Source organism: Nocardioides sp. F233, from assembly GCF_057813895.1.
The window spans coordinates 1-55,110 of sequence record NZ_JBVASH010000003.1; the positions used below are offsets into that span (position 1 = coordinate 1).

Genomic DNA, 55,110 nt, shown 5'->3' on the forward strand with positions numbered 1-55,110 from the left:
AGTTACGGCGGCCATAGCGGCAGGGAAACACCCGGTCCCATCCCGAACCCGGAAGTTAAGCCTGCCAGCGCCGATGGTACTGCAACCGAGAGGATGTGGGAGAGTAGGACGCCGCCGGACAAACATTCAGGCAGGGGCCACCCGGTAGGGTGGCCCCTGCTCTGTTTTGGACTTAAATTCCTCAATAGCGATCTCGAGTAGTCCCAGGAGACTGACGTGGCAGACCAGCGTGGCCGTGGTGACGGCACGGGTGCCCCCCGCAAGGGTGGCCCTCGACAGGGTGGAGCTCCCCGCAAGGGTGCGAGCTCCCGCAGCGGTGAGGACCGCAAGCCCTACGACCGGAAGCCCAGCGGAGATCGCAAGCCCACGGGTGACCGGAAGCCCACGGGTGACCGCAAGCCGAGCGGAGATCGCAAGCCCACGGGTGACCGCAAGCCCAGTGGTGACCGGCGTTGGTCCGATGAGCGCAAGCCCGCGGGGCGCGGTGGGAAGCCGACGGGGGAGCGCCGCGGCGCTCCGCGCACCGAGGGTGAGCGCCGGCCCCGGCTGGACCCGGCCGAGCGCACCGAGAAGCAGGCCGTCTACGACGGTCCGCCGCTGCCGGAGGACGTAACCGGTTCCGAGCTCAGCGCCTCGGTCCGCGCGCAGCTCAAGGGCCTGCCGGAGAAGTTGGCGGCTCGGGTGGCGCGACACCTGGCGGCGGCCGGCCAGCTGGTCGACGACGAGCCGGAGACGGCCTACCAGCACACCCTGGCCGCGAAGGCCCGCGCGCCGCGGATCGCTGCCGTGCGCGAGGCTGTGGGTGAGGCGGCGTACGCGGCCGGCCACTACGCCGAGGCGCTGTCCGAGCTGCGTGCGGCGAAGCGGATGAACGGCGTGACGGCGTACCTGCCGATCATGGCCGACTGCCACCGTGCGCTCGGCAACCCGACCCGCGCCCTCGAGCTCGCCAAGAGCCCGTCGGTCGTGAACTTCGTGCCGGCAGCCAAGGCGGAGATCACGCTCGTCGAGGCGGGCGCTCGCCGCGACCTTGGTCAGCTCGACGCCGCACTGCGCACCCTCGAGGTCTCGCCGCTGAACACGAAGACGCGGGAGTCCTGGGTGGTCCGGTTGCGCTACGCGTACGCCGACACCCTGGAGGAGGCCGGTCGCCTCAACGACGCGCTGACCTGGTTCCACAAGACCAACGCGATCGACGCGGACGAGATCACCGACGCCGCCGAGCGTGCGGAGTCGCTCGAGAAGAAGATCGACCGCAGCTGATCAGGAGCGGCCGGCAATCGTGACGATGGCCTGCTGGTTGCCGGCCGGCTGCGTGTCCCACCTGATGTCCTCGCGGTAGGCGATCTTCACCCGGTCGATGACGGCGAGCGCCGCCTCGTCGGCCTCGACGCGGACGACGATCGAGTCGCCGCTGACGAGGCGCTGGCCCTCGGGGTCGACGAGGTCGGCGCAGAACTGGTCGGGCTGGGTGGTCACGCCGACCGTGCCTCGGCGGCACAGCAGTGGCGTCACCTTCAGCTTCACGTCGCTCGTGGTGTGCACCTTGACGCCGGAGATGCGCAGCGTTCGCCCGAAGTCGGCGGGAGCGGCGAACATGCCGACGTACAGGGGCGTGCCGACGACGCCGTTGGCGTTGACGACCTTCTTCGAGACGGCGAGCCTCTCCGGGGTCATCGCGTACCAGACCAGCCAGGTCAGGGCGAGGAAGAGCGCGAGGGCCAGGGCCGCGATCCGCCAGCCGCGGGACTGGAAGCTGGGGCGGGGGACCCGGGAGGTGTCGAGCTCGCGGTCCTTCCCGCGGGTGGGACGCTCCGCACGGCGGCGCCCCGGTGCCGGCGCGGGGCTGGGAGCGATTCCTCCGTCGGTCATGGCCGAAGCGTAGGACACCCGAACCCGCTCGGGGCGCACCTGCCACACTCCTGCGCATGACGTTCCCCGCTCCCCGGATCCCTGAGCAGCCGAAGCGCCCGACACTGGAGGGCAGCGTCGCCGTGCGCGACGGGCGGCGGCTCAGCTTCGCCGAGTACGGCTCGCGGCGGGGGCCGGCCATCGTGTGGATGCACGGCACCCCGGGAGCGCGGCGCCAGATCCCCGTCGACGCGCGGGCGTACGCCGACGAGGTGGGAGCGCGGATCATCGGGATCGACCGCCCCGGGATCGGGTCGTCGACGCCGCACCTCTACGACAACGTCCTGGACTGGACGGCCGACCTGACCCTGCTGCTCGACGCGCTGGCGATCGACAGCGCGCGGGTGATCGGCCTCTCGGGCGGTGGACCGTACGCGCTGGCCGCAGGAGCCGCGCTGCCCGACCGGGTGCCCGGCGTCGGCGTGCTCGGTGGCGTGGCGCCCACCCGGGGCGAGGACGCGGCCGAGGGTGGCATCATCCAGCTCGCGGTGCACGCCGCGCCGCTGCTGGCCGCGACCCGGGTGCCGCTCGGGATCGCGCTCACCGGCGCGATCCGGACGGTCAAGCCGCTCGCCGGCCCGGCACTCGACCTGTACGCCGCGGTGCAGCCGCCGGGGGACAAGAACCTGCTCGGTCGTCCGGAGTTCAAGGCGATGTTCCTCGACGACCTCCTCAACGGCAGCCGGTTCCAGACCTCGGCGCCGCTGGCCGACCTGCTGCTGTTCACGCGGGAGTGGGGCTTCCGGCTGGAGGACGTGAAGGTGCCGGTGCGCTGGTGGCACGGCGACGACGACCACATCGTGCCCTTCCGGCACGGCCAGCACTGCGTCGACCGGCTGCCGGACGCCACGATGACCACCATCGACGGCGAGAGCCACCTGGGCGGCCTGGGCATCGCCGTCCAGGTGATGGAGGAGCTGCTCGCTCTCGGCGCCTGATTGCGGCAGGGTGTGACCCAGACACGCGGCGGTTGCGCTGGTGTCGCGCCATCCCATGGGCCACAATGGGAACACAACATCACAGGTGTCACTCCGCAAACGGTGTCCGCACACGTTCGCATCCGACATCTCCGTTGAGACCGCTGGGGAAGGCGTATCTCGCGCCGGAGGTAGAGGAAGCGAGGGTTCGTGGTGACCGGAAGCACGAGTGCGACAAGGGGCGTGTTCTACGTCCACTCTGCGCCGTCCGCGCTGTGCCCGCACATCGAGTGGGCCGTGGGTGGTGTCCTCGGCGTACCCGTCAACCCGGACTGGACGCCGCAGCCGGCGCAGTCGGGGACCTACCGGGCCGAGTTCTCCTGGACCGGCAAGGTCGGTGCCGCCGCCGAGATGGCCTCCGCCCTTCGTGGCTGGAACCACCTGCGCTTCGAGGTGACCGAGGAGCCGACCTCGTCGACCGAGGGGGCCCGGTTCTCCTACACGCCCGACCTCGGCGTCTTCCACGCCGTGATGGGCCTGCACGGCGACATCATGATCCCCGAGGACCGGCTCAAGGCCTCCGTGGTCCGCGCCGCGCTCGGCGAGGTCACCCTCGAGAACGAGATCGACAAGCTCCTCGGCAAGCCCTGGGACGACGAGCTCGAGACCTTCCGGCACGCCGGTGAGGGTGCGCCCGTCCGCTGGCTGCACCAGGTGGTCTGAGACCCAGGTGGTCTGACACCACGACGTACGACGAACGCCCCGGCTCGAGTGATCGAGCCGGGGCGTTGTCGTTGCGGGAGCATTCGGTGGTCAGGGCCGCTGGACGGGAGGTGTTCCAGCGGCCCTGGAACGGGGGGTACGCCGAGACGCGGGGGCGGCCGGAGCCGTCACCTGTCGGGTCAGGACGGCGAGCCGAAGACCACGGCGACGTTGGCGCCGCCGAAGCCGAACGAGTTGTTGATCGCCGCGATGTCGCCGATCGGGAGGTCCCGGGGCTTGGTCGCGACGTCGAGCTCGACGCGCTCGTCCTGCTCGTCGAGGTTGATGGTCGGCGGCGCGGTCCGGTGGTGGATCGCGAGCACGGTGGCAACGGCCTCGAGCGCGCCGGCGCCACCGAGCAGGTGGCCGGTCATCGACTTCGTGGCCGAGACGACGAGGTCGTTGGCGGCCGAGCCGAGGATGGCGTGCAGCATCAGCGACTCGGCGACGTCACCCTGCGGGGTCGAGGTCGCGTGCGCGTTGACGTGAGCGATGTCGGTGGGGGCCACGCCGGCGTCCTGGACCGCGGCCTTGATGGCGCGGGCGCCACCGCGACCGGCCGGGTCCGGCTGGGCGATGTCGTGGGCGTCGGCGGTGATGCCGGTGCCGAGGACCTCGGCGTAGATCCGGGCGCCGCGGGCCTGGGCGTGCTCGAGCGACTCGAGGACGAGGGCGCCGGCGCCCTCACCGAGCACGAAGCCGTCGCGGGCCACGTCGAAGGGACGCGACACCTTGGTCGGGTCGCCGTCGTTCTTCGACAGGGCCATCATGTTGGCGAACGCGGCGATGGGCAGCGGGTGGATGGCTGCCTCCGTGCCGCCGGCGATCGCGACGTCGACCCGGCCGAGCCGGATCTGGTCGGCGGCCAGGGAGACCGCCTCGTTGCCCGACGCGCACGCCGAGACCGGCGTGTTGACCGGGCCGCGGGCGCCCAGCTTGAGGCTGATGGTCGCGGCGGGGGCGTTGGCCATCAGCATCGGGACCGCGATCGGGGAGACCCGGCGCGGGCCCTTCTCGAGCAGGATCTCGTGGTTGGACAGCAGCGTGTGGACACCGCCGATGCCTGAGGCGAAGGCGACGCCGAACCGGTCGCCGTCGAGGTCGCCGGCCTCCTTGACGACGTCGAGGCCCGAGTCGGCCCACGCCTCGAGCGCCGCCACGAGGGCGAGCTGCGAGGAGCGGTCGAGCCGACGGGCGACGACGCGGTCGAGGACCTCGGACGGGTCGACGGCGGCCGGGGCGCCGATCTTCACGGGGAGACCGTCAGCCATGGCGCCGAGGGGACGAACCCCCGAGCGACCGGCGAGCAGGCCCTCCCAGGTGCTGGCGACGTCGCCGCCGAGCGGGCTGGTGGTGCCCAGGCCGGTCACGACGACACGAGTGCGGGACATGGCTGTCGGTCTCCTTGGTGAGTCAGGTGGGGATCAGGCGGCGCGGTTGCGCTCGATGTAGGCCACGGCGTCGCCGACGGTCTTGAGGTTCTTGACCTCGTCGTCGGGGATGGTGACGCCGAACTTCTCCTCGGCCTCGACGACGACCTCGACCATGGAGAGCGAGTCGACGTCCAGGTCGTCGCTGAACGACTTGTCCAGCTGCACGCTGTCGGCCGGGATACCGGCGACCTCGTTGACGATCTCGGCGAGGGCGGCGCGGATCTCTTCGGTGCTCATTTTCTTCTTCTCCCGTGGTTGGTGGGTGGTGCGGGGTGGTGCAATTCGTGGGCGGGTCGCGGGGCGACCCGTCAGGGAACGACGACGACCTGGGCGGCGTACGCCAGGCCGGCGCCGAAGGCGATGAGGAGGGCGGTGTCGCCACTCTTCGCGTCGCCGTCGTCGATCATCCGGCGCAGGGCCATCGGGACCGAGGCGGCCGACGTGTTGCCGGCGTCGATGATGTCGCGGGCGATCTTGACCGACTCGGGCAGCCGCAGCGAGCGGGCCATCGCGTCGGTGATCCGGTTGTTGGCCTGGTGGGGCACGAAGACGTCGAGCTCGTCGACCGTGATGCCGGCGCGGTCGAGCGCCTGCTGGGCCGTCTTGGCCATCGTGAACGACGCCCAGCGGAAGACCTCGTTGCCCTTCATGGTCAGGCACGGCATCGTCGGCGTGTCGGACGCGAGCACGTCGCGCCAGTCGGCGGTGCGGATGTGGTCGTAGTGCTCGCCGTCGGAGCCCCACACGACCGGGCCGATGCCCGGGGTCTCGGATGGGCCCACGAGCACCGCGCCTGCGCCGTCGGCGAAGATGAACGCCGTGCCGCGGTCGGTCGGGTCGGTGATGTCGGAGAGCCGCTCGACGCCGATGACGAGCGCGTAGCCGGCGCTGCCGCCACGGACCATGTCGTTGGCCAGCGCGACGCCGTGGCAGAAGCCGGCGCACGCAGCCGAGATGTCGAAGGCCGCCGCCTGCTCGGTGCCGAGCTCGTGGGCGATCATGGTCGCGGCCGACGGGGTCTGCAGCAGGTGGCTGACGGTCGCGACGATGACGCAGTCGACCTGGCGCGCGTCGACCCCGGCAGCATCGAGGGCCTGCTGGGCTGCCGCGACGCTCATCGACACGATGGTCTCGTCGTCGGTGGCGAAGCGGCGGGTCTTGATGCCCGAGCGCTGCTGGATCCACTCGTCGCTGGAGTCGATCGCGTCGACGACCTCGGAGTTGGGGACCAGGCGCGACGGGCGGTAGGCGCCGACGCCGAGGACGGCGGCGTACGACGGTCCGGTCTCGGTCCGCAGGGTCGTCATGCCGGCACGACCTCGGACTGGAGGGCGTGGCGTTCGCAGAACGCGCGGGCCTCGTCGAGCTGCTCGGGTCCGGTGAGCGCGAACGTCTCGACCTCCTGCTCACCGCCGCGGAAGTAGCGCTTGGCGATCCCGGTGAGGGTGCCGGCCGGCGGCAGCTCGAGGATGCCGGTGACGCCGAGGTCGGTCATCCGGGCCAGGCACAGGTCCCAGCGAACCGGGCGGGCGATCTGGCCGACGATCCGGTCCAGCACCTCGCGGCCCTCGGTGAGCGTGGTGCCGTCGGAGTTGGTGATGAAGTGCGTGTGGGCGTCGGCGGCGGCGACCGCACGGGCCAGGCCCGCGACGTGGTCGACGGCCGGGGCCATGTGGAGGGAGTGGAACGCGCCGGCGACCGAGAGGGGGCGCAGGCGGCCGCCCTTCGGGCCGTTCTCGGCGAACGCGGCCAGCTGCTCCGTCGTACCGGCGGCGACGATCTGGCCGGGGCCGTTGTCGTTGGCGGCGGTCAGGCCCTGCGCGGCGATCGCGGCGAGCACCTCGTCGCGGTCGCCGCCGAGGACGGCGGTCATGCCGGTCGGGGTGACGGCGGCGGCGTCGGCCATCGCGTTGCCGCGCTCGCGGACCAGGACCATGGCCTGCTCGGCGGTGAGGACGCCCGCGCCGACGGCGGCCGTGATCTCTCCGACGCTGTGGCCGGTCACGGCGCCCGGGGTGGCGCCGAGCTGCCGGGCGGCGACGAGGCCGGCGGCGACCAGCAGCGGCTGGGCGATCTTGGTGTCGCGGATCGTGTCCTCGTCGGCCTCGGTGCCGTAGTGGGCCAGGTCGAGCCCGGCGACGGCGGACAGCCAGTCGACGTACGCCGCGACGGCGGCGTCCTCCAGCCAGGGCGAGAGGAATCCTGGCGTCTGTGCGCCTTGTCCGGGGGCCACGATCACGAGCACGGATCCAGACTGCCGTCCGGGGGCGCACGACCGCGCCTGCACCGTCCACGAACTTGGCGCCGCGTCCTTGTGGGAGTCCTACAAGGAAGGGTTCAGGGGCCGAGGGTGGCGACCACGGGCCGGTGGTCGGAGCCCGGCGCGTTGCGTCGCTGGTCGGGGTCGTCGGTGACCGACGGGGTGGCCGCGACGGCCGCCGGACCGCCGGTCGTGACCGACCGGACGGTGCCGACCAGGGCGTGGCTGACCAGGAGGTGGTCGATCAGCTCGTGGCGTCCGCGGTAGATCCGGCTGAACCGCTCGTCCTCGGGGATGAGCGGCGCGAGGTTCCACAGCCGTGCCCCGTCACCTGCGTCGGGGCGGCCGAAGCCGGCGGTGCCGATCTCGGATCCGCCGGGGCCGAGGAGGATCTGGGTGGTGGCGGCCTCGGGCTCGTCGTTGAGGTCGCCGGCCACCAGCAGGCGGCGTCCGGGCCCGTCCTCGGCGTCGGCGAGGAGGTGCGTCACCGCATCCCGTACGGCGGCCGCCTCCGCCGCGCGGCGGTGCAGCGCGTAGACGGCGTACCGGGCACGCTCGCCCTCGTCGTGCGGACCGAACCGGCCGCCGGGATAGGTCAGCAGCTTGGACTTGAGGTGGGTCGAGACCAGGTCGACGGCATCGGCGCCGTCGCCGATCCGTACGTGCAGCGCGGGGCGGCCCATGGCGTCCATGGTCTCGCCGTGGTCGCCGACCTGCACCGGCTGCAGGCCGGCCGGGAACGAGGTGACCTGCGCGACCACGCTGAGCGGGAGCCGGGAGATGCAGCCGACCCGGATCCCGCGTCCGTCAGGGCTCGCGACCTCGGCGGACCAGGAGCCGTCGAGCAGGTCGAGGAGGTCCTGGAGGGCGTCGGGGTCGCCGACCTCCTGGACGGCGAGCACGTCGGGATCGAGGGCGGTGATCGTGGCCGCCAGCGCGGCGAGCTTGGCCTCGTAGGCGCCGTGGGTGGTCGGCGCCGCGTCGGTCACGGTGGGCCGGAAGAGGTTCTCGAGGTTCCAGGTACCGATCCGCATGGCTGTCCCTCTCGGTCGACGAGGGCGGGTGCCCCTGGGAGGAGGAGCGTCGAGGGTGTCGTGGTGATACGTCAGGCGGACTGCCGGCCCAGCACGAGCGCCAGCTGCAGGGTGAGCGCGTCGCGGGGGACCGAGGGGGTGAGGCCGGTGAGGTCGGCGATCTGGCCGAGCCGGTAGCGCACGGTGTTGGCGTGCACGAACAGCGTGCGGGCGGTGGCCTCGATGCCGGCGCCGTTGGCGAAGTAGGCGACCAGGGTCTCCACCAGCTCGCCGCGCGACTCCGCGAGCGGACGGTAGAGGTCGTCGATCGCCTCCCAGCGGGCCAGGTCGTCACCGGCGAGGATCCGCTCGGGGAGCAGGTCGTGGGCGGAGACGGGGCGCGGCGCGTCGGGCCAGCCGACGGCGGCGCGCAGTGCGTCGAGGGCGACCCGGGCGGACACGTGGGCGTGGGCCAGGTCCGTGGCGGTGGGGCCCACGACGACGGCGCCCTCGCCGAAGAGGTGGACCACGGCGCTCGCGTCCTTCTCGAGCTGGTCGACGCCGCCCAGGATCACCACGAGCAGGTGGCCCTGCACGGCGCTGAGGGCGTCGAGGCCACCCTCACGGGCGGCGCGTCGTACGTCGTCGAAGACGCCGGTCTGGCCGGCGGCGGCCTCGGGCGGGGCGGTGCCGACGACGACGGCGACCTCGCCGCGGGAGGACCAGCCGACGGCGCTGGCGCGGGACAGGACCGACTCGTCGGTCTCGGCGCGCAGCACGGCGTCGACGGCGAGCGCCTCGAGGCGGGCGTCCCAGCGGCCACGGACCTCGGCGGCGCGGGCGTAGACCTCGGCGGTCGCGAAGGCGACCTCGCGGCCGTAGCGCAGCACGGCGGCGTGCACGTCGGGCAGCACCTCGGGGGCGAGGAGGCGCTCGATGTTGGCCTCGACCTCGTCGATGGTGAGCTTGATCAGGTCGACGGTCTGGTGCAGGTCGACCGTGCCGGCCATCGCCCGGGGTGCGGCACCGAAGACCTGGCCGACCAGCGCGTGGTCCTGCGGGTCGGAGGCACCGGCGTCGGCGAACCAGTCGACGAAGCCCTTCACACCGGCCTGGACGATCATCGCGACGTAGGAGCGCTCCTCGGCGCTCAAGTCGCGGAACCAGGGCAGGTCGGTGTCCATCCGGGCGGTCGCCGCGGTGCTCAGGGAGCCGGTCGCGGCACGCAGCTGCCGGGTGGCCTCGGCCCGCTGTGCCGAACCGGTGGGGGACATGGTCAAAGCCTAGGGGGCGACGCCCCGCGTCAAGCCCCCGCCCGGGATGCGGAGTCGGGGTGTCGCACTCCCGACCTGCGTGGTTGAATCGTCCACCATTGCTAGCAGGAGTGAGCATTTGCTAGCCGAGCGTGGAGGGGGCGCCGCGATGTCGGTGGGGAACGACGTCCAGCACGAGGTCCAGTACGTCACGCTGCACGGCAAGCGCCGCGCGTACGTCAAGAAGGGCTTCGGCCCGGCTCTCCTGCTGCTGCACGGCCTGGCCTGCGACCACACGACGTGGGCGCACGTGATCGACGACCTCGCCGAGCGGTACACCGTGATCGCTCCCGACCTGCTCGGGCACGGCCTGTCGGACAAGCCGCGGGCCGACTACACGCTCGGTGGGTATGCCAACGGGATGCGTGACCTGCTCACCGTCCTGGGCATCGACAAGGTCACCGTCGTCGGCCACAGCTTCGGAGGCGGCGTCGCGATGCAGTTCGCCTACCAGTTCCCCGAGCGCACCCAGCGGGTGATGCTGGTGTCCACCGGCGGCCTCGGGCCCGAGGTGTCGCCGATGATCCGGCTGATCCAGGTGCCCGGCTGGTTCCGCGCCGTCGGCCTGCTGACGCTGCCGGGCATCCGGCAGGTCGAGACCTTCGCCCTGCGTACGGCGTCCGGGCGGCTCATGTTCGGACCGCTGCGCAAGTACACCCGTGACCTCGACGAGGTCGCCGACATCGTCGAGTCGTGGAAGGACCGGCGCACCCGCTTCGCGATCCGCCACCTGGTCCGGGCGGTCATCGACTGGCGCGGCCAGATCGTGACCATGTCCGACCGTGCCTACCTCAGCGAGGCCATGCCGATGGCCGTGCTGTGGGGCGTCGAGGACCAGGTCATCCCCGCCACGCACGCCGAGAACGCGCGGGCGCTGGCGCCCGACGTACGCGTCGACGTGCTGGCGGACGCCGGGCACTTCCCGCACAAGGACCACCCCGACGAGTTCGTGCGGCTGCTCCACGACTTCATCTCCACGACCGAGCCGGCGTCGTACAACCGGGCCCGGTTCCGCCGGATGCTCACGGCGGGTGCGACCGCGCCGCTCGGTCCGCTGGCCGCGGTCGCCGCAGCCGAGGCGCGCGACGAGGCGGTCACCTCCGCCTGACATCGGGGCCGGGGAGGTAGCCCGTCCGGGCCATTGCCACGGAGTGCTTCCACGCGCCTCAATGGCGGTATGGCCGCAGGACCGGTGCAGCCACGGACGCTCCGCCACCCCGACGCGGTGCGCCTGCTGGCGTTCGTGCTCGCTGTCATGGGGCTGTTCGTCGTCGCGCGGCAGGGGCAGACCCAAGCCGTCATGTACGCCGCGTTCGCGGCCTTCCTGATCACCGCGACCCTGTGGGTGCGCGGGCTCGACGCCAACTGGGTCGAGGGCCAGGAGGACTACCGCAGCTGGCCACTGCTCGTCCTGGCGCTCGCCGTCCCGGTCGTCGTCACGATCCTGATCGGGGTCTTCCTCGAGAGATCGTTGTCGACGTTCGTCCTCGGTGCGCTGATCACCGGGTACATCGCCGCCGGACTGGCGATCCGGAAGCTGCGCTGGCGGGTGATCCAGGGCGATCCGGTCGCACCACGACTCTTCCGCTGGCAGTCCCTCGCCGGCCTGCTCCTGGTCGCCTACGTGGCGCTGTGGCTGCTTGGTCGCGCCCCGACGATGCTGGCGGGCGCGGTGCTCGTGCTGGCCGTCGTCCCGGTCCCAGCGCTGGTGCACGTGCTGTCCGAGCGCCGGATCATCGCGCAGTCCCAGCCCGACGGTGACCGGGAACGGCAGCTGTGGATCATCGGCGGTGCCTGCGCGACCGGGCTCAGCCTGGTGGTGGGCGTGGTCTTCCTCGAGCAGACGCGCTACCTGCTGATCCTCGTCGTGGTCGTCGTCGTGCTCACCTGGGCGTTCGCGGTCGGCAGCCTGGCCGACATCGCCGTCGTGCTGGCGATCCTGGCGCTGATGGGCCTCACGCCGGCCTCGCAGGACGTGAAGCCGGTCGTGCTGTCCGCGAAGGCCTCGCCGGCGAAGGCCGGCGTGGCGGAGCCGGTCGTGGTCTCGCTCGGCGACTCCTACAGCTCGGGGGAGGGCGCCGCGCGCTACCTCGACCGGACCAATGTCGCGGGCGGCAACCAGTGCCGCCGGGCGGCCACGGCGTGGCCGGTGCTGGTCGCGCAGGCGCTGGACGCCCACCGGCTGGTGTTCCGGGCGTGCTCGGGTGCGCGGGCCCGCAACGTGGTGGGGCGCGCCGGCGTCGACCAGCAGTACGCCGGCGAGGGCATCCAGGTCGGCCACGCCCTCGCCGAGGTGAAGGCGGCCGATCCCGGCCTCGAGCCGGAGCTGGTGCTGCTCAGCATCGGCGGCAACGACTCCGGCTTCCGCCAGGTCGGGTCGTCCTGCCTGTCGATGGGCAGCTGCGACGACGCCGACGTGTCGAGGTACTTCCTCGACAACCTGCCGGCTGTCGAGGAGGCGCTCCGGGCGACCTACCTGGCGATCGCGGCGACCTTCCCCGGCTCACCGATCGCGGTGATGCCGTACCCCGACGCGTTCGCCACCGAGGACGGCTGCGTCCGGGCGCCGCTCGAGGCGGGCGACATCCGGTTCGTGCGCAGCTTCACCGACCGGCTCGACGACACGATCGAGAAGGTCGCGAAGGAGACGGGCGTCTACTACGTCGCGCCGATGCGGTCCGCGCTCACCGACTCGCACCTCGCGCTCTGCGACCCGTCCGGTACGCCGGGCCTGAACTTCCTGGACCTGCGCGGCGTTGGAGGGGCCGCGTTGGACCGGTTCAACCCCGGCAACTGGATCCACAGCAGCCTGCACCCCAACGAGCGCGGGCACGCCCCCCTGGCGGCGGCGTTCACCGGCTGGCTCTCCTCGCAGTACCGGGTGGACGACACCGGGACCGAGATCGTGGGGCTCCCGGCCCTGCTGCCGCCCGCGGCCCAGCGGGAGGCGGACGGCGTACCACCGCCACCGACGGACCTGCCGGTGCCGACCCGCTCGATGACGATGCTGTGCTTCGAGAAGGGCGGGAAGTGCGGCCCGGAGGCCGACGCCTGGGCGCTCGGCCGGCTCGGGCCGGGCACGGTCCTCCCGCTCCTGCTGGCGGCCCTGGCCGCCGGAGGGGCGTGGGTGCTCGCGGTCGGCACGAGCGCCCAGCGGTTCCGGCGGCGGGCCGCGACCTGACGGTGGCCCGATACCGACTGGGTTTCGATACGCCAGACGTTGCCGCTCGCAAGCTCGCGGCAACGTGGCTACTCAACCTTCGTGCCTGATCCGACGTCTCGCAAGCTCGACGTCGGGGCCCTCAGGCGTCGCCGCCCTCCTGGAGGACGCCGGCGACGGCGGTCGGGTCATCGATCCGGTAGCGCTCGACGGCCTCCTTGACCCGGCCCGGGTCGATCTCGCCGGCGTCGGCGAGCGCGGCGAGCGCCTGCACGACGACGGAGGGGGCGTCGACCTGGAAGAACCGGCGCGCGGCCGGCCGGGTGTCGGCGAAGCCGAAGCCGTCGGCGCCGAGCACGTGGTAGTCGGCCGGCACCCACTGCGCGATCTGCAGCGGGACGGCGGTCATGTAGTCGGAGACCGCGACGACCGGAGCGTCCGCGTTCGGGCCCGCACCCAGCGCCTCGGTGACGTACGGCGTCCGGTGGGCCTCGTCCGGGTGGAGGAGGTTCCACTTCCCGGTCGCGATGCCGTCGCGGGCCAGCTCGTTCCACGAGGTGACCGACCAGGTCTCGGCCTGGACGCCCCACTCCTCGGCGAGAATCTGCCGGGCCTCGTCGATCCACGGGAAGCCGACACCGGAGGCGAGCAGGCGCACCTTCGGGCCCTCGGCGGTCCCGGCGTCGGCGACCTTGTGGATGCCCTTGAGCAGGCCGGCGACGTCGAGGCCCTCGGGCTCGGCGGGCTGGGCGACCGGCTCGTTGTAGACGGTGAGGTAGTAGATGACGTCCTCGCCGCGCGGGTGGGCCTCGCTGGCGCCGTACATCCGCTCCAGGCCGGCGCGCATGATGTGGCCGACCTCGTAGCCGAACGCCGGGTCGTAGTGCACGACCGCGGGGTTGGTGGCCGCGATGAGCGGGGAGTGGCCGTCGGCGTGCTGCAGGCCCTCGCCGGTCAGCGTCGTGCGGCCGGCGGTGGCGCCGACCAGGAAGCCGCGCGCGAGCTGGTCGGCCATCGCCCAGATCGAGTCGCCGGTGCGCTGGAAGCCGAACATCGAGTAGAAGATGTAGAACGGGATCATCGGCTCGCCGTGGGTGGTGTACGACGACCCGGCGGCGATGGCGGAGGCCATCGCGCCGGCCTCGGAGATGCCCTCGTGGAGCATCTGGCCGCTCGTCGACATCTTGTACTGCAGCAGCATGTTGCGGTCGACGGACTCGAACTGCTGGCCGTGCGGGTCGTAGACCTTGGCCGAGGGGAACATCGCGTCCATGCCGAAGGTGCGGTACTCGTCGGGCGCGATCGGGACGATCCGCTGGCCGATGCCCGGGTCCTTCATCCAGTCCTTGAGCAGTCGGACCGCGGCCATGGTGGTGGCGACCTTGTGGGTGCCGGCGCCCTTCTTGAGCTCGGCGTACACGCTGTCGCCGGGCAGGGTCAGCATCGTCGAGCGGTCGACGCGCTGGGGGAGCGAGCCACCGAGTTGGCGGCGGCGCTCGAGCATGTACTCGATCTCGGGGGAGTCCGCGCCCGGGTGGAAGAAGGGCGCCGTGCCGGTGGCCTCGTACGCCGTCTCGAGGTCCCGGTCGCTGATCGGCAGGTAGAGCCGGTCGCGGAACTTCTTGAGGTCGTCCTGGGTCAGCTTCTTCATCTGGTGGGTGGCGTTCTTGCCCTCGAGGGCGTCGATCGTCCAGCCCTTGACCGTGTGGGCCAGGATCACCGTCGGCTGGCCGACGTGCTTCGTTGCCGAGTCGAACGCGGCGTACACCTTGCGGTAGTCGTGGCCGCCGCGCGGCAGCTTCTCGATCTGCCGGTCGCTCATGTGCTCGACCATGGCGCGCAGCCGCGGGTCGGGGCCGAAGAAGTGCTCACGGTTGTAGGCGCCGGACTCGACCGAGAAGGTCTGGAAGGCGCCGTCGGGGGTGGAGTTCATCTTGTTGACCAGCACGCCGTCGACGTCGCGGGCGAGCAGGGCGTCCCACTCGCGGCCCCAGACGACCTTGATGACGTTCCAGCCGGCGCCGCGGAAATTGGCCTCGAGCTCCTGGATGATCTTGCCGTTGCCGGTGACCGGGCCGTCGAGCTGCTGCAGGTTGCAGTTGATGACCCAGGTGAGGTTGTCGAGCTCCTCGCGGGCGGCGATCCGGATGGCGCCGAGCGACTCCGGCTCGGCCATCTCGCCGTCGCCGAGGAACGCCCAGACGTGCTGCTGGCTGGTGTCCTTGACGCCGCGGTTGTGCAGGTAGCGGTTGAACCGCGCCTGGTAGATCGAGTTGATCCCGGTCAGGCCCATCGAGACCGTCGGGAACTCCCAGAAGTCCGGCATCAGGCGGGGGTGGGGGTACGACGACAGCCCGGCGCCCCTGCCATGCTGGACCTCCTGGCGGAACCGGAACAGCTGCTCCTCGCTCAGGCGGCCCTCGAGGAACGCCCGGGCGTAGATGCCGGGGGAGGCGTGGCCCTGGATGAAGACCTGGTCGCCGCCGCCCGGGTGCTCCTTGCCGCGGAAGAAGTGGTTGAAGCCGACCTCGTAGAGGCTGGCGCTCGACTGGTAGGTCGCGATGTGGCCGCCGACCTCGAGGCCCTTGCGGTTGGCGCTCGACACCATGACGGCGGCGTTCCAGCGGATGAACGCGCGGATCCGGCGCTCGGCGTCCTCGTCGCCGGGGAACCACGGCTCCCGCTCCGGCGGGATGGTGTTGATGTAGTCGGTGCTGCGCAGGGCCGGTACGCCGACCTGGGCCTCACGGGCGCGCTCCAGCAGGCGCAGCATCACGTAGCGGGCCCGCTCCCGGCCGCGCTCGTCGACGAGCGCGTTGAACGAGTCGATCCAGTCCTGGGTCTCGTCGGGGTCGATGTCGGGGAGCTGGGTCGGCAGGCCCTCGTGGATGACCGAGGGAGTCGACGCCGCGCGCACGGCCGGGGTGGTGCCGTCGGTGTTCGTGTCGGAGGTCACGTCGCCCATCGTTGCACCTCTCCCGAGGGCAGAAAATCTACCCGTGAGTACTCCCCGGAGGACGTTCTACGGGCGTGAGGGTTGCGCCGCGGCCCCTGACTCCGCTGGACTACTCCCCGAACCCGCACTCCGCGGGACGTTCGTCGTACCCGAACCACTGGAGGACTCACCGTGACTTCGACCGCCACCGGCGGCACCAGCTCATCCGGCCCGACCGGACCCGCCGAGAGGATGGGCCTCACGCAGGGGGTGGTGGTCCAGGAGCTCGGCTGGGACAACGACACCGACGACCAGCTTCGCGTCGCGATCGAGGACGCCATCGACGGTGACATGGTCGACGGTGACTACGGCAACGTCGTCGACGCCGTCCTGCTCTGGTGGCGCAACGACGACGGCGACCTCGTCGACGGCCTGGTCGACGCCCTCACCGACCTCGTCGGGGGCGGCGTGATCTGGCTGCTGACGCCCAAGATCGGGCGCCCGGGCGCGGTCGACGCTGCCGACATCGCAGAGGCCGCCCCCATCGCTGGCCTGTCGCAGACGACCGCCGCAGCGGTCAGCAAGGACTGGGCCGCGACCCGACTGGTGGCACCGAAGTCCGTCTCCTGAGCCGGTGGGCTTGAATAGGGGCATGGGGAAGATCGCGCACCTGGTCACCGGCCGGGTCAAGGACACCGGAACCAGCCTCAAGATCCTGACCGAGTCGGGGATCGTGCGCCCCTACTCGCCGCTCGTGATCGCCGGCATGGCCAATGCCCTGCGCCAGTGGAGCACCACGCCCGCCGGCGGGTTCAAGACCATCGCGCTGCGGATGCCCCAGCAGGTCGCGATCATCGACGAGCGCGGCTCGCTCACGTTCGGCGAGCTGCAGGAGCGCACCAACGCGCTGGCCCACGGGTTGCGCGCCCGGGGCGTGAAGCCCGGCGACGGCGTGGCCGTCATGTGCCGCAACCACCGCGGCTTCATCGAGGCCTCCGTCGCGATCAGCAAGCTCGGCGCCGACGTCCTCTACCTCAACACCGCCTTCGCCGGCCCCCAGCTGTCCGACGTGATCGCGCGGGAGAAGCCGCGCGTGGTCGTGCACGACGAGGAGTTCGCCGGCCTGCTCTCCGGGGCCGACATCGCCGACCGCGTGCTCGGCTGGACCGACGGCGACCCTGGCGCGGACAGCCTGGAGGGGCTCATCACCGCGGGGCTTGCCGCCGGTCGCACCGCGGACCTCGCGCCGCCGGCCAGCAAGGGCCGCACCATCATCCTGACCTCGGGCACGACCGGTACGCCGAAGGGCGCGCCCCGTCCCCAGGGCGGCCTGCCGGCGGCGATCTCGCTGCTGTCACGGATGCCGCTCAAGAGCGGCTGGAAGTGCCACGTGGCCGCGCCGCTGTTCCACACCTGGGGCTTCGCCCACTACCAGCTCGCGATGATGCTCGGCACCACGCTCGTGCTCACCCGCAAGTTCGACCCCGAGGACGCCCTTCGTCTGCTGCACGAGGAGGAGTGCGACTCGTTCGCGGTCATCCCGGTGATGCTGCAGCGGATCCTCGCGCTGCCGTCCGCGACGCTGGACCGGTACCCGCTGCCGCACCTCAAGGCGGTCGCCTCCTCCGGCTCCGCGCTGCCCGGTGACCTGCCGACGCAGTGGATGGACCGCTTCGGCGACAACCTCTACTCCATCTACGGCTCCACCGAGGTGGCCTGGGCCTCGATCGCCTCCCCGCAGGACCTGCGCCAGGCGCCCGGCTGTGCCGGCCGGCTGCCGCACCAGACCGTCGTACGCATCCTCGACGCCGACGGCCGCGAGCTGCCCGTGGGGGAGTCCGGCCGGATCTTCGTCGGCAACAGCCTGCAGATCGAGGGCTACACCGGCGGTGGTGGCAAGGAGATGATCGGCGGCCTGATGTCCTCGGGTGACGTCGGCCGCTTCGACCGCGAGGGCCGGCTGTACGTCGAGGGTCGCGACGACGAGATGATCGTCTCCGGCGGCGAGAACGTCTTCCCCAAGGAGGTCGAGGACTGTCTCGCGGGCCACGACCGGGTGGCCGAGGTGGCCGCGATCGGCGTGGACGACCCCGACTTCGGCAAGCGGCTGCGCGCCTTCGTGGTCCGCGTCCCCGAGGCCGAGCCGGTCAGCGCCGACGAGCTCAAGGACCTGGTCAAGGAGAACCTGGCCCGGTTCAAGGTGCCGCGCGAGATCGTCTTCCTCGACGAGCTGCCCCGCAACGCGACCGGCAAGGTCCTCAAGCGCGAGCTCGCGGCGATCGAGCCGACGGACTCCACCCCGTGAGGCCCGACGTGGCCGGACCGCCCAGCGCCGCGACCGGCATCGAGGTCGGGGGACTCGCTCCCGACTTCACGCTGCGCGACCAGTTCGGCCAGGACATCACGCTGTCGTCGTACCGCGGGGTGAAGGCGGTCGCACTCGTCTTCTACCCGTTCGCGTTCAGCGGTGTGTGCAGCGGCGAGATGCACGGCATCCGCACCCGGCTCGACGAGTTCCTGACCTTCGACACCGAGGTGCTCGCGATCTCCTGCGACCCGGTCTACGCACTGCGCGCGTTCAGCGACGCCGACGGCCTCAACTTCGGCCTGCTCAGCGACTTCTGGCCGCACGGCGAGGTCTCGCGGGCCTACGGCGTGTTCGACGAGCGGGGCGGGAGCGCCGAGCGGTCGTCGTACGTCATCGACAAGGCGGGGCGCCTGGCCTGGTCGGTGCACAACCCGAAGCCCGCCGCCCGCAGCGCCGACGACCTGCTCGCGGCCCTGCGCGCGGCCGCCGTCTAGACCGCTCGCTAGGCAGTTGGGCCCGTTGGCCTAGTCCGTTTGGGTCATTTTTCAACTATTTGGGCTCGATCCGTTGGACGGACCGGATCCGGCCGCTACTGTTCTACTCGTTGAACCGCTGGTGACCCGAGACGCCAGCGGTTCAGCTCATTTTTGCGCCAACCGCGTGGGCCGCTCGTTTCGGTCCTGCGGCCGCGCTTCGGTACGCTGGCCCGGCTTCTGGGGCGTATAGCTCAGCGGTAGAGCCCTTCGCTTACAACGAAGTGGTCGGGGGTTCGATCCCCTCTGCGCCCACCACCTCATGCTGTTCTGCCAACGCCTCGGCAGAAATGTGCGAGGGTGAGCGCCATGTCGATCTCGGTGTCGCGGGCCGTCCCCGCACTGCTGCTGTCCGCCCTGCTGTCCGGAGGCACCGTCGCGCTCGCCGCGCCGGCGCACGCCGACCGGTGGACGTACGACGACGCGGTGGGCGACCTGACGCACACGGTCGAGACCCCGACCTCGATGTCGATCGAGACCGTGCCGGAGCAGGCGAACGGCGACATCACCCAGGTCGTCGTGGACCACCGCCGGACGAAGGTGACCGTTCTCGTGCGAACCAGGACCCGGCTCACGGGGATGTTCTTCTCCGGAGTCCAGATCCGCACGCCCGGTCACCGGTTCGCGCTGATGTGGATGCGGATGCCCGGGATGGGTGGGGCCGACCTGATCGACTTCGGCAGCGAGAACGACCCGCGCTGCCACGGATTGAAGCAGAAGCTCGTCGAGGGCAAGACGGCGATCCGCTACTCGGTGCCGCGATCGTGCCTCGACAACCCGCGCTGGGTGCGGGTCGGGGTCAACCTGTCGACCACCTCGATGTTCACCGACGAGGGCTACGACGACGACGGGCTGCAGACCGGCATGACGATGATGGGCCCGGACGGGAAGTCGCCGAAGATCAGGCGCTGACCCGCCGGGCGGCGACGGCGCTCGCGATGCCTCCCGCGCCGATGAGCGCGGCGAGGCCGATGAGGGCGAGCCCCTGGTGGAAGCGGGTGCGGCCGGCACGTCGACAGTGGGCCGCGATGGTCGCGTCGTTGAGCGCCGGCTCCCCGCCGGGGATGTTGTCGGCGCCAAGCAGGACGGTGTCGTACGGAGCCAGGCAGGTGTACGGCGTCGCTGTCGCGGAGCCCGGCCACTGCCGCTGTTCCTCGATCGTGGGGTTGGTGACGGCCAGCAGCACGCCGGCCGCGACGAGAGCGATCGCCAACAGGGCCAGCCAGCGCCCGAGGGCGCGGGAACGCCGCGGAGTCACTCGCTGATCCGCAGCCCGGCCAGGCCGTGCCCGCGGCAGGCCAGCACGAGGGCGGCGATCCAGCCGACCACGGTCCAGCCGAGGGCCAGGTTGAGGAACCCGATCGCGTCGGCGTTCGCCTTGCCGCGGGTGGTCGCGACCGCCCACGGGAACAGGTAGCCGCACGTCATCAGCGTGGCGCACCAGCTGAGCAGCACGTGGCGCAGGGCGCGGCGGTGGCGGTCGCTGACCAGCTCGACGTACATGGGCGCACTCCAGGGCTCGACGGTTGATGAGAACCCTCTCACCACCGACTCATGCCTGCCTCACCCCGGCTCGAAAGGGTGGCGGTGTCGACGGGACGTCGACGTCCACCGATCGAGGAGGTACCCATGAAGAAGCCCCTGATGGTCGCGGTCAGCGCACTGGGTGGTGTCACGGCCGCCGGCGTGGTGGTCAGCGTGCTCGCCTGGCCGGCCGAGGCGAGCGGAGGCGACGCGCAGCTGGCGTTCAAGCGGGAGCAGGACACCGCGGACGTCGTCCTGGTGTCCGACGACGACGACCCGGACGACGACGGACCGCAGGTCGCGAACACCCACACCGGCACCAGCACCGGCGCCAGCACGAACACCCGTGGCGACCACACCCGGACCGGTGCGCGCAGTGGCCGGGACGACAGTCGCACCGGTCGCGCGGCCGTGGACTGGACCAACGACGGCCCGGGACCGAAGGTGCGGGACTGGACCCGCAACCACACCAACGACAAGACCCGCCACAACACCCGCGGCTGACGATGGCCACGCTGTCGTCCTGGGGCTTCGCCGAGGGCGACGCCATCACCCCCGAGCTGACCGCGCTGCGGTTGCTCGGGGGTGGCTCGGCGTACGAGGCGTACCTCGCCTTCGACGACATCACCTACGGCCCCGTGGTCGCCAAGGTCGTGCGGCCCGCGGAGGTCGACGACCCGCACACCCTCGAGGGACTGGTCCACGAGGCCACGGCCCTCGATGTCGCGCACCACCCGGTCACCGTCCGCGGCCTGAGGTACGACGTCGACGGGCCCCGTCCGCACCTGGTGCTGGAGCACGTGGAGGGGCCCAGCCTCTCCCGGCTGATCCGGCGGCACCGGCGACTCTCACCGCAGCAGTACCTGCCGCTCGCGGTCGACCTCGCCTCCGTCCTGCACTTCTTCCGGCACGCCGACGTGTGCCACCTCGACCTCAAGCCGAGCAACGTGATCATGGGCTCGCCCGCGCGGCTGATCGACTTCTCGGTCGCGCGTCAGGCTGCCCACGCCGCCGCGATCACCGGGCACATCGGCACCGATGCCTACCTGGCACCCGAGCAGGCCGCTCCCGGAGGTGCGTACGGCGTCCCCGGCCACGCGAGTGACCTCTGGGGCCTGGGGACCACCCTGTTCCACGCGATCGCCGGCTACCGGCCGTTCCGCGACGGCGACCCGGCAGCGGCCGAGCCCGCCGACCGGTTCCCGCAGCTGCTGGACGCGCCGGCCGAGCTGCCGGCCGACGTACCGGCGACGGTGGCGAAGGTCATCCACGCGCTGCTGGAGCCCGACCCCGCCGACCGGCCGCTGCCGCGCGAGGTCGCCGAGGCACTCGAGCCGGAGGTCGCCGGGCTGCCTGCGCCGAGGCTGCACTGGAAGGGGTGACCGGCTCTCAACGGTCGAGGCGGTAGCCCATCCCGCGGACGGTGCTGATCGCGTCGGCGCCGAGCTTGCGGCGCAGGTAGCCGACGTAGACGTCGACGACGTTGGAGCCGGGGTCGAAGTCGAGGCCCCAGACCTGGTCGAGGAGCTGCTCGCGGGAGAGCACCTGTCCGGCGTTGCGCAGGAAGATCTCGGCGAGGGCGAACTCGCGCGCGGACAGCTCGACCTCGCGGCCCGAGACGCTCGCGCGTCGGGTGCGCAGGTCGAGCTCGATGCCGGCGGCCGCGAGGGCGTCGGGGGTGCCGTTGCCCGCGGGTACGGCGGCCGCCTGGCGCAGCCGCAGGCGGACCCGGGCGCTCAGCTCGGCGAAGCGGAACGGCTTGGGCATGTAGTCGTCGGCCCCGCCCTCGAGCGCGGTGACGGTGTCGGTGACCGAGTCGCGGGCGGTGAGCACGATGACCGGGACCCGCGAGCCCTGGGAGCGCAGCTGGTCGAGCAGGTCGAAGCCGTCGATGCCGGGCAGGCCGATGTCGAGGACCACGAGGTCGACGTCACCGGCGAGGGCGTGGTCGAGCCCGGCGTGGCCGTCGGCGGCGACGGTGGTGCGGTGCCCCTCGGCCCGCAGGCCCTTCGCGACGAACGAGGCGATCCGCTCCTCGTCCTCGACGATCAGGATGTGGGCCACGTCAGGACCTGGGTCTGCTCGGCGTCGGCGGGGTCCGCGCGGTTCGGCGGCGGCGGCGGGAGCGGCGGGAGCAGGACCGGCAGCACCGCGGGGACGTCGATCGCGAACCGGGCGCCGGGGCCGGGACCCGACCGGTCGACGTACGCCGTGCCGCCGTGGGCCTGGGCGATGGCGCTGACGATCGAGAGCCCGAGACCGAAGCCCTCGTCGCCCGCGGGGACGGCCGCGCGGCCGAACCGGCCGAAGATCCGGGCGTCGTCGCGGGGTGCGATGCCGGCGCCGTCGTCGTGGACCCAGCAGTGCAGGGTCGCGTCGACCACCGTGGCGCCGATCGCGATCCGGCCGCCGGGGGAGGTGTGCTTGACGGCGTTGTCGGCGAGGGCGAGCAGGGCCTGGGTGATCCGCTGGCCGTCGAGGACCAGCTCGGGCGGCAGCGTGGGGGAGGCCTCGAGCACCCAGCGCCGCTCGCCGAGGGCGCTGGCCTTGGTGAGCACGGCCGCGAGCAGCGCGGACGGGTCGGTGGCGCCGGGGGCGAGGAAGTCGGGCCGGTCGCTCTTGGCGAGCACGATGAGGTCGCCGACCAGGCGGGCCATCCGGTCGACCTCGTCGAGCAGCAGCGCGCGGGTCTCGGCGACCTCCTGCGGGTTGCCGGTGTCGAGCAGCTCGAGGTGGCCGCGGAGCACGGTCAGCGGGGTGCGCAGCTCGTGGCCGGCGTCGTCGAGGAACTGCCGCTGCCCGGCGAAGGCGTGCTCGAGCCGGTCGAGCATCCCGTTGACGGTGCGGGTGAGGGCGGTGATGTCGTCGTTGCCGCGCTCGGGCAGGCGGCGGGACAGGTCGGTCGCGGTGATCGTGTCCGCGGCCTGGTGGAGGGTCCGCAGCGGGTGCAGCAGCCGCCCGGACACCCAGGCCGCGGTCGCGGTCACCAGGGCCGCGGACAGCAGCGCGACGAGCGTGTAGGTGCGCATCGTCTGCCCGAGCTCGCCGCGGTCCTCGGCCAGGTAGGTGACCACGAGCAGCGCGCCACGCTGGCTGTCCTGCGCGACCGGCTGGGCGGTGATCCGCACCTCGCCCCGGTCGGTGTCGAGGTACGTCGTACCGCCGTCGACGACCAGGGACGAGACCGACTCCTGGAACGCCGGCTCGTCGACGAGGTCGTCCTTCGGGTACTGCACGAGCGTCCCGTCGCCGATCCAGCCGACGAGGAGCTCGCCGTCGTCGGGGACGTTGCGGGTCAGGAAGCCCTCGAGCAGGTCGCGCACGGTCGTGAAGTCGCCGGTGCGCTGGAGAGCGACGAACTCGTCGAGCTCCTGCTCGACCTCGCTCTGCAGGGACTCGTCCAGCGCCCGGCTCTCGACCCAGTAGACGATCAGGCCCGCGCCGGCGAGGGCGACGGTGACCAGGACGGCGACGGCCGCGGTGATCCGGGTCCGGACGGACAGGCCCGCCCGAACCGGCTCAGTCGTCATCGTGCCCGCGGCCGCCACGGTCGTCGCCACGGTCGTCCCGGTCGTCGTGACCGCGCCGGTCGTCGTCCCGGTCGTCCCGGTCGTCGGCCTCGTCATCGCGACCGCGCCGGTCGTCGTCGCCGTCGTCGTCGAGATCGGGCTGCGGCGTGATCACCTCGGCCGAGGGGGTGGTCGGCTGCTCCTGGGGCGTGGTCGGGGTGGTCGCGGTGCTGTCGGCCGGCGCCGGGCCGAGGTCGATCGGGGTCCGGGCGGGCGGCTCGTCGGCGCCGGCGCGGACGACCGCGCCCGCAGCGAAACCGGCCAGCACCATCAACACCGCGACCGGCAGCAGGATCTTCCACGCACGACTCATGACCCGATCATCCTGCCCGATCGTGGGCCGGCCGTGAGACCCGGATGAGAGTCCTCTCATGCGGCACGTGGGCTGCCTCCTTTCGGAGGGGGCGCCGGGCGGGGCCGCGGGCCTAGGGTGGTGGGTGTCACATCCGTGTGTGCCGAGCCCAGGAGGCCCCGCGTGTTCGTCCCGTTCAGCGTCAACGACTTCCTCGACCGCGCCGTCCAGGTGTACGGCGAGCGGGTGGGCGTCGTCGACGAGCCGACCCAGCCCGCGCTGAGCCAGGGCGAGCTGACCTATGCGCAGATCGGCGAGCTGGCCCGCCGCCAGGCCGCCAAGCTCGACGAGCTGGGGATCGGCCCTGGGGACCGGGTGGCGGTCGTCAGCCACAACAGCAGCCGGCTGCTGACCTCGTTCTTCGGCGTGAGCGGCTGGGGCCGCGTGCTGGTGCCGGTGAACTTCCGGCTCAGCCCCGACGAGGTGCAGTACATCGTCGAGCACTCCGGCGCCCGCGTGCTCTACGTCGACCCGGAGCTCGAGGAGTCGCTGGCGGGGGTCACCTGCGAGCAGAAGTACCTGCTCGGCGAGGATGACGCGCTCTACGCCGCGCCGGGTGTCGAGCCCAAGCCGTGGGAGTACGACGAGGGCGCGACCGCGACCATCAACTACACCTCGGGCACGACCGCCCGCCCCAAGGGCGTGCAGATCACCCACCGCAACATCTGGGTGAACGCGCTGACCTTCGGCCTGCACGCCGGCATCAGCGACCGCGACGTCTACCTGCACACGCTGCCGCAGTTCCACGCCAACGGCTGGGGCATGCCGTTCGCGATGACCGGCGTCGGCGCGCAGCACATCATCCTGCGCAAGGTCGACGGTGCCGAGATCCTGCGCCGGGTCCGCGACCACGGCGTCACCGTGATGTGTGCGGCGCCTGCGGTGGCGGCCGCCGTGCTGGAGGCCGCGCAGACCTGGGAGGGCGAGATCCCCGGGCGCGACAAGGTGCGGATCATCATGGCCGGCGCCCCGCCGCCGACGAAGACCGTGATCCGGGTCCAGGAGGAGCTGGGCTGGGAGTTCATCCAGATCTACGGCCTCACCGAGACCTCGCCGCTGCTGACCATCAACCGCACGCGCGCCGAGTGGGACGACCTCTCGGCCGAGGAGCGTGCGACCCGGCTGACGCGCGCGGGTGCGCCCGCGATCGGCGTACGGCTGGCGATCGACGAGTCCGACGAGGGCTCCGGTGAGGTGCTCGCCCGGTCCAACGTGATCCTCGAGGGCTACTGGGAGCAGCCCGAGGAGTCGGCCGCGGCGCTGGCCGGCGGCTGGTTCCACACCGGCGACGGCGGCGTGCTCGGCGACGACGGCTACCTGACCATCGCCGACCGCAAGAAGGACGTCATCATCACCGGCGGCGAGAACGTCACCTCGATCGAGGTCGAGGACACCCTCTTCTCGCACCGGGCGGTGGCCGAGGTCGCGGTGATCGGCGTCCCGAGCGAGAAGTGGGGCGAGACGATCAAGGCGCTCGTCGTGCTCACCGCCGACGCGAGCGCCGGGCCCGAGATGGAGGCCGAGCTGATCCGCTGGTGCAAGGACCGGCTGGCCGGCTACAAGTCGCCGACATCGGTGGAGTTCCGCACCGAGCTGGCCCGGACGGCGACCGGCAAGCTGCAGAAGTTCAAGCTGCGCGCGCCCTACTGGGAGGGGTTCACCCGCCAGGTGAACTGAGCCGGCGGTTCGGGCGGCCGATCGGCGAGGTCGCGCAGCCGAGTGACCCGCGCGTCGTCGGCACCGACGATCTCGGCAACCCAGCGACCGGCCTCCGCGAGGTCGAGGCTGGGCGCGCCGTACGACACCATCTCGCCGATGTCGACCCAGTCCTTGGGCCGATCGAAGAGCGCCTTGAACACGGTCAGGTCCGTGGCCGAGAGGATCAGGACCTCGGCGTCGAGCATCGGCACCCACAGGGCGCGGTCGGTCGCGACGCGGTGGAACTCGTGCTCGGCGAAGAACAGGTCGAGGGGCATGGGTGGCGGCCTGTCGACGTCCCACATGATGCGGACCTGGCCGTCGCGCTCGACAGCGGCCAGGTGCGACTGGGTCCACCCGACATCCTCGGGAAGGAGGGCCAGGACGCGCGCCGCCTCCTGCCTGGGCAGCAGGACGTTGAGGTCGATGTCCTGGGTCGAGCGCGGCTCCGTCACGTGATAGGCCAAGGCGAGGGCGCCGCCGATCGCCGTCCGGATTCCGTCGGCCTCGAGTCGCTGCTGCACGTCGACCGCTCGCTGAAGCACCACGACGTGGTCAGGCATCGGCAGGCACCTTCGTCCAGACGTCGTGCGGGAAGGTGAGTGGGCCGCGATCGCGGCGTGGCAACGCCATGCCGAGGGCGGCCACCCGCACGAGTACCTCGGCCTTCTCCTGGGCGTTCGGCACCGTCCAGAGCCGAGGCCGGTGCTGGGACTTCTCGACGTAGTCGACGTGGAAGCCGGCGACGTCGACCGCCTTGAAGAAGATGTCGACCCGTGGCTCGCGCCGGCCTCGCTCGTAGGCGCTCAGCACGCTGGCGGTGATGCCGAGCCGCTCGGCCATCTCGGCCTGGGTCAGGCCGGCGCGCTGCCGCAGGCCGAGCAGGTCGGTGCCCCGCGGGGGGCGCTGGTCCATGGCCACCACGGAGTGATCTTAGCGCATCCGCTAAGTCTGCTCAGGTGGTGCGCCAGGTGAACTGATCCGCCGGGACCAGCGTGGCGGCCCAGCCCGCGGCCTGCCACGCGGTCACGGTCGCCTGCGCCCACGCCGGGTCCTCGGACGCGACGACGTCGACCGCGGTCTCCACGGGCGCGGGGGCCGGGGCGGCGAGCGGCTGTCCGCTGATCGGGTCGACCAGGTCGGCCGAGCCGTCGACGCAGGTCACCCGGCGCAGGCCGATGCCGAGGCGCCGCTGGTGCTGGGCCAGGCTCAGCGCGGCGATCCCGGCGTCGCCGTACCCGACGACGGAGAGCTGGTCCGGCGGGTGCACCGCGGTCTGGCGGGCGTAGCGGACCGAGCGGAGCAGGTCGCGGCCGTCCTCCCAGGTCGGTACGACGACCCGGACCCCGCTGCGGGTGGCGATCCGGCTGGCCAGGGCGCCGACGGCGTCGGCGTCGGTGCGGACCGCCGGGTGCCACAGGAGGAGCGTGTCCAGGTTGGGATGGCCGTGGACGGCCACGGGGAGGCCGGGCGCCTGCTGATCCTGCATGGGACCACCGTAGGCTGAGCCCCCACAGGTCCGCGGCCCAGGAACCCGGTGTGAGACCGGGGCGGTTCCGCCACTGTGACCCCGACGCCTCCGTGGCGGCGGGCAGCCAGACACTGGCCGCGGACGAACCTACCGATGAGGGGCGCGAACCCCGAGGAGGCTTTGAGCGTCATGGCGCGCATCGCACTGCTGTCCACGTCCGACACCGACCTGCTGTCCGCCCGCGCGAGCGGCGCCGACTACGGCTGGGCCAACCCGAGCCGTTCGGACCTGGGTGCGCTGGTGGCACTGGCCACCGACGCCGACCTGGTCGTCATCCGGCTGCTCGGCTCCCCGCAGCAGTACGACGCCGAGCTGGCCGCGCTGCGCGGCACCGGCCGCCCGCTCGTGGTCCTCGGCGGCGAGCTGACGCCGAGCGCCGAGCTGATGGAGGCCTCGACCGTGCCGGTCGGGATCGCGGCCGAGGCGCACCGCTACCTCGCCGAGGGCGGGCCGCGGAACCTCACCGAGCTGCACCGGTTCCTGTCCGACACCGTGCTGCTGACCGGTGAGGGATTCGAGGCGCCCGAGGTGATCCCGGCCTGGGGTCTGGTCGAGCGGCGTCTCGATACGCCGTCGCTCGTTCCTCGCGACGGCTACTCGACGAGCTCAAAGGCGAAGGTCGGGGTGCTCTTCTACCGCGCGCACCAGGCCAGCGGGAACACCGCCTTCGTGCACGCGCTGTGCGACGCGATCGACGCCACCGGGGACGCTGTCGGTGTGCCGATCTTCGCCGGCTCGCTGCGGGCCGCGCCCGACGAGCTGTTCACCGCGCTCGGGGACCTCGACGCACTGGTCGTCACGGTGCTCGCGGCCGGTGGCTCGACGCCTGCGTCCGTCAGTGCCGGCGGTGAGGACGAGACCTGGGACGTGGAGCGGATCGCCGCGCTCGACATCCCGGTCCTGCAGGGCCTGTGCCTGACCAGCAGCCGTGCGGAGTGGGAGGAGTCCGACGACGGCGTCACGCCGCTCGACTACGCCAACCAGGTCGCGATCCCCGAGTTCGACGGGCGGATCAGCACCGCGCCGTTCTCGTTCAAGGAGCTCGACGAGGCCGGGCTGCCGTCGTACGTCGCCGATCCGGAGCGGGCCGCCCGCGTCGCCGGGCTCGCCGTCAACTACGCCCGGCTGCGCAAGGTGCCGAACGCCGAGAAGCGGATCGCGCTGATGCTGTCGGCGTACCCGACCAAGCACTCGCGGATCGGCAACGCGGTCGGCCTCGACACCCCGGTCTCCGCGGTGCGGATGCTGCGCCGGCTGCGCGACGCCGGGTACGACGTCGGCGACGGCTTCGGCGTCCTGGACCTCGACGACGACACGGTGGCCGGGGACACCCTGATCCACGCGCTGATCGCGGCGGGCGGTCAGGACGAGGAGTGGCTGACGTCGGTGCAGCTGACCGACGCGCACGTCCGGATCTCGGCCGACGACTACCGGTTCTGGACCGCCGACCTGCCCGAGGACCTGCGCGACGCGATGGTCGAGGCGTGGGGCCCGGCGCCGGGCCGGCTGTTCGTCAACGACAGCGACGAGATCGTGCTCGCGACCCTGCAGGCGGGCAACGTGGTGCTGATGATCCAGCCGCCCCGTGGCTTCGGGGAGAACCCGGTCGCGATCTACCACGACCCCGACCTGGCGCCGTCGCACCACTACCTGGCGGCGTACCGCTGGGTGGAGCACGGCTTCGGTGCCCACGCCGTCGTCCACCTCGGCAAGCACGGCTCGATGGAGTGGCTGCCCGGCAAGAACGCCGCCCTGTCGGCGTCCTGCGCCACCGACGCGGCGATCGGCAGCATGCCGCTGATCTACCCGTTCCTCGTGAACGACCCGGGCGAGGGCGCGCAGGCCAAGCGCCGCGCGCACGCCACGATCATCGACCACCTGGTGCCGCCGATGGCGCGCGCCGAGGCGTACGGCGACATCGCGCGCCTCGAGGGCCTGCTCGAGGAGTACGACAAGATCTCCGCGATGGACCCGGCCAAGCTGGCCGCCATCCGCGGCGAGATCTGGGCGCTGATGCGCGCTGCCGAGCTGCACCGCGACCTCGGGCTCGAGGACCGCCCGGAGGACGACGACTTCGACGACTTCCTGCTCCACGTCGACGGCTGGCTGTGCGAGATCAAGGACGTCCAGATCCGCGACGGCCTGCACGTCCTCGGCCAGGCGCCCGAGGGCGAGGCGCGGGTCAACCTGGTGCTCGCCATCCTGCGCGCCTCCCAGGTGTGGGGCGGACAGGCGCAGGCGGTGCCGGGTCTGCGCGCCGCGCTGGGACTGGCCCCGGACGCCCCGACCGTCGAGGTCGACCGGGTCGAGGCGGAGGCGCGGGCACTGGTCGAGGCCATGGACAAGTCCGGCTGGGACGTGGCTCGCGTCGACGACCTGCACCCGGACACCGACGTACGACGGGTGCTGGCGTTCGCTGCCACCGAGGTGGTCCCGCGGCTGTCCCGGACCACCGACGAGCTCGACCACACGCTGCACGCGCTGGCCGGCGGCTTCGTGCCGGCCGGTCCGTCCGGCTCGCCGCTGCGCGGCCTGGTCAACGTGCTGCCGACCGGCCGCAACTTCTACACCGTCGACCCGCGGGCCGTCCCGTCGCGACTGGCGTGGCAGACCGGCCAGGCGATGGCCGACTCGCTGGTCGAGCGCTACCTGTCCGAGGAGGGCTCCTACCCGGAGTCGGTGGGCCTCTCGGTCTGGGGCACGTCCGCCATGCGTACGTCGGGCGACGACGTCGCCGAGGTGCTCGCCCTGTTGGGCGTGCGGCCCGAGTGGGACGAGGCGTCCAAGCGGGTGCACACCCTGACCGTGATGCCGCTGGAGGAGCTGGGCCGGCCGCGGATCGACGTGACCGTGCGGATCTCCGGCTTCTTCCGCGACGCCTTCCCGCACGTCGTGGCGATGCTCGACGACGCGGTGCGGATGGTCGCCGACCTGGACGAGCCGCTCGACGCGAACTTCGTGCGAGCCCACGCGCAGGCCGACGTCGCCGAGCACGGTGACGTGCGGCGGGCGACCACGCGGATCTTCGGCTCGAAGCCGGGCTCCTACGGCGCCGGCATCCTGCAGGCGGTCGAGTCCGGGTCCTGGCGCGACGACGCCGACCTCGCCGAGGTCTACACGGCGTGGGGCGGGTTCGCGTACGGGCGCGACCTGGACGGCGTACCTGCCTCCGACGACATGCGCGCCAACTACCGGCGGATCAAGGTCGCGGCCAAGAACATCGACACCCGCGAGCACGACATCGCCGACAGCGACGACTACTTCCAGTACCACGGCGGCATGGTCGCCACGATCCGTGCGCTGACCGGCTCGGCGCCCAAGGCGTACGTCGGCGACTCGACGACGCCGGACGCCGTCCGGACCCGGACGCTGCAGGAGGAGACCAACCGGGTCTTCCGCGCGCGCGTCGTGAACCCGCGCTGGATCGGCGCGATGCAGCGGCACGGCTACAAGGGCGCCTTCGAGCTGGCCGCGACCGTCGACTACCTGTTCGGCTTCGACGCGACCGCCGGCGTGGTGCACGACTGGATGTACGAGTCGCTCGCGCAGTCCTACGTGCTGGACGAGACCAACCAGGAGTTCCTGCGCAGGTCGAACCCGTGGGCGCTGCGCAGCATCGTCGAGCGACTGCACGAGGCGAAGGACCGCGGCCTGTGGGAGTCGCCCGATCCCGAGGTGCTGGCGGCGCTGCAGGCGGCGTACCTGGAGGTCGAGGGAGACCTCGAGGACCGATGAGGGTTCGTATCGTCGGCTTCGGGATGGGGCCGCAGCACGTCACGCCGGAGGCCGCCGCGGCCCTGGCCGGGTGCGACTACGCGCTGGCCGTGCAGAAGGGCGACGACGACCCGCTGCTCGACGTACGACGGGCGGTGGCCGCGGCCCACGGGCTGGAGCTGGTCGTGGCCCGCGACCCTGAGCGGGACCGCTCGCCGGACCTGGACCGCGCGGGCTACGAGGGCGCTGTCGCCGACTGGTACGCCGCCCGGCTGGCGGCGTACCGCTCGGTGCTGTCGTCGCGGGACGGAGTGTGCGCGTTCCTGGTCTGGGGCGACCCGTCGCTCTACGACGGCGCGATCCGGGTCTTCGAGGAACTCGGCGTCGACTTCGACGTGCTGCCGGGGATCAGCGCGCCGCAGGTGCTGGCCGCGCGGCACGGGGTCGTGCTGCACGAGGTCGGTCAGCCGGTGCACGTGACGACCGCGCGGCGGCTGCGGGCCGACGTGGCTGCCGGGCAGCGCAACGTCGTGGTGATGCTGACGGCCGGCGTCGACCTCGACGGCTTCGAGGACTGGTCGATCTGGTGGGGCGCGAACCTCGGCGGTGCCGGGGAGCAGCTGGTGTCGGGCCTCGTCCGTGAGGTGGTCGGGGACATCGAGGCGGCGCGGGCGGCGGCGAAGGCCGAGGCCGGCTGGGTGATGGACCTGTTCCTGCTGAGGGGGCCCGCTGATGGCGCTGCCTGAGCGCGACGTGCTGCTGTGTCGCGACTGCTGCTGCGGTACGACGAAGAAGCACCCGGACGCCGACCACCGCGCCCAGCGCGACGAGATCGAGGCGCTCGACGACCCGGCCGGCCGCCGCGGGCCGCGGGTCCGGGTGCGCGTGGTCGACTGCCTCGACGAGTGCGACCGGTCCAATGTCGTGCTGGTGCGCGACTTCACCTGGTTCCCCGGTGGGCGGCGGCCCAAGGACACCTGGCTCGGGGGCGTCCTGTCCCCGGCGTCCACGGATGCGGTCGTTGACTGGGTGCGCGAGGGTGGGCCGGTGCCGACCTCGCTGCAGCGCCATGTGTTCCGGGGGAAACGCGGATGACTTCTTGGCCGAAACCTGCGCTTCTTGCCCGTTGCACCGGTCAAGGAGCGCAGGAATCACCGCTGAAGCGGCGATTCCTGCACCCCCGGAGCCCCCGATGAGCGGGGCTGCCCTGCTCGTCGCGGGGATGACGTCCGACGCCGGCAAGAGCGTGCTGACGACGGGCCTGTGCCGGGCGTTCGCGCGGCGCGGGATCCGGGTGGCGCCGTACAAGGCGCAGAACATGTCCAACAACTCGATGGTCGTGGTCGACGGGGCCGGCGGGGTCGGCGAGATCGGTCGGGCCCAGTGGGTGCAGGCGATCGCCGCCGGCGCCGAGCCCGAGGTCGCGATGAACCCGGTGCTGCTCAAGCCCGGCAGCGACCGGCGCAGCCACGTCGTGCTGATGGGCCAACCCGACGGCGAGGTGTCGGCGCGCAACTGGCACGACGGCCGCGCCCGGTTGGCAGCGACCGCGTTCGAGGCGTTCGACGACCTGCGCTCGCGCTACGACCTCGTAGTGGCCGAGGGTGCGGGCAGCCCGGCAGAGATCAACCTGCGCGCCACCGACTACGTCAACATGGGCCTCGCGCGGCACGGCGACGTGCCGACGATCGTGGTCGGTGACATCGACCGCGGCGGCTGGTTCGCCTCCGCGTTCGGCACGTTGATGCTGCTGGACGCCGCGGACCAGGCGTTGATCAAGGGGTACGTCGTCAACAAGTTCCGCGGCGACGTCGACCTGCTGCGGCCGGGCCTGGCCGACCTCGAGCAGCGCACCGGCCGTCCGACGTACGGCGTGCTGCCGTGGCACCCCGACCTGTGGCTGGACTCCGAGGACGCCCTCGACCTGGCCGGTCGCCGTGCCGAGGTCGGTGCGGGGGTGCGCAAGGTGGCGGTCGTGCGGCTGCCGCGGATCAGCAACTTCACCGACGTCGACGCGCTCGGGCTGGAGCCCGCGCTGGACGTCGAGTTCGTCTCCGACCCCGCGCGGCTGGCCGACGCCGACCTCGTGGTGCTGCCGGGCTCCCGCGCGACCCTGGCCGACCTCGCGTGGATCCGCGAGCGTGGGCTCGACGCCGCGATCCAGCGCCACGCCGAGGCGGGCCGACCCGTGCTGGGGATCTGCGGCGGCTGCCAGATGCTCGGCCGCCGGATCGAGGACCCCGACGGCATCGAGGGCACGGCCGGCGCCGCGGTCGACGGCCTCGGCCTGCTCGACCTCACCACGCGCTTCGGCGCGGAGAAGCGGTTGGTGCTGCACGAGCCCGCCGGGTACGAGATCCACCACGGCCGGATCACCGGCTCTCCCGTCAACGGGACGGTGACCGGGACGATGGTGCACGGCAGCCTGGAGGACGACACCACGCGGGCGGCGTACCTCGCTGACAGCCTCGGGATCGAGAGCGCCGCTTCCTTCCCGGCCGCTCGCGCCGCCCGGCTCGACCTGCTCGGCGACCTGGTCGAGGAGCACCTCGACGTCGACGCCCTGCTGGAGCTCACCCGATGAGGGTGCTGCTGCTCGGCGGCACGGGGGAGGCCCGCGACCTCGCCGCCCGCCTGGTCGACGCCGGCGTCCCCGTCGTCTCGTCGCTCGCCGGCCGCGTCGCCCGACCCCGGCTACCGGTCGGCGAGGTCCGGATCGGCGGCTTCGGCGGCGTGGCCGGCCTGCAGGCGGCGCTCGCCGAGTTCGACGTGGTCATCGACGCGACCCACCCGTTCGCGGCCGGCATCTCGCGCAATGCCGCCGAGGCCTGTGCGGCGTCGGGCGTGCCGCTGCTCCGGCTGGAGCGCCCCGGCTGGGCAGACCGGGCGACCCCGTCCTGGATCTGGGTGCACACCCACGAGCAGGCTGCGACGGTTGCCGGCGAGCTCGGCAGCCGTCCGTTCCTCACCATCGGCCGCCAGGAGCTGGCCCGGTTCGTCCCGGCGCTCGCCGAGCGGCAGGTGCTGGCCCGCGTCGTCGACCCGCCCGACGTCGAGATCCCGCCCCTGTGGGAGCTGCTGACCTCGCGTGGCCCCTACACGCTCGAGCGCGAGCTCGACCTGATGGCGGACCGCGACGTGCTGGTCACCAAGGACTCCGGCGGCGAGCTCACCTGGCCGAAGATGGAGGCCGCCGCCCAGCTCGGCATCCCCGTGGTCGTCGTACGACGGGCCGCGGCGCCCGACGGCGTCGACACCGTGACCGATGCCGACGCCGCGCTGGCGTGGGTGCTCAGGCAGCAGCCCTGATCGCCTCGGCGAGCGAGGTCGCCGGGCGGCCGAGCAGCTCCTGGAGGTCGGTCGGCTCGACGTACAGCTCACCGCGGCCCAGGCCGAGGTCGGCGTCGGCGAGGATGGCGGCGAACTGCTCCGGTACGCCGGCACCGACCAGCACCTTCGTCAGCTCGTCGGCCGGGAGGTCGGTGTAGGTGACGTCCTTGTCGAGCACGTCACCGACGGTCGCAGCGAGCTCCTTGAGGCTGAACGCGGCACCGCCGAGCTCGTAGACGGCCTTCGGCTGCTCGAGCAGGAGCGCGGCGGCCGCGGCCTCGGCGAGGTCGGCGCGGGTGGCGGCGCTGACCTGGCCGTCACCGGCGGCACCGACGACGCCGTGCTCGGCGTACGTCGCGAGGTGGTCGGTGTAGTTCTCGAGGTACCAGCTGTTGCGCAGGAAGGTGTGCGGCAGGCCGGAGGCGAGGATCGCCTTCTCGGTGGCCGCGTGCCCGGCGGCCAGTGCGATGCCGGAGGTGTCGGCGTGCGGGATGCTCGTGTAGCCCAGGAGGGCGATGCCTGCGGCCGCGGCGGCGTCGATGACGTTCTGGTGCTGGGGGAGGCGCTGGCCGACCTCGCTGCCCGAGATGAGCAGCACCCGGTCGGCGCCGGCGAAGGCGGCCGCGAGGGCCTCGGTGTCGGCGTAGTCGACCTGGCGGGTGGTGACGCCGAGGTCGGCGAGACCGGCGAGCCGCTCCTCGTCGCGGCCCAGCGCGACGACCTGGTCGGCGGGGACGCCCTTGGCGAGGAGGGAGGCGACGACGTGGCGGCCGAGCTGGCCGGTGGCTCCGGTGACGACGAGGGACATGGTGCTGCCTTTCGAACGGTGGGGGTCGTGCTTGTCGACCTCCTCAACGGACCGTTCGGGGAGTTACTTCCCAATGGTTAGTACGCACTTTGAAGTAAGGTACTGACGTGGCAGAAAGTACGAAGACGATCTTCGAGCAGTTCCCCGGCGGGGTCTTCCCGGCGGCTTGCTCGAGCCGGGTGCTGCTCGACCACGTGATGAGCAAGTGGGGCGTGCTCGTCCTGGTCTCGCTCACCGACGGGCCGCAGCGCTGGAGCGACCTGCGTCGCCGGGCCCAGGGGATCAGCGAGAAGATGCTCGCCCAGACGCTGAAGACCCTCGAGGCCGACGGGCTGGTGCACCGCGAGCAGCAGCCGGTGATGCCGCCCCGCGTCGACTACAGCCTCACCCCGCTCGGCGAGGAGCTGGCCGAGGTGATGGTGCCGCTGCTGCGCTGGGTGGGTCGCAACGCCGACGGGATCATCGGGCCGGCCACGACGTGACCGGCCCGATGAGGGAGTGCTGACTACTTCGGCGGGGCCGGGACCAGGCAGGCCACCGGGGCGGCGGCGTTGCCGGAGAAGTCCACGGCGTACAGCTCCGCGTCACCCGTCCCGGTCAGGTGCAGGATGCCGCCGGCCATCGGCGACTGCCGGGGGCCCGACGCGGCCTGGGTGTACTTGATCCGCTGGCCGCTGGCGAACGGGCCCCAGACGTGGCCGCTGCCGGTGTCGCGCAGGTACACGTCCGGGTCGGTGTCGACGACGTCGGTCGCGTCGAGCCGGTAGAAGCCGTCCTGGTTCTGGCCCTGCGGGTTCGGCCGGGTGCCGCCCGCCTTGGGCACGGTGCCGCCCGGGTTGGTCGACTCGGCACAGGCGACGCTCGGCGGGGTGGTGTCGACGACCTCGATCGTGCCCGAGCCGTGGCCGGTGTTGCCGGCGGCGTCCGTGGCCTGGCAGCTCACGGTGGTGCTGCCGAGCGGGAACTGCGAGCCCGACGGCGGCACGCAGGTCGGGGTGAGCGGTCCGTCGACGTTGTCGACCGCGCTGGCGTTGTACGACACGACGGCGCCGGCCGGGCTGGTGGCCTCGACAGTCTTGCTCTCGACGGTCACGTCGGGCGGGGTGACGTCCTTGACGGCGATCTCGACCGTCTGCACGAACGCCGGTCCGGGGACCTCGCCGTTGATCTTGAACGACACCGTGCACGACACGGTCTGGCCCTGCGGTGCTTCGCCAGCGAGGGTGATCGTCTCGTCGAAGGTCGTGGTCGCGCCGCTGGTGACGCTGCGGGAGGCGGGCGACAGGGAGACCGTGACGCCCGGGTCGCAGGACACCTCGTGGGTGACCTCGGCCGGGAGGTTCTGCAGCTGGCTGAGGATCACGTCCGACACCTCGCCGGGGTCGGCGTTGGTGAGGGTGCCGCCGGTCTGCGAGGTGACGTACGACGCCTGCCCGGCCGAGTTGAGACCGTCCCACAGGTAGCCGTCGGCGCCGGGGACCGAGATCGCGATCACCCGGATGCCGGCCGCCTGCAGCGCCGCCGTCGTGGAGGCCAGGGACTGGCCGGCCGACGGGTCGTGGCTGCTCGAGTCGCCGAACATGACGACGATCGGGGAGCCGTTGGCGCGGAAGTCGATCGAGCCGGGGACCTGCGCCAGGGCGCCGATCCAGTCCTCGGCGGCGTCGCTGCCACCGCCCGAGAGCGGCGTCCACGCGTTGATCCCGTTGGTGACCGCAGTGGTGTCGCCGGTCAGCTGCTGGCGGAGCAGGAAGTAGCCGGTCGCGTCGTCGGTGTCCTTGTAGTCGGCGACCGCGAACCGGGCGGTGGGCTGAGCCGCGAGGATCTGGCTGACGATGCTGGTGGCGTTGGCCTGAACGTTGCCGATGCTCGCGGTCATGCTGGTGGTGGTGTCCGCCAGGAACACGATGTCGGGGTTCGGCGGGATGGGCGGTGTCTCCACCGTCTTGGTGATCGTCACCGAGGCGCCCGGAGCGAGCGCATCGGTGTAGTGCTGCGGGCTCACGCCCGGATCACCGACGGCGGCGACCGTCGCGGCCGCGCTCACGCCGAGCGCGAGCAGGCCGGCGCAGACGGCCCGGGTGACGGTGCTGGAGGGTTGGACACGCATGTCAGGGTCCTTTCCGAGGGGGTGTTGCTGACCTCCCTCGGAGTCGGGGACCGGGTGGGTTGATACCCAAAACTGGGTATCAGTTGCGTCGGGTCGCGGCCGCGACGGCCGCCACGAGCGCCGCGGCGGTGCCGATCCGCCGGGCGAGGCTGCGTGCCTTGTCGAGATCGGCCCGGCCGGGCGCGGGCCCGTCGCCCATCACCGCGCGGTGCTCGATCCGGCCGCCGTAGTCGTTGGTGCCGCCGAGCCTGGTGCCGAGTGCACCGGCGAAGGCGGCCTCGACCGGCCCGGCGTTGGGGCTGGGGTGACCGGCCGCATCGCGGCGCCAGGCCCGCCACGCTCCTCGCGGGTCGGGACCGAGGGCGGTGGCGAGCGCGGCCGTGAGCCGCGAGCCGGGCAGGTTGAGCAGGTCGTCGAGGCGCGCGGCCGCCCAGCCGAACCGCTCGTAGCGGGCGCTGCGGTGCCCGACCATCGCGTCGAGGGTGTTCGCGGCGCGGTACCCGAGCAGGCCCGGTACGCCGGCCACGGCACCCCACACGAGCGGCGCCACCACTGCGTCGGAGGTGTTCTCGGCCAGCGACTCGAGGGTCGCCCTGACCACCTCGGCCTCGTCGAGCTGCGTGGTGTCGCGCCCGACCAGGTGGGTGAGCTGTACCCGCGCTGCCGGCAGGTCGCCGGCGGCGAGGAGGCGGCTGACCTGGGTGGCCTCGCGGTCCAGGGAGGTGCCGCCGAGGACCGCCCAGGTCGCGACGGCGGTGACGACCGTGCGGCCGAGAGGTCGGGGGAGTGCCCGCTGCGCTGCGACCCCGAGCACGACGGCACCACCGACCAGCGTGCCGACGTACCCGACCCCGGTGGGGCGGTCGTCGCGCCAGACCTTCTGCTCCAGCGCCGAGGCGACCTGGCCGAAGCCCGCGACGGGATGACCGCGCCGCGGATCGGCGAGGAGCCGGTCCGCGGCGTACCCGAGCAGCAGTCCCGCAGCCCTCGGGAGGCTCACAGGCTGGCGGCGAGCTCGCGCCGGGCGAGGTCCGCCGCCGCGCGGTCGTGGAGCCGGCCGACCAGGAGGGTCAGCCCGACGCCGATGCTCGCCCACAGCGCGGCGAGGGTGATCAACGAGGAGCGGCGGAAGTACCAGAGCGTGTCGGCCGGGAAGTCGCCGAGCTCGTTGACCGTGGGCAGCAGGAACCCGGCGACGGAGACGACCGCCACGTAGGCGCCGGCGGCGATGAACATGGCTGTCCAGCCGTCGTACCTGCTGCGCAGCCGGTTGGCCAGCACGACCACCGCGATGGCGGCGAGCACGGAGACCAGCAGGAGTCCGAAGTACGACGCCGTGCGGCCGCCGATCGTGTCGCCGCTGCCGACCGCGGGCGGTGTGGCGGGGTACTTCGTGAACGGCACGAGCGTGACCGCGACGAACCCGATCAGCACCACCAGAGCGGTGGATCCGCGTGCCGACAGGCTCCCGAGCCGGCCGAGCACGGCAGCCGCCGCGAGCGACGCGAGACCGCCGAGCGCCGCGCCGATGGCGAGGGTGCCGGTCAGCAGGCCCCAGCTCTTCTGGTTCTCGCGCGAGATCTCGACCATGCCGTCCTGGCTGGCCGGTTCCTCGGCGTGCTGGGCGTGCTCGGCGTGCGGCTGCGCGGCAGCCGACTCCTCGAGCGCGATGGCGTCGTCGACGTACGGCTCACCGAGGGCGAACGCCACGACGAAGGCGATCAGGCCGGCGGCCAGCCCGACCGCGAGCCCGCGGATGAGGAAGGCGGCCGGGCTGAGGACAGACCTGTCCCTGGGAACGGTGCCCATCGCGGGTCAGTGGCAGGGGTAGCCGAGGAGGTGGCGGGCGTCGTGGACCCACTCGTGCACGGCGTTGCCGGCGGGGAGCGAGATCGCACCCTGGTCGGCGCTCACGAAGAAGATCGCCAGCATGGCCAGCAGGCCGAAGAAGACGACCCACGTGCCGAGCTGCAGCAGCGGGACGACCGGGACCTGGACGGCCGGTGCGGCGAGAGGGGTGGCAGTGGACTGCGACATGGTGCCTCCTCAGGGATTCAGCGTCCCTGGTCAGTGGGTGTGAGGTGTGCGCAGGCACTCGTTCCTGACTTCACCACACCCGTCCCGGAGGGCGGAGGCGGTGTCACAGTAGCGCGACTGTGCCGGACTCTCACCGGCTTCCTCGTGCCTGCTGGAGCGAGCCTAGGGCATGGCGGGGTCTCGTGGGGAGCGGTTCGCGGGTGCGGCGGGTCCTGGCGTTGCGGTTGGGTCCCAGACCGCAACGATTCGGGGCTCTCGCCTGCAGTTTCTGCCCCATCGACGGTCTGCGGACGGGGGACGGCGGCCTACGCTCGGGGCATGTCGATCGCCGGTGACCTGGTCCTGATCACGACCGACCCTGCCTCGGGACGCAGCCTGCTCGGCGGGACCGAGACCGATCCGGTGCTCGGCGGTGCGCTGCTGGTCGACCTGGTCCTGGCGGAGCGCTGCGAGGTGGCGGGGCCGCCGAAGCGCGCGCGGGTCCGGGTGGTGACGACCACGCCGCTGGGGTCACCGCCGCACGACCGCGCGCTCGCCCGCCTGCGCCCGGGTCGCGACGCCAAGGCGGCCTCGATCGTCCCGCGTCTCGGCAAGGGCGCCCGGCCGCTCCTCCTCGACCAGCTGGTCGCCGAGGAGGCTCTTGCGCCGCGACGCCAGAAGGTGCTGGGGATCGTCCCGACGACGAGGTACGCCGTCCTCGACACCACGCGCCGCGACGCCGTCCTCGCCCCGGTGCTCGCCGTGCTGCTCGGACAGGCGGAGGCGGACGACGGCACCGGGCCGCTGGTCGGGCTGCTGTCGTCGGGCGGCGCCGTGCCGAAGCTCGTGACCGGCCGGGAGCGCAGGGCCGCCGTCCGGCGGGCCAAGGACGTGGCGCGCGGGGAGTGGGCGGGAGCGGTGACCAGCGCCGCTGTCGCGGCCGCGAACGCCGCGGTTACGGCCGCCGTGACCGCGGCCGTGGTGGCCGCATCGTCCGCCGGCGGAGCCGCTAGCTCCTGAGCGCAGCCAGCAGGACGTCCGCCGTCGCAGGTGGCCGGACCGCGATCCGGATCCAGCTGCCGTCGAGGCCGGGGAAGGTGTCGGCGCGGCGGACCGCGATCCCGGCCTCACGCAGTCGCGTGTGCACGCCGTGGCCGACCTGCGCGAGCACGAAGGACGCCGCCGACGGCAGGTGGGGGATGCCGAGGTCGGCGAGGCCCTTCTCGAGGTGCTCGCGCCAGTCCCGGATCTGCTCGGCCCTCCGGGTGGCCTCCTGTGTCGCTTCGGGGCTGCTGCACGCGATCACTGCTGCGGCTGCGGTGGTGCCGACCGACCACGGGGTCTGGGCTCGCGCCATGCCCGCGACGGCGTGCGGGTCGCCGACGACATAGCCGGCGCGGATGCCCGGGATGCCCCAGTGCTTGGTCAGGGAGCGGAGCACGACCAGTCCGTCGAGAGGTACGCCGGCCAGCGACTCCGGCTCGCTCGGGACGCAGTCCATGAACGCCTCGTCGACCACGACGAGGCGGCCCGGGCGCCGCAGGCTGCTCAGCAGGTCGGCCGGGTGCAGCACGCCGGTCGGGTTGGTCGGGTTGCCGACGACGACGAGGTCGGCGTCCTCCGGGACCAGCGTCGGGTCGAGGGTGAACGACTCGCGCAGCACCACGGGGGTGACCGTGTGGCCGGCCTGCTCCAGCGCGGCGTGCGGCTCGGTGAACTGCGGGTGCACCACCACCGGCCGCTGCCAGGCCCGCAGGCGGGCAACGAGCGTGAACGCCTCCGCGGCGCCGGCGGTGACCAGGACGTCGTCCTCGCTGCGCCCGTGGTGGGCGGCCACGGCTGCCCGGGCGGCGCTCGGGTCGGGGTAGGCGCCGACCTCGTCCAGTGAGCTGCGCAGAGCTGCGTCGAGCCAGGCGGGGCGCGGGCCGTCGTACACGTTGACGGCGAGGTCGAGCATCCCGCGGGCCTCGACATCGCCGTGGTGGCGCAGCGGATCCGGCTCAACCATGGGCGTGCACCGCGTCGGCGAAGCGGGCGGCGAGGTGGGGGTGGCCGGCCCAGTGCGTGTGGAGGTACGACGCGTGCAGGGTCGGCGACGCGAAGCCGACGTCCTCGCCGTCGATCGTCCACGCGGGCGCGCCGTTGGTCGCCGGGGTGACGGTGGTGCGGTGGAACTCGTGCCCGGTCACCTGCTCGCCGGCGCGGGTCAGCAGCGTGTCGGCTGTCGCGGTGGCGACGGGGTAGCGCAGCGTGAGCCGATCGGTCATCGCCGCGTCGGCGTCGAGGGCCCCGGCCATGGGCGCCCCGTCGAGCGTGCGGCACAGGTAGAGCAGGCCCGCGCACTCGGCGACCGTCGGCAGCCCGTCGAGCACGGCCTCCCGGATCTCCTGGAGGAGTGGGGTGTTCGCGGCCAGGTCGGCGGCGTGCACCTCGGGGAAGCCGCCGCCGAGGTACAGGCCGGCGGTGCCGGCGGGGAGCGCGGGATCGATCGCCGGGTCGAAGGGGACGACGTCGCAGCCGCGGGCGGCGAGGAGCTCCGCCGTCTCGGCGTACCGGAAGGTGAAGGCTCGGCCCGCTGCGACGGCCACTTTCTGCCGGGTCGGCGGGATTCCGGAGCCACTTCGTGCCGGGTCGGCGGTCCAGGGAGCCGCTGCGAGCGGGGGAGCCGATCGGGCGATGGCGAGCACGGCGTCGAGGTCGACGTGCTCGGCGACGACCTCGGCCAGTCGCGCGACGACCGCCTCGGACTCGCCGCGCTCGGCGGCGGTGACCAGGCCGAGGTGCCGCGAGGGGGTGGCGATCGAGGCGTCGCGGGGGATGACGCCCAGCACGGGCAGGGAGATGGCCGAGCGGACCTCGTCGGCGTGCCTCGATGACCCGGCCTGGTTGAGGATCACGCCCGCCACCGACACCGTCGGGTCCCAGGTCGCCATGCCGTGCACGACTGCGCCGATCGAGCGCGAGGAGCGGGAGATGTCGACGACGAGGACGACCGGTGTCCGGGTCAGCGCGGCGACGTGGGCGGTGGAGGAGAAGCCGTTGCCGCCGATCCGGCCGTCGTACAGGCCCATCACGCCCTCGACGACGGCGACGTCGGCACCGCGGGCGCCGTGCAGCAGCAGCGGAGCGACGAGTTCCTCGCCGACCAGGTGCGGGTCGAGGTTGCGGCCGGGGCGCCCGCAGGCGAGCGCGTGGTAGCCGGGGTCGATGTAGTCGGGGCCGACCTTGTGCCCGCTGACCTCGTGTCCCGCGGCCGCCAGCGCGGCCATCAGGCCGGTGGCGACGGTCGTCTTGCCCTGCCCGGTGGCCGGGGCGGCGACGACGATCCGCGGGAGCGGGGTCACCACTCGATGCCCTTCTGGCCCTTCTGGCCGGCGTCCATCGGGTGCTTGACCTTGGTCATCTCGGTGACCAGGTCGGCGATCTCGACCAGCTTCGGGTCTGCGCGGCGCCCGGTGATCACGACGTGCTGGTGGCCCGGACGGTTCGCGAGCGTCTCCACGACGTCGTCGATGTCCACCCAGCCCCAGTTGATCGGGTAGGTGAACTCGTCGAGCAGGTACAGGTCGTGCTGCTCGGCCGCGATCCGTCGCTTGATCTCCGCCCAGCCCTCGGCGGCGTCGGCGGCGTGGTCCTCCTCGGAGCCGGCCTTGCGCGACCACGACCAGCCCGAGCCCATCTTGTGCCACTCGATGCCGAGCTTCTCGAAGGCCGTCTGCTCGCCGAGGCGCCACTTCGCGGACTTCACGAACTGGAACACCCCGATGTCCCAGCCCTGGTTCCAGCCGCGCAGCGCGAGCCCGAAGGCCGCGGTCGACTTCCCCTTGCCGTCGCCGGTGTGCACCATCACGAGCGGCCGGTTGCGGCGCTGGCGGGTGGTGAGCCCGTCGTCCGGTACGACGAGCGGCTGGCCTTCAGGCACGGTTCCTCCAGGTGTCTTCGTGGATGGCGTCGGCGAGCGGGCGGCGCGAGCGCCAGCCGTGCCGCTCGAGGTCGGGCACGGTCTCCAGGTGGCTGACCGTCCCGAGGCAGAGCCAGGCGACCGGACGCACGTCGGCCGGGATCCCCAGCAGGTCCTGGAGGAAGTCCTCGCGGTAGAAGGACACCCAGCCCAGGCCGAGTCCCTCCGCGGTCGCGGCGAGCCAGAGGTTCTGGATCGCCAGCACGGTGGAGTAGAGGCCGGCGTCGGCGATCGCGTGCCGGCCGAGCACGTGCGTGCCGCCGCGGGCCTGGCTGTGGGTGACCACGACGCCCAGCGACGACTCGCAGATCCCCTCGACCTTGATCCTGTCGAAGGTCGTGCGCCGCTCGGGCGGCAGCGAGGCCGCGAAGGTGTCGCGCTCGGTGGCGACGTGGTCGCGGAAGGTACGCCGCAGCGCGGGATCGCGCACGAGCACGAAGTCCCACGGCTGCGTCATGCCCACGCTCGGAGCGCGGTGCGCTGCCTCGAGGACCCGGTGCAGGACGTCGTCGGGCACGGGGGAGCCGGTGAACTCGGCTCGGACGTCGCGGCGGCGCTCGATGACGTCGTACAGGTCCGTGGTCGTGGCGGTCATGCCGCTCTCCGGGTGACGTCGACCAGGGCCTCGGCGCTGACCTCACCGATCGGGACGTGCTCCGCGCCGAGGTGCTCGGCCAGCGTGGCGGCCAGGCCCATCCGCATCGGGCCGGACTCGCAGTCGACGACCACGCTGGCGATCCCGGCCTCGGCCAGCAGGCCCGCGGCCATCCGCGACCGGACCACCGCGTCGGCGCCCGCGGTCGCACGGCCGTCGGTCACGACGACGAGCAGGGCCCGGCGCTGCGGATCGCGGGTGCGCTCGACGGCGAGCAGGTGCGCTGCCTCGAGGAGCCCCTCGGCGAGCGGCGTACGGCCTCCGGACGGCAGGTCCTCGAGTCGCTGCGCCGCCGCGTCGACCGAGTGCGTCGGCGGCAGCGCCACCTCGGCCTCGGCGCCGCGGAAGGTGACCAGGCCGACCTTGTCGCGGCGCTGGTAGGCGTCGAGGAGCAGGCTCAGCACGGCGGTCTTCACCTGCTCCATGCGGCGCCGCGCGGCCATCGACCCCGAGGCGTCGACGCAGAAGAGCACGAGGTTCGACTCCCGCCCCTCGCGTACGGCGACCCGCAGGTCGGTCGGCTCCAGCAGCAGCCGGCCCTCGGTCCGCCCGCGCGCGACCTGGTGCCGCACCGCCGCCCGGATGGTCTCGGTCAGGTGGATCGCCCCACCGCTCCCGGTCGGGGTGGTGGCGCCGATCCGGCGGCCGTTGCTGGTACGGGCACGACTGCGGCGGCCGGCGGTCCCGGCACCGACGCCGCGGACGGTCAGCAGCCGGGTGCGGTACGCCGACCCGCTCGCCGCGACGTTGCTCGGCGCGCTGCCCGTTCCCTCGCCGCCGGTCGGTGGGGCGCTGTCGGGTGCGGGCGCGTCGACCGGGTCGCCGTCGCTGTCGTCGGCGGCGCCGTCACCGTCGGGCGCGGGACCCGGGGGCTCGGGCTCGTCGTCGGGACCGTCCGGGCCCTCCGGCTCGGGCGGCAGGTCCTCGTCGCCGAGCACCTGGTCGAGCAGGTCCTCGTCCATCCCGGGCGCGTCGAACGGCTTGCGGCGCCGCCGGTGCGGCAGGGCGAGCCGGGCCGCGACCCGGATGTCGTCGAGCGTCACCTGCGACCGGCCGGACCAGGCCGCGTGGGCGACCGCCGTACGGGCAGTGACGATGTCCGCGCGCAGACCGTCGACGTCGAAGGCCGCGCAGACCTCGGCGATCTTGAGCAGCCCGGCATCGGTCAGCCGGATCTCGCCGACCAGCGCCCGCGCCGACGCGATCCGCGACTGCAGTGCGGCCTCCGCGGCGGCGTAGCGGGCGGCGAACCCGGCCGGGTCGGCGTCGTACGCCATCCGGCGGCGGACCACCTCCGCCCGTAGCGCCGGGTCCCGCGGTGCGGCGACCTCGACCGTCAGGCCGAACCGGTCGAGCAGCTGCGGGCGCAGCTCGCCCTCCTCGGGGTTCATCGTGCCGACCAGCACGAACCGCGCCTCGTGCGTCATCGAGACCCCGTCGCGCTCGACGGTCGCGCGACCCATCGCCGCTGCGTCGAGGAGCAGGTCGACGAGGTGGTCGTGGAGCAGGTTGACCTCGTCGACGTACAGGATCCCGCGGTGCGCCTTGGCCAGCAGGCCGGGCTCGTACTCGGCCCTGCCCTCCGCCAGCGCGCTCTCGAGGTTGATCGACCCGGTCACCCGGTCCTCGGTCGCGCCGATCGGCAGCTCCACCAGCGGGACCGGCCGGTCCTCGACAGGTGGGAGCACGGCGGCCAGCGCGCGCACGATCGTCGACTTGGCGGTGCCCTTCTCGCCGCGCACGAGCACGCCGCCGACCTCGGGGGCGATGGTCGTGAGGATCAGGGCGAGGGCCATCGGGTCCGGTCCGTCGGGACCGTCGGCCCCGACCACGGCACTGAACGGGAAGTGGTGGACCTTGGGGGAGCTCATCTCAGGCGCTCCTTCCGGGCGACGCGTTCGGGGGAGTAGAGGTACGACTCGGCGTCGGACGCGGACGCGAGCGCCGGACCGACCAGGATCACGGCGGCCTGCCGCAGGCCGGCGTCCTCGACCAGCTCGGCGACGGTGCCGACGGTTCCGCGCAGCACCTGCTCCTCGGGCTGCGAGGCGCGCGAGACGACCGCGACCGGGCAGTCCACGCCGTAGTGCGGTGCCAGCTCGGCCATCAACGTGCGCGTGCGGGTGATCGCGAGGTGCAGCACGAGCGTCGCGCCCGTCGCTGCGTACGCCGCCAGCGACTCGCGCTCCGGCATCGCGGTCGAGCGCGCCTGTGTCCGGGTCAGCACCACCGACTGCGCAACCAGGGGCACCGTCAGCTCGCGACCGACGATCGCGGCCGCGGCGGCGTACGCCGGCACGCCGGGCGTCACGTCCCACGGCACCCCGGCCGCGTCGAGACGTCGGGTCTGCTCGTGCAGCGCCGAGTAGAGCGAGGGGTCGCCCGACGTCAGCCGTACGACGTCGCGCCCGGCGACGTGTGCCTCCACCATCACGGCGGTGATCCGGTCGAGGTCCAGGTCCTGGGTGTCGACCCGGTCCGCGCGCTCGCGGCAGTGGGAGAGGACCTCGGCATCGATGTAGGTTCCCGGGTAGAGCACGACGTCCGCCGTGCTGAGCAAGGTCGCTGCACGGAGGGTGATCAGGTCGGCCGCGCCGGGGCCGGCGCCGACGAAGTGCACGGTCATCGCGTTGCTCCCTTGGTCCAGGCCCACTGCACGACGGCCCTGGCCGGCGTCCAGCCGGTGAACCGCCCGCCCAGCGGGGTGACGTGCTCGACGGCGAGCCGGGTCAGCTCGCCGCCGTAGGTGTGGAAGGCGTCGACGAGCAGCCGCTCGGTCTCCAGGGTCACGCCGTGCGCGACGAGCCGCCCGCCGGGCGCGAGGGCGTCGCGGCACAGCTCGAGCAGGCCGTCCGCGGTCGCGCCGCCGCCGACGAAGACCGCGTCGGGCGTGGGCAGCCCGGCGAGGGCGTCGGGGGCGCGTCCGGTGACGACCTCGAGGCGGGGTACGCCGAGCCGGCTCGCGTTGCGGCCGATCCGGGCCGCGCGCTCCTCGTCGGCCTCGACCGCGGTGGCCGTGGTGAGCGAGTGCGCGCGCAGCCACTCGATCGCGACCGAGCCGGCGCCGGCACCGACGTCCCAGAGCCGGTCGCCGGGCCGCGGGGCGAGCCGGGCGAGGGCGCTGGCGCGGACATCGCGCTTGGTGAGCTGGCCGTCGTGCTCGAACGCGTCGTCGGGGAGCCCGGTCGCCCAGGACGCCGGGCCGGCGCCGGCGACCTCGAGGGCGAGGACGTGCAGCCGCGGGACCGGGCAGGGGTACACGGCGTGGGTCTCCGTGCCGCCCAGGTCGCCGAGGACGTGGATCGTGGTGGTGCCGAAGCCGGCGTCCGCCAGCAGCGCAGCGACTGCGGCGGGCGTGGTCTCGTCGGAGGACAGCACGAGCAGCCGGCGCCCGGGGGCGAGCTCGCGACGCAGCGCGTCGACGTCGCGGCCGACCAGCGTCACGACCGCGGACTCCTCGGCGGACCAGCCCATCCGCGCCCGGGCGAGCGAGACCGAGGACACGGCGGGGACGACGTCGACCGCGTCGGGGCCGAGCAGCCGGATGAGCGTCGTACCGATGCCGGAGACCAGCGGGTCGCCGGACGCCAGCGCCACGATCCTGCGTCCCTCGTGCTCCTCCAGGACGCCGGGCAGTGCCGACAGCGGGCGCGGCCAGGGGCGGCGTACCTGACCGGGGACGGCGGGGACCAGGTCGAGGTGGCGCTCGCCGCCGAGCAGCACCTCGGCGTTGCCGACCAGGGTGCGGGCGGTCGGCGGGAGGTGGCCGTCGGCGCCGATGCCGACGACGGTGATCACTCGACCCACCGGGGAGTCCAGACCGTGCCGTTGGGCTCCACGCGGGTGGCGGACGCGCCGATGATCAGCAGGCACTTCATGTCGATGCTGTCGGTGTCGAGCAGGCCGAGCGTGGTGACGGTCAGCGACTCCTCGGCGCGCCCGACGTCGCGGCCGACGACCACGACGGTGTCGGGGGAGCGGTGCTCCAGCAGGATCTTCTGCATCTCCACGACCTGGTCGCGCCGCGACCGGGACGCCGGGTTGTAGACGCCCAGCACCAGGTCGGCCTCGGCGATGGCGCGCAGCCGTCGCTCGACGACCGGCCACGGCTTGAGCCGGTCGGACAGGCTCATGACCGCGAAGTCGGCGCCGATCGGCGCGCCCGCGCGGGCGGCGACCGCCTGGACGGCGCTGACGCCCGGCAGCACCCGGACCGGGACGGTCGCGTGCTCGGGGTGCTCCGGGTCGGCAGCGGCCTCGAAGACCGCGGCCGCCATGCCGAACACGCCCGCGTCACCGCCGGAGACGACGGCGACCCGCTCGCCCCGCAGGGCCAGGTCGAGTGCGAACCGGGCCCGGTCGACCTCGACCGTGTTGCCCGACGCGTGCCGCTGGAGGCCGGGGCGCTGCGGCACCCGGTTGACGTACGGCGCGTAGCCGACCACGTGCTCCACCCCGGCCAGCACCGCGCTCGCCTCCGGCGTGAGCCAGCCGTCCGGGCCGGGGCCGAGACCGACGACGAGGAGCTCCGCGGTTTGCGGTTTGGTCCCAAACCGCATGTTTTCGGGCTCGGAACGTGCGGTTTGGGACCAAACCGCACGCCCCCGCATCCGCTCAGCGGAAGCCGGCCGAGCCGAGTCGCCGGGGACCACGATGAGCGAGAAGTACGGCACCGAGTCGGCGTCGACCTCGGCGACGGGCAGCCAGCGCTCCTCGGGCTGGGAGGCGCGCTCGACGTACAACGCGCCCTCGAGTCGTCCCGCGGCGGCCAGGGCGGACCGGACGGCAGGGAAGGTCCGGCCGAGCTTCATGATCACCGCGCCGTCGGTGTCGGCGAGGCGGCGGGCGAGCTCGGGCTCGGGCAGGGTGCCGGGCAGCACGGTGAGCACGTCGGTCTGCCGGACCAGCGGGGCCGGGACCGTCGCGGTGGCGGCGGCGAAGGCCGGGATGCCGGGGACGACCTCGACGGGGAACCGGTCGCGGAACCGGTCGACGAGGTACATCGACGAGCCGTAGAACAGCGGGTCACCCTCGGCGAGCAGGACGACGTCGCGGCCGGCGTCGAGGTGGACGGCGAGCCGGGCCTCGCACTCGTCGTAGAAGGCGGCCAGCGCGCCGACGTACCCGCCCGGGTGGTCGGTGGTCCCGGTGGTGACCGGGTAGCGCAGCTCCTCCTCGATCGCGTCGGCCGGGATCAGGTCGGCGGCGATGCGGCGGGCGTGCGACTCCTTGCGGACGCCGGCGTGGAAGGCGACGACGGGGGCCGCGCCGATCAGCCGCTCGGCCTTGCGGGTGATCAGCTCGGGGTCGCCGGGGCCGATGCCGACGACGGAGAAGCTGCCGGTGGTCGTGGTCACTCCGCCTCCTGGGCCAGTGCGTTGACGGCGGACGACGCCATCGCCGAGCCGCCGCGGCGGCCGCGGACGGTGACGAAAGGGATGTCGATGCCGTGCTCGTCGGCGAAGGCTGCGAGCGCGTCCTTGGACTCGGCGGCACCGATGAAGCCCACCGGGCAGCCGACGATCGCGGCCGGCCGCGGGCCACCGGCGAGGATCAGCTCGAGCAGGTGGAAGAGCGCGGTCGGGGCGTTGCCGATGGCGACCACTGCGCCGTCGAGCAGCGGCTCCCAGAGCGAGACCGCGGCCGCCGTACGCGTCGTCGACCACTCCTTCGCCAGGGCCGGGACCCGCTCGTCGGTGAGGAAGCAGTGCACCGGGTTGTCGGCGGGCAGCCGGCCGGCGGTGATGCCCATCGCGACCATCCGGGCATCGCACAGGATCGGCGCGCCCGCGTCGAGCGCCGCACGGGCCGCCGGGACCAGCCGCGGGTGGATGACCAGGTCCCGCACGAGGTCGGTCTGCCCGCTGCCGTGGATCATCCGTACGGCGACCTTCTCGGCCTCGGCCGGGACCCGGGACAGGTCCGACTCGCGGCGGATGGTCGCGAAGGAGTCGACGTAGATCGCCGGTCCGTCGGCGATGTAGTCGTACCGGCGCGGGGGAGCGGTGAGCTCGGTCATGCGTCCTCCTCGGGGACGAGCACGCCCTGCCAGGGCGTCACGATCACGGTTGGTGCGGTCCAGGCCGCGATGGTGGTCAGGTCCAGCCCGTCGTCGGGTACGGCGACGTGCTGGCCGCCTGCGACCGGGCCGAGGGGGAGCGGCCCGGTCGCGACGGTGGCGCCGGGGGCCGCGGCCCGGGCAGCGGCGAGGGGAAGGCCGAGCTCGGGCACGTGCCAGGGCGCGTCCGGCCCGGTCCCGCGGGCAGCCAGGAACGCCCGGGCCAGCGCGGCCAGCGCGGCGGCCGCACCGGTCAGGGCGACCACCTCGCCCCACTGCCCGCCGACGCGGAGCTGGGCGGCGGTGTCGTCGAGAGCGACCAGGCCGAGGTCGAGGTGCTTGTCGGCGAGGTCGCCACGGCCGTCGTCGAGCGTGAACAGGAACCGGCCGGGCAGAGCGGCGAGCTCGGCGTCGGCCAGCAGCAGCGCGTCGAGGGCGGCGAGCACCGGGCGAAGGTCGGCCCGGCCGCCGGCGAGGCCGGTCTGGGGCGAGACCAGCACGTTGCGGACCCGGTCGTGGGTGCGCGAGGGCAGCAGCCCGGTGGCCTCCAGCGCCGCCAGCGCGGCGTCCTCGAGGAGGCCGTCAGGAGACAGGGGCATGGCCCGGACCTGCAGGTTGGCCCGCCCGGTGACCCGGACCCGGCCGTCGCCGTACGCCTCCGCGACCTCGGCCAGCGCCCGCAGGGCAGCGATCGGCACTCGTCCGCCGGGCACCCGGATCCGCACCAGGCCGCCGTCGTCGGCAGGCCAGGGGTGCACGACACCGGGGCACCGATCGGGTCGGCTCCGCGCAGTCTGCGCCATGGTGGTCCTTCGAGGCCGGGGCTCCTCGCGATCGCCCCTCATCGACCTCGCGACGGGTGGCCGCAAGGGCCAGCAGGTCTTCGGACTCGGGATCTCCCGGCTCGGAGCGTCTTCCCAGACCCCTGGAGGTCCAGTGACATCGTGCTCCGGCCGTCACCCACACCGCTGCGCGTCAGTCCCGGACTCGCACCGGGTTCCCTTCGCTGGCCCCCGCACCATAGCAAGCCCGGGCCTCGGGACCACTAGCCTGACCGCCATGCCTTCCCTCAAGGACGTCGTCGACCTGGTCCACGGCTGGTACCCGCCTGCGACCGCCGACAGCTGGGACGCCGTCGGCCTCGTGTACGGCGACCCCGAGCAGCCCGTGAAGAGGATCCTGCTGGCCGTCGACCCCACCCCGGAGGTCGCCGCGGAGGCGGCCGAGTGGAAGGCCGACCTGCTGCTCGTCCACCACCCGCTCTTCCTCAAGGGCGTCCACGGCGTCGCGGCGACCACGCCGAAGGGCCGGACCCTGCACACGCTGGCGAAGGCCGACTGCGCACTGCTCACCGCCCACACCAACGCCGACCAGGCCGTCGGCGGCGTGTCCGAGGCGTTCGCGGTCGCGCTCGGGCTCAAGGACCTGCTCCCGATCATCCCGGCGCCGAGCGAGCCGCTCGACAAGCTCACCGTCTGCGTCCCGGCCGACGCCGCCGCACCCGTCCGGGCCGCCGTCGCCGAGGCCGGCGCCGGCCAGATCGGCGACTACGACTTCGCCTCGTTCACCAGTGCGCCGGGCGAGGGCCGGTTCCGCCCGCTGGACGGCGCGACGCCGATGATCGGCACCGTCGGCGAACTGGAGACCGTCGAGGAGGTCAGGATCGAGGTCGTCCTGCCGCGGGCGCGCCGCGCCGCCGTCGTCCGCGCGATGCTGACGGCGCATCCCTACGAGGAGCCGGCGTACGACGTCGTCGAGGTCGCCGACCCGCAGCTGGTGGACGTCGGGACCGGCCGGATCGGCAGCGTCGAGCCGACCACGCTGGCCGGCTTCGCCGAGGTGGTGGCCGCGGCGCTGCCGCCGACCGAGCACGGCGTGCGGGTGGCCGGCGACCCCCAGCGCCCGGTCAGGCGGGTCGCGGTCTGCGGGGGCGCGGGAGACTTCCTGCTCGACCGGCTCGCGACCTCCGACGCCGACGTCTACGTGACCAGCGACCTGCGCCACCACCCGGCCGCGGAGTTCCTCGAGAAGGGCGGTCCAGCACTGGTCGACGTGGCCCACTGGGCCGCCGAGTGGACCTGGCTCCCGGTGGTCGACCAGCTGCTCCGCGAGGCGCTCGGCGACGCGGTCGAGACCCGGGTGAGTGCGATCTCCACCGATCCTTGGACAATGCACCTGTGAACGCCGATCCCGCCGCCCAGCTCCGCCTGCTCGACCTGCAGGCCCTCGACTCCCAGGTCGACCAGCTGCGCCACCAGCGCAACAACCCGGCCGAGGCCGCGGAGATCAAGGACCTGCTCGGAAAGCGGGTCGACGTCGACGGCCGGCTGCGCGACCAGCGCATCGTCGTCGACGACCTCGCGGTCGCGCAGGCGAAGGCCGACGCCGACGTGGAGCAGGTCAAGGCCCGTCGTACTCGCGACCGCGACCGGATGGACTCCGGCGCCATCGCCGACCCCAAGGCGCTCGAGCGGATGCAGCACGAGCTCGAGTCGCTGGAGCGCCGGATCTCGACGCTCGAGGACGAGGAGCTCGAGGTGATGGAGCAGCTCGAGGAGGCGCAGTCCGCCCTCGCCGAGCTCACCTCCGCCATCGAGGACCTCGACGGCAGGCTCGGCACCCTGACCACCGCGCGCGACGAGAAGGTCGCCGGGCTCGACGCCGAGATCGCCTCGGTCGCCGGCGGCCGTGACGCCATCGTCGCCACGATCCCCGAGGACCTGCTCGCGCTCTACGAGAAGCTGCGCGCCAGCAAGGGCGGTGTCGGCGTCGGCGCGCTGCGCGCCCGCCAGTGCAGCGGCTGCCAGCTCACCCTCGACGCCGGCGAGATCGCCGAGATCCGCGCCTCGCCCGCCGAGACCGTGCTGCGCCACGAGGAGTGCCAGCGAATCCTGGTCCGCACCTCCGAGAGCGGCCTGTGACCTCTCGGGTCGTCGAGAGGGTCGTCGTCGAGGCCGACGGCGGCTCGCGCGGCAACCCCGGGCCGGCGGCGTACGGCGCCGTGCTGCGCGACGCGGCCACCGGCGCCGTGATCGCCGAGGACGCCCGCACCATCGGGCGGGCCACCAACAACGTCGCGGAGTACTCCGGCCTGGTCGCCGGGCTCGCGCTCGCCGTCGCGCACGCACCCGGTGCCGTCGTCGAGGTGCGGATGGACTCCAAGCTCGTCGTCGAGCAGATGTCGGGGCGGTGGAAGATCAAGCACCCCGACATGGCGGTGCTCGCGGCCGAGGCGCGTGACCTCGCGCCCGCCGGTACGACGTACACCTGGGTGCCGCGCGCCCAGAACTCCCACGCCGACCGGCTCGCCAACGAGGCGCTCGACGGCAAGCGCTCGGGCGTCAGCGTCCCCGGTGACGGCGTGGCCGACGAGCCGGAGTCCGCGATCGAGGAGGCCGAGTCGCCGTCCTTCGGTCCCGGCCGGGCGACCACGATCGTGCTGGTGCGTCACGGCGTCACCCCGCACACCACCGGGCGTCGCTTCTCGGGTGGGCTCGGCGGCGACAACCCGCCGCTCTCGGAGGAGGGCCGCGCCCAGGCCGCCGAGGTCGCCGCGTGGCTCACCGAGCTCAAGGACAGCGTCGACGTCGTGGTGGCCTCGCCGGTGCGTCGTACCCGGGAGACCGCCGACATCGTCGCCGCCGCCCTCGGCCTCGCGGTCGAGGAGGAGCCGGCATTCGCCGAGATGGAGTTCGGCGAGTGGGACGGGCTCAGCTTCACCGAGGTCGCCGAGCGGGACCGGGAGCGCCTCGACGCCTGGTTCGCCGACATGTCCTCTCCGCCGCCTGGTGGTGAGTCGTTCGTGACCGTCCAGGAGCGTGTCCTGGCCGGACTGGCCCGCCTGCTCGAGACCCACGCCGGCCGGACCGTCGTCCTGGTCAGCCACGTCACGCCGATCAAGACCCTCGTCGCGCACGCCCTCGACGCCCCGCTGGAGACGCTGTTCCGGATGGAGCTCGCGCCCGCCGCCGTGTCGGTCCTGGCGTTCTACGCCGACCCGCGCACCGGCGAGCAGAAGGGCTCGATGCGGTTCTTCAACGCGCTCGCGCCCGGTCGTCGTACGTTGCGCGACACCGGCCGCTGGTAGGACGCCTTCTCCCGTCGTACCGGACGAAATGGTCGCGAATCATGCGATATCACGACCGTTTTGTCCGGTACGACGACCGAGCCAGCGTTCACGGTCGGCCGGGCCGAGGGCACGTCGACGTGCCACGGTCGAGGTGTCCACCCACCACCAGGGCTGCTCGACGGTCCACGCCCGGGACGGGGTACGGCGACCGGCCCGGTCGTAGGCACCGTCGAGCCGCTGGAGGAACCGCCGTTCCTCGCCGCGCCCCGCCATCATGGTCACGACCTCGATGCCGAGACGACGGCTGAGCTCGTCACGGTCCAGGTCCCTGCTGCGCCGGGGGCCGGTGTCGTGCACGTGTCCGTCGTACTCACCGGCGACGCCGGCCTCGAGGTCGAGCAGGTCGGGCGTGAACAGGTGGTTGCCGACCAGGTCGAAGACCGGTCGGTTGCACAGCAGCGGACGGCCACGCTGCCGCTGCCAGAACCGTCGCATCACGACCTCCATCGGTGACCAGGCGTTCTCGTCGGCGACGTCCAACGCGGCCTCGAGCTGCACCTTGCCGGGCCTGCTCACCAGGCTGGCGGCATAGGTCCGGAGCTCGGCGATGCTGACGAGGTCGTCGTACGCAGCCATCTCGATGGCGCGGAGGGCGTCGATCTCGCCATCGGCCACCCGCGCCTCGTAGCTGACCGAGCGCACCGGGATCGTGATCGGCAGGCCGTCGACCACGGTCACGTCGCGCTCGTACAGCCAGTCCTCGGAGACCACGATGCCGTCTCGTCGGCGCAGGGCGTGACGGTCTCCGACGGCAACCGGCACCGGCAACCGGGTGCCGTCGGCGGCGAGTCCGTCGAACCAGCGCGCGCCGAGCCAGTGCAGCGCAGCCCACCCGGTGGCCGCGCCTCCCTCCGGCAGGCCGGCGACGGCGTCGACGATCCGCTGCGCGGTGGTGTCAGCGGTGCCGACAGGCCGGTACAGCGCAGGCGCCACCCTGGTCCAGGACGGGCCGCGAGCCTGGCCACGGGTGGGGCCGGTCCGCCCACTCGGGTCTGTTCGCGACGGCAGGACCAGGCCGGGGCGGCTCAGGTGCAGATCCATGGCTCAGAGGATCCGCCGAACCTCCGACGGGTGGGATCGCTCATCCACAGGGGTCCCGTCGTACCGGAC

54 protein-coding genes, 1 tRNA gene, 1 rRNA gene and 2 riboswitches are annotated in these 55,110 nt (G+C 72.9%); of the genes, 24 read left to right on the forward strand and 32 right to left on the reverse strand.

Going from position 1 to position 55,110, the window contains the following annotated elements:
* Nucleotides 1–3 precede the first annotated feature (3 nt).
* Together rrf and ACZYRU_RS11345 are read left to right on the forward strand one after the other, a co-directional pair.
* Nucleotides 4–120: ribosomal RNA gene (gene rrf / locus ACZYRU_RS11340) — 5S ribosomal RNA — on the forward strand.
* Nucleotides 121–216: 96 nt separating this feature from the next.
* Nucleotides 217–1,263, forward strand: coding sequence for a tetratricopeptide repeat protein (locus ACZYRU_RS11345; RefSeq protein WP_488957202.1), 1,047 nt, complete (start codon nt 217–219; stop codon nt 1,261–1,263).
* Here the strand turns inward: ACZYRU_RS11345 and ACZYRU_RS11350 are convergent, their stop codons facing one another.
* On the reverse strand, nt 1,264–1,872 hold the full coding sequence (locus ACZYRU_RS11350) for a hypothetical protein (protein ID WP_488957203.1): 609 nt from the start codon (nt 1,870–1,872) through the stop codon (nt 1,264–1,266).
* A gap of 56 nt (nt 1,873–1,928) precedes the next feature.
* On the opposite strand from ACZYRU_RS11350, the gene ACZYRU_RS11355 reads away from it, so the two are divergent.
* Together ACZYRU_RS11355 and ACZYRU_RS11360 are read left to right on the forward strand one after the other, a co-directional pair.
* Nucleotides 1,929–2,849 (forward strand): alpha/beta fold hydrolase, encoded by a 921-nt coding sequence (locus tag ACZYRU_RS11355; RefSeq protein WP_488957204.1) that lies wholly within the window; start codon nt 1,929–1,931, stop codon nt 2,847–2,849.
* Nucleotides 2,850–3,041: 192 nt separating this feature from the next.
* A complete protein-coding gene (locus ACZYRU_RS11360) occupies nt 3,042–3,551 on the forward strand; it encodes a DUF3145 domain-containing protein (RefSeq protein WP_488957205.1) in 510 nt (169 codons plus the stop codon).
* 179 nt (nt 3,552–3,730) lie between these two features.
* On the opposite strand, the gene ACZYRU_RS11365 is transcribed toward ACZYRU_RS11360, so the two are convergent.
* The 6 genes from ACZYRU_RS11365 to ACZYRU_RS11390 all read right to left on the reverse strand — a co-directional run bounded on the left by ACZYRU_RS11365 (nt 3,731) and on the right by ACZYRU_RS11390 (nt 9,570).
* On the reverse strand, nt 3,731–4,981 hold the full coding sequence (locus ACZYRU_RS11365) for a beta-ketoacyl-[acyl-carrier-protein] synthase family protein (RefSeq protein ID WP_488957206.1): 1,251 nt from the start codon (nt 4,979–4,981) through the stop codon (nt 3,731–3,733).
* A gap of 33 nt (nt 4,982–5,014) precedes the next feature.
* Entirely contained in the window at nt 5,015–5,260 is a 246-nt protein-coding gene (locus ACZYRU_RS11370) for an acyl carrier protein (RefSeq protein WP_141799363.1), read from the reverse strand.
* Nucleotides 5,261–5,331: 71 nt separating this feature from the next.
* Complete coding sequence (locus tag ACZYRU_RS11375; protein ID WP_488957207.1) at nt 5,332–6,330, reverse strand: beta-ketoacyl-ACP synthase III; 999 nt, start codon at nt 6,328–6,330, stop codon at nt 5,332–5,334.
* Nucleotides 6,327–7,268 carry an ACP S-malonyltransferase gene (locus tag ACZYRU_RS11380; RefSeq protein ID WP_488957208.1) on the reverse strand — a complete coding sequence of 314 codons (942 nt, stop codon included), beginning with the start codon at nt 7,266–7,268 and terminating at the stop codon, nt 6,327–6,329. The genes ACZYRU_RS11375 and ACZYRU_RS11380 overlap by 4 nt, the downstream gene beginning before the upstream one ends.
* Nucleotides 7,269–7,360: 92 nt before the next feature.
* Nucleotides 7,361–8,317, reverse strand: coding sequence for an endonuclease/exonuclease/phosphatase family protein (locus tag ACZYRU_RS11385; protein WP_488957209.1), 957 nt, complete (start codon nt 8,315–8,317; stop codon nt 7,361–7,363).
* A gap of 71 nt (nt 8,318–8,388) precedes the next feature.
* Nucleotides 8,389–9,570, reverse strand: coding sequence for a PucR family transcriptional regulator (locus tag ACZYRU_RS11390; protein ID WP_488957210.1), 1,182 nt, complete (start codon nt 9,568–9,570; stop codon nt 8,389–8,391).
* Between the two features lie 148 nt (nt 9,571–9,718).
* Between ACZYRU_RS11390 and ACZYRU_RS11395 the strand changes: the two genes are divergently transcribed.
* Both ACZYRU_RS11395 and ACZYRU_RS11400 read left to right on the forward strand, forming a co-directional pair.
* Entirely contained in the window at nt 9,719–10,717 is a 999-nt protein-coding gene (locus ACZYRU_RS11395; RefSeq protein WP_488957211.1) for an alpha/beta fold hydrolase, read from the forward strand.
* A gap of 69 nt (nt 10,718–10,786) precedes the next feature.
* Entirely contained in the window at nt 10,787–12,790 is a 2,004-nt protein-coding gene (locus tag ACZYRU_RS11400; RefSeq protein WP_488957212.1) for an SGNH/GDSL hydrolase family protein, read from the forward strand.
* Between the two features lie 121 nt (nt 12,791–12,911).
* Here the strand turns inward: ACZYRU_RS11400 and aceE are convergent, their stop codons facing one another.
* Nucleotides 12,912–15,725 (reverse strand): pyruvate dehydrogenase (acetyl-transferring), homodimeric type, encoded by a 2,814-nt coding sequence (aceE, locus tag ACZYRU_RS11405; RefSeq protein ID WP_488957213.1) that lies wholly within the window; start codon nt 15,723–15,725, stop codon nt 12,912–12,914.
* A gap of 171 nt (nt 15,726–15,896) precedes the next feature.
* Here aceE and ACZYRU_RS11410 point away from each other — a divergent pair, with 171 nt between their 5' ends.
* The 5 genes from ACZYRU_RS11410 (at nt 15,897) to ACZYRU_RS11430 (ending at nt 19,457) form a co-directional block, all read left to right on the forward strand.
* A complete protein-coding gene (locus ACZYRU_RS11410; RefSeq protein ID WP_488957214.1) occupies nt 15,897–16,334 on the forward strand; it encodes a DUF3052 domain-containing protein in 438 nt (145 codons plus the stop codon).
* A 22-nt stretch (nt 16,335–16,356) separates the two neighbouring features.
* Nucleotides 16,357–18,009, forward strand: a complete 1,653-nt coding sequence (locus ACZYRU_RS11415) for an AMP-binding protein (RefSeq protein ID WP_488957215.1) — start codon at nt 16,357–16,359, stop codon at nt 18,007–18,009.
* Entirely contained in the window at nt 18,006–18,506 is a 501-nt protein-coding gene (locus tag ACZYRU_RS11420) for a peroxiredoxin (RefSeq protein ID WP_488957216.1), read from the forward strand. The genes ACZYRU_RS11415 and ACZYRU_RS11420 overlap by 4 nt, the downstream gene beginning before the upstream one ends.
* Before the next feature lie 222 nt (nt 18,507–18,728).
* Nucleotides 18,729–18,803 (forward strand) — tRNA-Val (locus ACZYRU_RS11425).
* Nucleotides 18,804–18,854: 51 nt separating this feature from the next.
* On the forward strand, nt 18,855–19,457 hold the full coding sequence (locus ACZYRU_RS11430; protein WP_488957217.1) for a hypothetical protein: 603 nt from the start codon (nt 18,855–18,857) through the stop codon (nt 19,455–19,457).
* Here ACZYRU_RS11430 and ACZYRU_RS11435 read toward each other — a convergent pair.
* Both ACZYRU_RS11435 and ACZYRU_RS11440 read right to left on the reverse strand, forming a co-directional pair.
* Complete coding sequence (locus tag ACZYRU_RS11435; protein ID WP_488957218.1) at nt 19,447–19,803, reverse strand: hypothetical protein; 357 nt, start codon at nt 19,801–19,803, stop codon at nt 19,447–19,449. The two genes, ACZYRU_RS11430 and ACZYRU_RS11435, sit on opposite strands and share 11 nt — an antisense overlap.
* A complete protein-coding gene (locus tag ACZYRU_RS11440; RefSeq protein WP_488957219.1) occupies nt 19,800–20,048 on the reverse strand; it encodes a superinfection immunity protein in 249 nt (82 codons plus the stop codon). The genes ACZYRU_RS11435 and ACZYRU_RS11440 overlap by 4 nt, the downstream gene beginning before the upstream one ends.
* Nucleotides 20,049–20,174: 126 nt before the next feature.
* Between ACZYRU_RS11440 and ACZYRU_RS11445 the strand changes: the two genes are divergently transcribed.
* Both ACZYRU_RS11445 and ACZYRU_RS11450 read left to right on the forward strand, forming a co-directional pair.
* Complete coding sequence (locus tag ACZYRU_RS11445; RefSeq protein ID WP_488957220.1) at nt 20,175–20,573, forward strand: hypothetical protein; 399 nt, start codon at nt 20,175–20,177, stop codon at nt 20,571–20,573.
* Nucleotides 20,574–20,575: 2 nt separating this feature from the next.
* Complete coding sequence (locus ACZYRU_RS11450; RefSeq protein WP_488957221.1) at nt 20,576–21,451, forward strand: serine/threonine-protein kinase; 876 nt, start codon at nt 20,576–20,578, stop codon at nt 21,449–21,451.
* Between the two features lie 7 nt (nt 21,452–21,458).
* On the opposite strand, the gene ACZYRU_RS11455 is transcribed toward ACZYRU_RS11450, so the two are convergent.
* From ACZYRU_RS11455 to ACZYRU_RS11465, 3 genes are read right to left on the reverse strand one after another with little or no spacing between them, the layout of a single operon-like run.
* Entirely contained in the window at nt 21,459–22,133 is a 675-nt protein-coding gene (locus ACZYRU_RS11455) for a response regulator transcription factor (RefSeq protein WP_488957222.1), read from the reverse strand.
* Entirely contained in the window at nt 22,118–23,599 is a 1,482-nt protein-coding gene (locus tag ACZYRU_RS11460) for a sensor histidine kinase (protein ID WP_488957223.1), read from the reverse strand. Before ACZYRU_RS11460 ends, ACZYRU_RS11455 begins: the two co-directional genes overlap by 16 nt.
* On the reverse strand, nt 23,589–23,951 hold the full coding sequence (locus ACZYRU_RS11465; RefSeq protein WP_488957224.1) for a hypothetical protein: 363 nt from the start codon (nt 23,949–23,951) through the stop codon (nt 23,589–23,591). The genes ACZYRU_RS11460 and ACZYRU_RS11465 overlap by 11 nt, the downstream gene beginning before the upstream one ends.
* Nucleotides 23,952–24,113: 162 nt before the next feature.
* Between ACZYRU_RS11465 and ACZYRU_RS11470 the strand changes: the two genes are divergently transcribed.
* Complete coding sequence (locus ACZYRU_RS11470) at nt 24,114–25,667, forward strand: AMP-binding protein (protein WP_488957225.1); 1,554 nt, start codon at nt 24,114–24,116, stop codon at nt 25,665–25,667.
* Here ACZYRU_RS11470 and ACZYRU_RS11475 read toward each other — a convergent pair.
* The 3 genes from ACZYRU_RS11475 to ACZYRU_RS11485 are packed head-to-tail and all read right to left on the reverse strand — an operon-like array spanning nt 25,634 to nt 27,177.
* A complete protein-coding gene (locus ACZYRU_RS11475) occupies nt 25,634–26,251 on the reverse strand; it encodes a nucleotidyltransferase family protein (RefSeq protein WP_488957226.1) in 618 nt (205 codons plus the stop codon). The genes ACZYRU_RS11470 and ACZYRU_RS11475 overlap by 34 nt on opposite strands.
* A complete protein-coding gene (locus ACZYRU_RS11480) occupies nt 26,244–26,603 on the reverse strand; it encodes a helix-turn-helix domain-containing protein (protein ID WP_488957227.1) in 360 nt (119 codons plus the stop codon). The genes ACZYRU_RS11475 and ACZYRU_RS11480 overlap by 8 nt, the downstream gene beginning before the upstream one ends.
* A 40-nt stretch (nt 26,604–26,643) precedes the next feature.
* Entirely contained in the window at nt 26,644–27,177 is a 534-nt protein-coding gene (locus ACZYRU_RS11485; protein ID WP_488957228.1) for a hypothetical protein, read from the reverse strand.
* Between the two features lie 21 nt (nt 27,178–27,198).
* Nucleotides 27,199–27,313: riboswitch (cobalamin riboswitch) on the forward strand.
* Between the two features lie 35 nt (nt 27,314–27,348).
* On the opposite strand from ACZYRU_RS11485, the gene cobN reads away from it, so the two are divergent.
* From cobN to ACZYRU_RS11510, 5 genes are all read left to right on the forward strand, one after another.
* Entirely contained in the window at nt 27,349–30,954 is a 3,606-nt protein-coding gene (gene cobN, locus ACZYRU_RS11490) for a cobaltochelatase subunit CobN (protein WP_488957229.1), read from the forward strand.
* The gene (locus tag ACZYRU_RS11495; RefSeq protein ID WP_488957230.1) at nt 30,951–31,679 is read left to right on the forward strand and encodes an SAM-dependent methyltransferase; all 729 of its coding nucleotides are present in this window, start codon (nt 30,951–30,953) and stop codon (nt 31,677–31,679) included. The genes cobN and ACZYRU_RS11495 overlap by 4 nt, the downstream gene beginning before the upstream one ends.
* Nucleotides 31,666–32,028 (forward strand): hypothetical protein, encoded by a 363-nt coding sequence (locus ACZYRU_RS11500; protein WP_488957231.1) that lies wholly within the window; start codon nt 31,666–31,668, stop codon nt 32,026–32,028. Before ACZYRU_RS11495 ends, ACZYRU_RS11500 begins: the two co-directional genes overlap by 14 nt.
* A 97-nt stretch (nt 32,029–32,125) precedes the next feature.
* The gene (locus ACZYRU_RS11505; protein ID WP_488957232.1) at nt 32,126–33,517 is read left to right on the forward strand and encodes a cobyric acid synthase; all 1,392 of its coding nucleotides are present in this window, start codon (nt 32,126–32,128) and stop codon (nt 33,515–33,517) included.
* Entirely contained in the window at nt 33,514–34,242 is a 729-nt protein-coding gene (locus tag ACZYRU_RS11510) for a cobalt-precorrin-6A reductase (RefSeq protein WP_488957233.1), read from the forward strand. The genes ACZYRU_RS11505 and ACZYRU_RS11510 overlap by 4 nt, the downstream gene beginning before the upstream one ends.
* On the opposite strand, the gene ACZYRU_RS11515 is transcribed toward ACZYRU_RS11510, so the two are convergent.
* On the reverse strand, nt 34,226–35,071 hold the full coding sequence (locus ACZYRU_RS11515) for an NAD(P)H-binding protein (protein ID WP_488957234.1): 846 nt from the start codon (nt 35,069–35,071) through the stop codon (nt 34,226–34,228). The genes ACZYRU_RS11510 and ACZYRU_RS11515 overlap by 17 nt on opposite strands.
* Before the next feature lie 107 nt (nt 35,072–35,178).
* Here ACZYRU_RS11515 and ACZYRU_RS11520 point away from each other — a divergent pair, with 107 nt between their 5' ends.
* Nucleotides 35,179–35,553, forward strand: a complete 375-nt coding sequence (locus ACZYRU_RS11520) for a winged helix-turn-helix transcriptional regulator (protein WP_488957235.1) — start codon at nt 35,179–35,181, stop codon at nt 35,551–35,553.
* A gap of 23 nt (nt 35,554–35,576) precedes the next feature.
* Here the strand turns inward: ACZYRU_RS11520 and ACZYRU_RS11525 are convergent, their stop codons facing one another.
* The 4 genes from ACZYRU_RS11525 to ACZYRU_RS11540 all read right to left on the reverse strand — a co-directional run bounded on the left by ACZYRU_RS11525 (nt 35,577) and on the right by ACZYRU_RS11540 (nt 39,218).
* Nucleotides 35,577–37,181, reverse strand: a complete 1,605-nt coding sequence (locus ACZYRU_RS11525; RefSeq protein WP_488957236.1) for an HYR domain-containing protein — start codon at nt 37,179–37,181, stop codon at nt 35,577–35,579.
* A gap of 79 nt (nt 37,182–37,260) precedes the next feature.
* Entirely contained in the window at nt 37,261–38,181 is a 921-nt protein-coding gene (locus ACZYRU_RS11530) for a cobalamin biosynthesis protein (protein ID WP_488957237.1), read from the reverse strand.
* The gene (locus ACZYRU_RS11535) at nt 38,178–38,990 is read right to left on the reverse strand and encodes a CbtA family protein (RefSeq protein ID WP_488957238.1); all 813 of its coding nucleotides are present in this window, start codon (nt 38,988–38,990) and stop codon (nt 38,178–38,180) included. The genes ACZYRU_RS11530 and ACZYRU_RS11535 overlap by 4 nt, the downstream gene beginning before the upstream one ends.
* Before the next feature lie 6 nt (nt 38,991–38,996).
* Complete coding sequence (locus ACZYRU_RS11540) at nt 38,997–39,218, reverse strand: CbtB domain-containing protein (protein WP_488957239.1); 222 nt, start codon at nt 39,216–39,218, stop codon at nt 38,997–38,999.
* 318 nt (nt 39,219–39,536) lie between these two features.
* Between ACZYRU_RS11540 and ACZYRU_RS11545 the strand changes: the two genes are divergently transcribed.
* Nucleotides 39,537–40,217, forward strand: coding sequence for a GOLPH3/VPS74 family protein (locus ACZYRU_RS11545; RefSeq protein ID WP_488957240.1), 681 nt, complete (start codon nt 39,537–39,539; stop codon nt 40,215–40,217).
* Here the strand turns inward: ACZYRU_RS11545 and cobC are convergent.
* From cobC to ACZYRU_RS11595, 10 genes are read right to left on the reverse strand one after another with little or no spacing between them, the layout of a single operon-like run.
* Nucleotides 40,207–41,205: an Rv2231c family histidinol phosphate aminotransferase CobC gene (cobC, locus tag ACZYRU_RS11550; protein ID WP_488957241.1), complete on the reverse strand. Its 999-nt coding sequence runs from the start codon at nt 41,203–41,205 to the stop codon at nt 40,207–40,209. The genes ACZYRU_RS11545 and cobC overlap by 11 nt on opposite strands.
* Nucleotides 41,198–42,541, reverse strand: a complete 1,344-nt coding sequence (locus tag ACZYRU_RS11555) for a cobyrinic acid a,c-diamide synthase CobB (protein ID WP_488957242.1) — start codon at nt 42,539–42,541, stop codon at nt 41,198–41,200. The genes cobC and ACZYRU_RS11555 overlap by 8 nt, the downstream gene beginning before the upstream one ends.
* Entirely contained in the window at nt 42,538–43,119 is a 582-nt protein-coding gene (gene cobO / locus ACZYRU_RS11560; protein ID WP_488957243.1) for a cob(I)yrinic acid a,c-diamide adenosyltransferase, read from the reverse strand. Before cobO ends, ACZYRU_RS11555 begins: the two co-directional genes overlap by 4 nt.
* A complete protein-coding gene (bluB, locus tag ACZYRU_RS11565) occupies nt 43,112–43,753 on the reverse strand; it encodes a 5,6-dimethylbenzimidazole synthase (protein WP_488957244.1) in 642 nt (213 codons plus the stop codon). The genes cobO and bluB overlap by 8 nt, the downstream gene beginning before the upstream one ends.
* The gene (locus tag ACZYRU_RS11570) at nt 43,750–45,684 is read right to left on the reverse strand and encodes a VWA domain-containing protein (RefSeq protein WP_488957245.1); all 1,935 of its coding nucleotides are present in this window, start codon (nt 45,682–45,684) and stop codon (nt 43,750–43,752) included. The genes bluB and ACZYRU_RS11570 overlap by 4 nt, the downstream gene beginning before the upstream one ends.
* Nucleotides 45,681–46,439, reverse strand: a complete 759-nt coding sequence (gene cobM, locus ACZYRU_RS11575; protein ID WP_488957246.1) for a precorrin-4 C(11)-methyltransferase — start codon at nt 46,437–46,439, stop codon at nt 45,681–45,683. The genes ACZYRU_RS11570 and cobM overlap by 4 nt, the downstream gene beginning before the upstream one ends.
* Nucleotides 46,436–47,620 (reverse strand): precorrin-6y C5,15-methyltransferase (decarboxylating) subunit CbiE, encoded by a 1,185-nt coding sequence (gene cbiE / locus ACZYRU_RS11580; protein ID WP_488957247.1) that lies wholly within the window; start codon nt 47,618–47,620, stop codon nt 46,436–46,438. The genes cobM and cbiE overlap by 4 nt, the downstream gene beginning before the upstream one ends.
* Nucleotides 47,608–49,170, reverse strand: a complete 1,563-nt coding sequence (gene cobJ / locus ACZYRU_RS11585; RefSeq protein WP_488957248.1) for a precorrin-3B C(17)-methyltransferase — start codon at nt 49,168–49,170, stop codon at nt 47,608–47,610. The genes cbiE and cobJ overlap by 13 nt, the downstream gene beginning before the upstream one ends.
* On the reverse strand, nt 49,167–49,832 hold the full coding sequence (locus ACZYRU_RS11590) for a precorrin-8X methylmutase (protein WP_488957249.1): 666 nt from the start codon (nt 49,830–49,832) through the stop codon (nt 49,167–49,169). Before ACZYRU_RS11590 ends, cobJ begins: the two co-directional genes overlap by 4 nt.
* Nucleotides 49,829–50,629, reverse strand: coding sequence for a nitrite reductase (locus ACZYRU_RS11595; protein ID WP_488957250.1), 801 nt, complete (start codon nt 50,627–50,629; stop codon nt 49,829–49,831). The genes ACZYRU_RS11590 and ACZYRU_RS11595 overlap by 4 nt, the downstream gene beginning before the upstream one ends.
* A 99-nt stretch (nt 50,630–50,728) precedes the next feature.
* A riboswitch (cobalamin riboswitch) is annotated at nt 50,729–50,897 on the reverse strand.
* Nucleotides 50,898–50,930: 33 nt separating this feature from the next.
* Here ACZYRU_RS11595 and ACZYRU_RS11600 point away from each other — a divergent pair.
* Genes ACZYRU_RS11600 through ACZYRU_RS11610 form a run of 3 tightly spaced genes read left to right on the forward strand, consistent with a single transcriptional unit; the run spans nt 50,931 to nt 53,958 of the window.
* On the forward strand, nt 50,931–52,052 hold the full coding sequence (locus ACZYRU_RS11600) for a Nif3-like dinuclear metal center hexameric protein (protein ID WP_488957251.1): 1,122 nt from the start codon (nt 50,931–50,933) through the stop codon (nt 52,050–52,052).
* Nucleotides 52,049–52,792 carry a zinc ribbon domain-containing protein gene (locus ACZYRU_RS11605; protein WP_488957252.1) on the forward strand — a complete coding sequence of 248 codons (744 nt, stop codon included), beginning with the start codon at nt 52,049–52,051 and terminating at the stop codon, nt 52,790–52,792. Before ACZYRU_RS11600 ends, ACZYRU_RS11605 begins: the two co-directional genes overlap by 4 nt.
* A complete protein-coding gene (locus ACZYRU_RS11610) occupies nt 52,789–53,958 on the forward strand; it encodes a bifunctional RNase H/acid phosphatase (RefSeq protein ID WP_488957253.1) in 1,170 nt (389 codons plus the stop codon). The genes ACZYRU_RS11605 and ACZYRU_RS11610 overlap by 4 nt, the downstream gene beginning before the upstream one ends.
* 39 nt (nt 53,959–53,997) lie before the next feature.
* Here the strand turns inward: ACZYRU_RS11610 and ACZYRU_RS11615 are convergent, their stop codons facing one another.
* Nucleotides 53,998–55,041 (reverse strand): hypothetical protein, encoded by a 1,044-nt coding sequence (locus tag ACZYRU_RS11615; protein ID WP_488957254.1) that lies wholly within the window; start codon nt 55,039–55,041, stop codon nt 53,998–54,000.
* Nucleotides 55,042–55,110: the final 69 nt, after the last annotated feature.

Excerpts from the sequence above, each read along its gene's own strand:
- ACZYRU_RS11350 (WP_488957203.1), bottom strand. The coding sequence starts at position 1,872 with ATGACCGACGGAGGAATCGCTCCCAGCCCCGCGCCGGCACCGGGGCGC.
- ACZYRU_RS11355 (WP_488957204.1), top strand. The coding sequence starts at position 1,929 with ATGACGTTCCCCGCTCCCCGGATCCCTGAGCAGCCGAAGCGCCCGACA.
- ACZYRU_RS11365 (WP_488957206.1), bottom strand. The coding sequence starts at position 4,981 with ATGTCCCGCACTCGTGTCGTCGTGACCGGCCTGGGCACCACCAGCCCG.
- ACZYRU_RS11370 (WP_141799363.1), bottom strand. The coding sequence starts at position 5,260 with ATGAGCACCGAAGAGATCCGCGCCGCCCTCGCCGAGATCGTCAACGAG.
- ACZYRU_RS11375 (WP_488957207.1), bottom strand. The coding sequence starts at position 6,330 with ATGACGACCCTGCGGACCGAGACCGGACCGTCGTACGCCGCCGTCCTC.
- ACZYRU_RS11385 (WP_488957209.1), bottom strand. The coding sequence starts at position 8,317 with ATGCGGATCGGTACCTGGAACCTCGAGAACCTCTTCCGGCCCACCGTG.
- ACZYRU_RS11390 (WP_488957210.1), bottom strand. The coding sequence starts at position 9,570 with ATGTCCCCCACCGGTTCGGCACAGCGGGCCGAGGCCACCCGGCAGCTG.
- ACZYRU_RS11395 (WP_488957211.1), top strand. The coding sequence starts at position 9,719 with ATGTCGGTGGGGAACGACGTCCAGCACGAGGTCCAGTACGTCACGCTG.
- ACZYRU_RS11400 (WP_488957212.1), top strand. The coding sequence starts at position 10,787 with ATGGCCGCAGGACCGGTGCAGCCACGGACGCTCCGCCACCCCGACGCG.
- ACZYRU_RS11415 (WP_488957215.1), top strand. The coding sequence starts at position 16,357 with ATGGGGAAGATCGCGCACCTGGTCACCGGCCGGGTCAAGGACACCGGA.
- ACZYRU_RS11430 (WP_488957217.1), top strand. The coding sequence starts at position 18,855 with ATGTCGATCTCGGTGTCGCGGGCCGTCCCCGCACTGCTGCTGTCCGCC.
- ACZYRU_RS11440 (WP_488957219.1), bottom strand. The coding sequence starts at position 20,048 with ATGTACGTCGAGCTGGTCAGCGACCGCCACCGCCGCGCCCTGCGCCAC.
- ACZYRU_RS11445 (WP_488957220.1), top strand. The coding sequence starts at position 20,175 with ATGAAGAAGCCCCTGATGGTCGCGGTCAGCGCACTGGGTGGTGTCACG.
- ACZYRU_RS11450 (WP_488957221.1), top strand. The coding sequence starts at position 20,576 with ATGGCCACGCTGTCGTCCTGGGGCTTCGCCGAGGGCGACGCCATCACC.
- ACZYRU_RS11460 (WP_488957223.1), bottom strand. The coding sequence starts at position 23,599 with ATGACGACTGAGCCGGTTCGGGCGGGCCTGTCCGTCCGGACCCGGATC.
- ACZYRU_RS11465 (WP_488957224.1), bottom strand. The coding sequence starts at position 23,951 with ATGAGTCGTGCGTGGAAGATCCTGCTGCCGGTCGCGGTGTTGATGGTG.
- ACZYRU_RS11475 (WP_488957226.1), bottom strand. The coding sequence starts at position 26,251 with ATGCCTGACCACGTCGTGGTGCTTCAGCGAGCGGTCGACGTGCAGCAG.
- ACZYRU_RS11480 (WP_488957227.1), bottom strand. The coding sequence starts at position 26,603 with ATGGACCAGCGCCCCCCGCGGGGCACCGACCTGCTCGGCCTGCGGCAG.
- ACZYRU_RS11485 (WP_488957228.1), bottom strand. The coding sequence starts at position 27,177 with ATGCAGGATCAGCAGGCGCCCGGCCTCCCCGTGGCCGTCCACGGCCAT.
- cobN (WP_488957229.1), top strand. The coding sequence starts at position 27,349 with ATGGCGCGCATCGCACTGCTGTCCACGTCCGACACCGACCTGCTGTCC.
- ACZYRU_RS11495 (WP_488957230.1), top strand. The coding sequence starts at position 30,951 with ATGAGGGTTCGTATCGTCGGCTTCGGGATGGGGCCGCAGCACGTCACG.
- ACZYRU_RS11500 (WP_488957231.1), top strand. The coding sequence starts at position 31,666 with ATGGCGCTGCCTGAGCGCGACGTGCTGCTGTGTCGCGACTGCTGCTGC.
- ACZYRU_RS11505 (WP_488957232.1), top strand. The coding sequence starts at position 32,126 with ATGAGCGGGGCTGCCCTGCTCGTCGCGGGGATGACGTCCGACGCCGGC.
- ACZYRU_RS11510 (WP_488957233.1), top strand. The coding sequence starts at position 33,514 with ATGAGGGTGCTGCTGCTCGGCGGCACGGGGGAGGCCCGCGACCTCGCC.
- ACZYRU_RS11515 (WP_488957234.1), bottom strand. The coding sequence starts at position 35,071 with ATGTCCCTCGTCGTCACCGGAGCCACCGGCCAGCTCGGCCGCCACGTC.
- ACZYRU_RS11525 (WP_488957236.1), bottom strand. The coding sequence starts at position 37,181 with ATGCGTGTCCAACCCTCCAGCACCGTCACCCGGGCCGTCTGCGCCGGC.
- ACZYRU_RS11535 (WP_488957238.1), bottom strand. The coding sequence starts at position 38,990 with ATGGGCACCGTTCCCAGGGACAGGTCTGTCCTCAGCCCGGCCGCCTTC.
- ACZYRU_RS11540 (WP_488957239.1), bottom strand. The coding sequence starts at position 39,218 with ATGTCGCAGTCCACTGCCACCCCTCTCGCCGCACCGGCCGTCCAGGTC.
- ACZYRU_RS11545 (WP_488957240.1), top strand. The coding sequence starts at position 39,537 with ATGTCGATCGCCGGTGACCTGGTCCTGATCACGACCGACCCTGCCTCG.
- cobC (WP_488957241.1), bottom strand. The coding sequence starts at position 41,205 with ATGGTTGAGCCGGATCCGCTGCGCCACCACGGCGATGTCGAGGCCCGC.
- bluB (WP_488957244.1), bottom strand. The coding sequence starts at position 43,753 with ATGACCGCCACGACCACGGACCTGTACGACGTCATCGAGCGCCGCCGC.
- ACZYRU_RS11570 (WP_488957245.1), bottom strand. The coding sequence starts at position 45,684 with ATGAGCTCCCCCAAGGTCCACCACTTCCCGTTCAGTGCCGTGGTCGGG.
- cobM (WP_488957246.1), bottom strand. The coding sequence starts at position 46,439 with ATGACCGTGCACTTCGTCGGCGCCGGCCCCGGCGCGGCCGACCTGATC.
- ACZYRU_RS11590 (WP_488957249.1), bottom strand. The coding sequence starts at position 49,832 with ATGACCGAGCTCACCGCTCCCCCGCGCCGGTACGACTACATCGCCGAC.
- ACZYRU_RS11600 (WP_488957251.1), top strand. The coding sequence starts at position 50,931 with ATGCCTTCCCTCAAGGACGTCGTCGACCTGGTCCACGGCTGGTACCCG.
- ACZYRU_RS11615 (WP_488957254.1), bottom strand. The coding sequence starts at position 55,041 with ATGGATCTGCACCTGAGCCGCCCCGGCCTGGTCCTGCCGTCGCGAACA.